Below are 54884 nucleotides of genomic sequence, written 5' to 3'. Positions count from 1 at the left end.
AGACAACTCGCCAGCTCGCGTTCGGTGCTCTTCGGCTAACAGATTGCAGGCTTACGAGGGTAATGCATCGCCGCATCTTTGCGGCGGTGCGTTGCGTTGACTGCAGCAAAACTTCACATCCCTGCCTAAGCTTATCTAACGGCCGATAAACAATTTCATACATCCGGCTCAAATTTAATACAAAACCCATACATTGTGTTGGGTAATCTATGTCCGATAACTGATCCCAAGCATTTGTTTTCACTTAAATGTGACAAACTTGGGCCAGAACAAAAAAACAACAATAACTTGACGTTTAGCTATGTCGATCATGGAAGCTTCATTAATGCAAAAAACGCTGAAAAACCTCCTTTTCTTGTTTGTGATTTTTACCGGAACAGCCAATGCTTCTGTTGAAAAGACGCAGTCATTTGAGAAAACGCTTAATGGCGTTCAGTCCATTCTTTATTCCGTTCCTATCAAAGCACGCGCCTTGTTGAGTGAGCTGGAAAAAGTTGAGCTGAAACAAAACCAACCTTTGCCCCTACTGGTGCGCTATTACCTGCAAAAATCGACTGTTGATCTTTTATTGAATGATCCAGAAAGCGCTATCTTAGCGGCAAACACCGGTATTGAACTGGCAAAGAACGACCCGCTGCTTAAAGCCGATTTGTACCTGATGCAATTGCGTTTAGGTCAAGCGAGAATACTCAAAGGCGAAGAAGCGCTGGTTCTCGATCAGTTAGATACGCTTCTGGCAGAATCTCAAACCCTTAACGACCCTTCCGTCACCGCGGAAATTCTGCTGGTTAAAGGTCAGGCTTACAAGGCACAGAACGACTACGACGTCTCGATGGCGGCTTTAATGAGCTCCCTTGAAGCAGCAAAAACCACGCAAGATGCCCTTCTGGTCGAACGTATTGCCTCCAGCTTGGGGGGCATTTTGGTGCAATTAAACGGTTTTGATAAAGCATCACTTCTGCTCGATCAGTCTTACCAGTTCTTCCGTGAGCGCAAAATGTCCTTTAACCAGTTGCTGGTTAAGCTAGACATGGCGGAACTTGCCAAGAAACAAGGCGACAAAAAACAAGCCTTGCTGGAATACAAGCAAGCGCTTCAAATCGCGCAAGTCCTTGGTGACGGCTCTCATCGCTTCCGCATTAACCTTCAAATTGCTGATTTGTTGCTTCAATCCGGCGATACCAAAAGTATGGGTCGCTACATAAAGCAGACTGATGCCTTACGCGACCGTGAGACCATCCGTTACTACATCAGTAAATACAACTACCTGAAAGCCAATGAAAACCTGCTAAATGAAAACTTTCAGGGCGCGATTGACTTAGTGACACCGTTGATCGCCGGTCAAGCTGATTTGACCCGTCTATACCGCACCGAGATCGAGCTGTATCTGGTCGCATCCAAAGCGCACTTCGGTATGGAGGACTACAAAAACGCTTATCTGACCCTGTTGGATTATCAAAACCGCTTCAATAACTTCAGTGCTGATGAGCAAGTCGATAACCTTGAGCGCCAACAGATGCTCTTTAACCTGGAGAAACTCAAAGCGGAGAACCAACATCTTAGCTGGAACAACGTCTTGCAGACCCTTGAGTTGAAAACCAACGAAGACAAGGTGGAATACCTGAATGTATTGGTTGTTGCCGGTGTGATGGCGACAGTACTCGCCACTCTCGCCGCCCTTTGGATCAACAGACGTCGCGCCCGCTGGGGGAAAATTGCCAATACCGACAGCCTGACGGGTCTCTACAACCGACGCTACCTCAGCTCCCAGCTTGATAAGCTAAAAGCGGAAATGGAAAGCAATGGCAATCCCATTAGCTGCCTGCTGTTGGATGTCGACCACTTTAAGAAGGTCAATGATACTTACGGACACCCGGTTGGTGACAAGGTACTGACTGGCATTGCTGAACTGTTCAAAAATAATCTTCGACGTAATGACGTTTGCTCGAGGGTGGGCGGTGAAGAATTCATGCTTCTGCTCCCAAATAGCCAACTTGACCAAGCACAGTTGATCGCAGAAGATTTGCGCACACGTATCAGTGAGTTAGCTTTCCTGACTGAGCAAGGTGACGAGTTTAACGTGACCGCCAGCTTTGGCGTATCATCTGTCGAGCCCGGGCAATCACTGTCAGACATATACAGCGATGTCGATAAACTCCTGTACCTCGCCAAACAAAATGGTCGTAACCGCGTTGAAAGCAGTGGTCTGGACAATACGGAAAGAGACGCAACGCAATCGGTGCAGTCTTCTCCTTCAATGTCGGACAAATTCTCCCGCCTTGGCCGGGGAATGCGTCGCCTGAAATTCCGCTTTGCGCAACACTTCTCGTGACCCTTTCGACATGAGGTAAGATTGAGGGGTGACGGATGACATACCCAAACAACCTGAAGATGCTCGCATTCAGAGGTCATCAATGCGTTCAATTCGAGGCAAATTTTACGAGGAATAGTCGTTCTATTTCCGTGGAATTTAACGATGAAGTGGGCGCATTGATGACCTCCCTTCGGGCGAGTTGACTGACGTCGTGCTCTTTGTTGTTCCTTTTTGATGGAGTTGACTACACCTACAAAGGAACGCCGCGATCACAACGCCAGTCAAACTCGCTGAATCCTGCATCTTCAGGTTATTTGGGTATAATAATCGAACGGAGCCCCTCATGAACACCACTCACCTGATTGCCGCACTCTTTGTATCAGCTTGCCTCCCCTTTGCAGCAACAGCCGAGAGCATTACTTCAGAAAAACACAGCTTTACTGTCGAGCGGGTAGCACAAGGGCTAAACCACCCATGGTCATTGGTATTTCTGCCAAATGGTGACATGTTAGTCAGCGAGCGAAACGGTGGCCTTAAACGGGTAACGCGTGAAGGTGTGGTCTCGGATATCCAAGGCCTACCGGAGAAGCTCGTTTATCGCGGTCAGGGGGGATTATTGGGACTGACCCTGTCGCCGGATTTTGAAACCTCAAACCGCCTTTTCATTGCCTATGCCGAAGAAGGAGAGTTTAGAAAATCCGGCACCGCGGTATCTTCCGCGATACTTGATGGGAACACGCTGAAAAATATCACTCCTATCTTCTCCCAGTCTCCCAAACTGGCTGGTGGCAGACACTATGGCGGCCGGTTACTGGCCACCGATGAGCACCTCTATATCGCATTAGGGGACCGAGGTAACCGAGACAAAGCCCAGCAAAATGACTCTCATATCGGTACGTTAGTCCGGCTAAATCTTGATGGCTCACTACCTTCAGACAACCCCTTTGTTGGTCAGGGTGGCAGCTTGCCAGAAATCTATTCCTATGGTCACCGCAACATCCAGGGCATGACGCTGGATAACGATGGGAAAACCCTTTGGACGCACGAACATGGTCCGCAAGGTGGCGACGAACTGAACCCTATATCAAAAGGCAATAACTACGGGTGGCCTACTATTACTTATGGCGTAAATTATGGAACAGGAAGTCAAATTGGTACCGGTACCGCGCAGGATGGGATGGAGCAGCCTGTCCATTATTGGGTGCCCTCCATTGCACCTTCTGGCATGGAAATAATTTCCGGCAAGAAGTTCCAACAATGGCAAGGAGATATCCTACTCGGTTCGCTGAAATTCGGCCTGCTCGTTCGTCTGGATATGGATAACGGCAAGGTGATTGGCGAAGAAAGATTGTTGGATGGTCACTATGGCCGCATCAGAGATGTGGTGGAATCTCCTGATGGCGATATCTACTTGCTGACAGACTCATCCAATGGAGAGGTCTTAAAATTGTCACCCTTGTAGTTGGCAATAATTTTTATTATTACAGCAAGTTAGAACTGAAAGTGTAAAGAAAACCTTACAAGCATAAAATTGATTTTCTGCTGAGAAATAAGCGTATTTTTGGAAAAGACTCTCCAAGAAATTAATGCAACTCACTAAGTTGCATTGTTAAAGTGATGCGCAGCCCAGCATTTAACAAACCTGTCGGAAGGGTTGGACACAGGGTGATCGGCAGGACTATAGTCAGCGCATACAAACAAAAACAAAGATATCTTTGCTTGCTGAAAAGACAAAACCCCGCTTTGCGGGGTTTTGTCTTTTATATACCCAAACAACCTGAAGATGCAGGATTCAGTGAGCTTGACTGGCGTTGTGATCGCGGCGTTCCTTTGTAGGTGTAGTCGTCTACATCAAAAAGGAATAACAAAGAGCACGGCGTCAGTCAACTCGCCGAAAGGGAGGGCCTCAATGCGCCCACTTCTTCGTTAAATCCCACGGAAATAGAACCACCATTCCTCGTAAAATTTGCCTCGAATTGAACATATTGATGACCTCTGAATGCGAGCATCTTCAGGTCATTTTGGTATACGTTTAAGAAATGAAAGCTCGCGGTATCCCACCGATTTCAAATGATTTTCCGCTCAGCGTATATACTTATCTCATGAGTAAGAATAAGGCCTTTGAGACGGACATGCGCAAACTTTTAACCGCACTATTTTTGACAGCCGTTACCATGATTACAACAGAAGTGGCCGCGCAAAATTCTGATACCAATCATTTTACGATTGGCGTTCAGGACTTCGAAGATTACTCGCCTTACTCCCGCTATCAGCAACAGAATTATCAGGGTTTTAACCGAGAACTTTTTGATGCTTTTGCCCGCGAATATAACTACTACTTTGACTATCAGGCGTTACCCCTGAAAAGGCTTTATTCTGCATTTCTACGTGGTGACGTCGATTTGAAGTACCCAGATAATCCTAACTGGAGCGCTTCATTGAAAGAGGGACACGACATCCTCTACAGCGATCCCGTTGTTTCTTTTGTCGATGGTGTCGTCACACTGGACCAAGCTCAAGAGAATACGACTGGAACGCTGACGCGCTTAGGCCTGATTTCCGGCTTCACGCCATGGCCTTTTATCGAAAAGGTGAAAGCCAAAGAGATCACCTTATTTGAAGTCAAGGAAATGGAATCTTTGATAAGGTTGTTGGCTTCAAACCGTATAGATGGCATCTACACCAATGTGGCGGCACTCAACATCAAACTGAAAGACTTAGGGGAGCAGGCGCCACCGATGAAGCTCAACAAGCATCATCCTTATCTGAGTGGTACCCGTCACCTTTCAAGCATCAAACGGCCTGATATCGTTATTCAATTCAATCTTTTCCTAGAATCACACCAAGAACTGATAGCTCAACTCAAGGCTCAACACGGTATCCAAGAGGCGGAAGAAATACTTGGATCTGATGACCTTAATAAATCGCCAAAAAAATAGACCCGGCTTAATGCCGGGTCTAACAGCAAAGCTCTTACCTAAGTTATTTCTTTGCTGTCTTGCTTTGCAGTACTTGATGCATAACTGACGTTAGCTCGTTGTCTGGGTCACCAGAAAGCTCCCAAGTGAAGACACCAGCCAAACCTTGCTGCTTCGCCCACTCTGCTTTCGCTTTTACCGAACGTGCATCTTCAAAAGAAATAAAGACTTTCTTCTCAGGGTTCCAAAGGTAAGGTGCATGCGAGGCTTCATCATAGCCATACTGGTAGCCTTCAGACTTGGTGTAATTCTGTTTCAAATCCCAGTACATGAAGTAACCTGGTTCACCCGTACCAAAACTCGCACCTTTTTCTGATGCTAAATCAGAAGTCGGCAGGCTACCGTCAAATTGAGAGCCCTCCCAGCCACGACCATAGAATGCCGCACCCAGAACCAGCTTTTCTTTTGGAATGCCCAACTCGATCATTTGATTGATAAAGACATCGGCGCCCATTCCCCACCAGCTACGATCAGTGGCATGCAGGTTTGTCAGGTGGCCTGTTTGCGGCCCCCAGCCCCCCAGGAAGTCATACGTCATCGCAAACATATTGGTCAGTTTAGGTGCCGCAGACTCCCAATCGATTTGTGCCGCTTTCGGGCCGACACCCACAGCGGTAGACAGTTCGTATTCACGACCCGTTTCCGCCGTTAACGTATCCAGCTCATCACGAAGCAAGGTCACCAGCGTGGTAAAAGCATCACGTTCCAGCGCTTTCACATCATCAGACAGTTTTGTATCAGGGTTCCAAGGAGAGGTTGTCAAACCGCCGCCACCTGGGTACTCCCAGTCAAGATCGATGCCGTCGAAAAAGTCATATTCGGCAATGAGAGCCACAGCCGATTTAGCAAATTGTTTGATGGCCGCTTCGTCTTTTGCCATTTCATGGAAGGGTTCTGACATGGTCCACCCACCAAAAGAAGGCAAGATTTTCAGATCAGGATGAGTCTTTTTCAGTTCAGCAAGCTGGGCAAAATGTCCTTTGTATGGCACATCGACAGACACATCACCAAAGTCCACTTCCATTGCTGCTTCTTGATCAACGACGATCGCGGAAAACGGAGCCTTACCTTCACAGGCCTTAGCCACTTGTTGCTGAACAAGTTCTGATGCGCCATTGTGAGGGCCACACATGCTCAGAAAAGCGTAAATAATGTGGGTCAACTGGTCGGCAGGAATATCTTTAACCGTGTAAGGATTATCTGCATTGGCGTACTGCCAGTCTGCAAAATAGCCACCCACAACGTGATTTTCCGCAAGCGCTGGTGTTGCCAAACAGGCACTGAGCGCTGCACCTGCTAAGATCTTTTTCATACCATCTCCTTGTAAGGCACGTTCAAAATACCGAAGCTCTTCAGTCACTTGATGGCGTCGGCATAAGTGGCTAATTATTAGTCGAACTGGCCTTTCAAAACTGATGTATGCGTACCGAACAGGGCGTTCATAACAGTTAGGTTACAAAGTTTGCGAGTGTCTTGTTTTTTGGCGATAAAACGGGTCTTACGGTCTACATAAACTTGCACCACAGCGCACAGTTTTTCAAACGCTTAAATCAAGGTGTGAGCCGCATTCAGCCTAAACAGATTCCGTTTTGGAGGCTGAGAGAGTATGCTGCCGCTAGTTTATTGAAAACCCGCTTATTATTGTGCTTTAACTGATGTCTAGAATGGTACTGGTTAAAGACGTAGATAGTTACAAGGAAAACGCTTTGAGCAATAAACTCATCAGTATCGATTTGTTTTTTGTTATCGAGAAACTCTTGCCGGGCAAGCGCTCTATCGAACTCTTCAGAAACAATAAAAAGCACTTACCCGTGACCACATTGTCGTTGGAGCACTGCGACTCAGCATCCGCGCTGCAATTAGCGCTCTATAAGTATTGTAAAAACTATGCCGCTTTCTCACAGGGTCAACCGCTGGCTGACGAATACGCCATCGACGGGAAAGACGAGCAAATTGAACCTGCAACCGCCATCGTGGCCGCATTTATCCGCGGTGCCTATTGGTGGGTAGAGCATTACCATGAAATCTACCGAAACGATTGGAGCGAGGACCAAAAAGCGCGCTGGCTGAGAGATTTCAAACTGCTTGTTCAGGCCATTATCGGCATTGGGAATATCACCAAAGCAGAATGGTTGATCAACAATCACAGTGCGATAAAAGCGTTGACGTACAACACGCATATCTCGCCGTTCCTGCAACATTACGACTAAAATTGAAGCTGCCTAGTGCAGCTTCTTTGTTCTTCCCTTCTTTTCCCCGTCTTTTTCCTGTCTTCGATTCGTCATTTTTCATCTCTAAACTGATGAACTTTAGGGTTGCGATTGATCACACGGGTGAAAAGACTAAAACGCTATCAATATGAGCGCTATGCGATCCTGTGTCGTGATGCCTACCCCAAGCATTTTGACCATGTCCAATACGGCTTTTCAAAAAACGGTCGCAGAGATATTCAAAACCGTTGGGGGAAAACCATTATTCGCGTGTTGTGGCGTGAAGACGGTGATGCTGTCATTGTCTTCAAAGGTTCCCAAAGCGTATGGGATTGGTTGTTAAACCTGATTGTCCTTCCAAGCAAAGTTGACGCGCCAAACCATGCTGGCCATGTGCACTGGGGATTCCAGTTTTTGTTGCGCCAACCCAGCCTTCCTGCCCGTTATGTGACGAATAAAGACTACTCCAGACTTTCCCCCAGCCAACAAACTGAATTCAGCCACTCAGAAGACACCAATCGTCTCATTGGTCAAAGTGTTATGGCAAAACTGGAGTCTTGTGCTGAAAGCTTAATAGCTCAAGGGAAAAAGCTGTCGCTGACCGGTCATTCATCCGGCGGCAGCATGGCCATTATTGCGGGAGAGATTCTTGAGCAAAAATACCCAGGTTCCATTAAGCGAATTGTGACCTTTGGGCAGCCGGCAACGGGCTTCTGGACTTTCAAGCAACGATACAGACTAAAAAGCCGTACCTATCGTATCTGCTGCGATGTCGACATCGTGACGTTTTTGCCCGGCATTCCTTTAATGTTCTGGCATGTTGGCGAATTGCTCTGGCTACACAATGACAAGATTTACCACAACATGCCGTCTCTGGTTCGCATCATCAGAGTCTTAACCAGTTGGCTCTTGCGTCCTATTGCTTACCATTTTATGGACAAGTACATTCGCCGGAAAGATTACTTCGACAAGCATTAGAGATGCCTTAAATATCACCAATTCCCAAATTCTCAGCGCTCTCATGAAATTTTTCCGTTCGAGAAATCTGTATCTATTCTGAGTCATGATTAATTGAAGGAAGTTCTAGAAAGTCCCGACTGCGTTTTAAACACCCCATTCCTTACTCATACTTTGCCTTCAAATTATTACATTCATTTCTCATCTTCTAATTAGCGTTCTTTCCAGACCAACGCTCGCAAAAGGTGTAAGGATCTCCTGAAAAAATATCAAAAAACACCCCATCTCATAAACGAGAAAGACGTATTCAAAATATCCGAATAGGCTCTACCCAACATCACCCCTCAGTGGATTGCATGAAGCGATGGCTTCGGTGATAGGGCCAAACCCTTCCAAAGAAATAAAGTGGGCAGAGACCCAGTTTCGGAAGCGTTAGCGAAAAGGCTCATTGAGCGTGGTGGATACGCTAACCAGAAATATATGGACGATAGGTATCTTTCATCATGAAAAAAACACTGATTTCAATGGCAGTAATCGCTGGCGCACTGACTTCCGCTCAAGTCGCCGCAAACTGTGCGGGTAATGTCTACTCGATGAACGCAGGGCGTAACCATGTCGGCGTACTTTTGGACGTTCAAGAATTGGACAAAATGACAGGTGTCTACAGCACTGACGCGCCTAACCACTCTTCATATCATTCACGTGCAATGTTCAGTGGCTCTGCCATGTCGTATGACCGTGTGACTGATCGCCTCTACTATGCCAGTGCGCCACAACCAACAGATTTTTATCTCGACGTTCCTGAAAGCGACTTCACACCTGAAGAATATGCAGCACTGGATCTTCATGCGCAAAGAATCAAGCCTTATCAGCTGGCCTATATGGATCCTGAAACCGGTGAACACGTCGCGGGCCCAACCGTTAAAAAGCAAATCATGCGCATGGCTTTCCACCCTGACACGGGTGAGCTGTATGCTTCAGATGCTACATCTATCTTCAAAGTAAATGCAGCAACGGGTGAAATCACCAACATTGGCACTTTTGATAGCAGCCTTCGTTTTGGTGGTTACTCAAGCTGGGGCTCATTTGTGTTCTATGAAGGTGAACTGCTGTTCGTTACCAATGGCCGTACATTCTCCATTGACACAACGACGGGCGCTCAAACCCTGAAAGCATTCCACTTTATTGATTTCATTGCTGCAGCAGCGCTGGATCAGAATGGTCAAATGCTGGTCGCAGCTAAAAATCAGAACGTTTCTGGTAACGTGAACAGTAATACGCTGTACCGCATCAAACCTTCAACGGGTGAAAAAGTAAAAGTCGGTCTATTCCCAAGCCGTATCAGCGCAATGGGCACCGTGACTTCTGAAGATCACACCTGTTATCCGAAAACCATTTTCCCAAGCGATCTGCAGCCTGAAGTACAAGGAATCACGCTTGCTTCGTCTTCAGTCAGCGAAGGCTCTACCGCTTACTTCACTGTGAACTTTGACAAAGCCACCGGAGATGCGAATACCAAACTCCGCGTCGCACTGAAAAATGGTACTGCAGTATTGAACAGCGACTATCGCAACACCGTTGCGCTGCTGTTCTCTGACGGCTCAACGGGTTCAGCGACTATCTCTTCCACATTGACTGAAATTACCCTGCCAAAAGGTGTAGATTCGGTTCGTATTGGCGTATCGACTATCAATGACTCTACTCACGAAAACAGTGAGTACTTCACATTGCAAGCGTGGGTGAAAGACGATAAGAGCGATGCAGACTCTGCGAATGTGACTATTGTCGATAACGATCCAGATGTAGATACCCTACTTCGCAATGCGGCAAACAGCAGTGGCGTTGCGTGGCATGGCAGCCGAGGCGGAAACTGGGGCACCAAAGATCAATGGATCCGTGGTGTTCACGCTAACATCAGCGGAACTATTCCTCCGGGCACAACCCTTGAGTTTTACCGAACTGGTACGCACCTGCGTAGCATTTCTATCAATAACGGTGGTCAATACTACGAGCAGCACTCTAACCATGAGCGCTATTACTACTCTGGTGATATTGCCTGGGCGCGCCTGAAAGGATCAAATGGCCGTTACTACAACATTCGTACCGGTCACCGTGCGCAACTGCACTGGAACAAGAATGTGGATTGTTCAAACGGTTGTTGGTCACGTATCTACAACTAATCGAAGTACAAAATGACAAAGGAGCGATTTATCGCTCCTTTTCTTATTCATTTTTCCCTTGGATTAACGCTTCGCACGCTGCAAAAACTTATCCAACTCATTGGCGAATTTCTGTCTTTCCTGCTGACTCATGGTTGCAGGGCCTCCGGTTTGAATACCGCTTGAGCGCAGCGTATCCATAAAGTCGCGCATGTTCAGTCGTTGGCGGATATTCTCCGGCGTATACAACTCGCCACGGGGATTCAACGCGACGGCCGATTTCTCAATCACTTCTGAGGCCAAGGGAATGTCTGCGGTGATGACCAAATCACCTTTTTCAACACGTCTAACGATCTCATTATCTGCCACATCAAACCCTTTCTCTACCTGAAGGCTTCGAATATAGCGGGATGGTGGCGTTCTCAAAGATTGGTTAGCCACCAACACACATTCGGTTTGAGTGCGGTCTGCAGCACGAAAAAGGACCTCTTTGATCACGGTCGGGCAAGCGTCCGCATCAACCCAGATTGTCGGCATGTCAGTTTCCTGTTTTATATTTTGCCAGAACAATATCAGCGAGTAAGGTAGGTCGCAATGGCTTACTGAGGCTTTCCACGCTCCTGGCTCGCGTAAAAAGCAGCGATGTCTTTCATGTCCTGGTCGCTCAATACCGACATTTGTTGACGCATTAGATAGCAAAACAGAACCATATTATGTTTATTTTTCAGTCAGTTAACCTTTAATTTCATACGCTTTTGGCACTAAGTTGAACAAAAATAGATTCTCTATTTTTCATCAACTTAAAAGGAGTTTTGGAGGGACTATTTAAAGAAAAAAGTGGATTTCGCCCCTATTTTTCCCCGTTTTCATCCTGTTTTGGCACCAAACTCAATTCCGTTACCAACCCGTCACCTGACAGGCGATGTCCCACCTTTTCCGCCACCCACTCCCCATTAACCCCCTCTCGAAACCCCATCAGGTTGATCCCCTGCTCGGCCGCAAGCGTTGGCATCCCGGGTAAGGTTAACGCAACCTGGCGTTCCCCACGTTGAAACGCGGCCAGTTGTGACTGGGCAGCCGCTTTGGCTTCTTCTTCATTGGGGAAAAGCGTGCGGATAGCATACGAAGGCTTCCCATCCCCTACCTTCACCCGTTTGTCTTTTGCCTCCGCCTTCACCGAATAACGTGCAGAGACACTCTGGTATCGCTCCCGCTCTGTCATCCGATACTGCCAGGTCATAACGTCACGCTTGGACAACGTGGTGCTGGGTAGCACTAACCCGCTTGCAGCTTTCACCTGCCCGCGCTTGACGAGGACCAGATGCCCGTTCACCGGTTTGGTAACCGCATCAAGTTTACGGCTGAGACGGGTCAGCAGCTGCAAGTCACTCTCATTGCTCTGGTGAATAACGTCATAGCCGACTGCGTCATAGTCCTGACCCAGAACCGGGGTGAGCCCATGTTCGCCGGCAATCGTTTCAAGAAGGGATTTCAGGAGGTACTTCGGAGAAGGGTTACCCTGCTGTTGCCAAGTGCGCGTCTTGGGCGCCTTCAGTTCCTGGTTCATGTCGGCAGCTTTGCCCTGCACCACCATCACACTGGGCGGCCCTTGACACTCGACTTCATCAATCACGAAACGCCCAAGCGGGATGAGCCCCGTTTCCTGATACCCCAGAGATACCGATAACGTGCCTCCTATCGGCGGCAGCGCGAGGTTCTCACCCCGATCATCGAGCGTCACCGTTACACTGTCAGAGGCGATACCGGCCTGGTCTTGGACGGACACGCTAAGAAGCCTTCCCTCCAATCTGGGGGTGATATCCCTGCCGTTCAGGCTGAGCTGATAGGTGGGCGTCAATCCCACAGGGACACCGTCCTCGGGCGAACGGGCTCAGGCGGCGCGGGGAGCACCAACACCTTGCCTGCCGGAAGAACAGGCCCCATGTCGGCAAGGCCTGGATTAGCCTCAAGGACACGTTCGACCGCGCCTGGTTGATGCCCATAATGACGCCACACGAGCTCATCCAAGACATCGCCCTGGGAGGTCACGATATTCATACCACTCCCCTTGCCTGCGGCAGGTGGGTCATAACCAGATCATTCACTCCCTGCTCACGCGACGCTTCTTCCTTGCGAAGGCTCAGGGCAAAACGGATCTTGCTGGCGGTACCGTCACGGGCAAAGGTGCGCTGCGTTTCGCTGATACGTTCAATCACCCAGCGGCCCAGCACGTAGCCCGAACCCTCTACCAACATCAAAGGCTCGCCTTTGTCGGCTTCCCTTCGCATCGCCGCTAACTGGCCGAGACCGCCGCGGTAGTGCGGGTACAAGACCCCTTCCAAGGTCAGCGTGTCATCGCCGGGTCCCACAAACTGGAGCGAGGGCAACACGCCCAGACGTTCATGCTTTTTCCACCGGTATCCGGTTTCTCTCGACGCCATCTCATACGCAGCCGTGTCCACACTGAAGCGGTAACGCCCCAACATCATCATCATGGCAAGGCATTCTCCTGATAATCAAACAAGGCGCCACGTTGCTGGGTTTTCTCCCTTGCCGCATTCATCCGCATTTCTTCCTGCACAATACGTCGGGCCAACGCTTCTCCGTCTTCGCCGGGTTGCTGAACCACCGTGATGGTGCTGTTGTGCTGAATGGTGCCGGCCTGCGCCTTGGCCATGGCGGTCGATGAACCCGGGTTATCCTCCCCAAACGCCCAATCCCACGCAGAAGACAGGCCATCTTTGGCACCATCCCACGCGCCACCTATGCCTTGTCCCACACTGGCAGCGGCATCGGTGACCGCGCTCATGTGCTGCGTGACCCAGCCAATACCCTCGATCAGCAATGACAGTGGCGTGAGCGCGAGCGCCAGCCCCGAAGCCAGCCACTCCCCAAACTGCTTACCTGCGGTGGCCGCTTTACCCAGCTCGGCCGCCGTGGCCGTTGTAGGAGTGAATAACGCGCTGAGCTTTTGTGCTGTCCAATCCAGCAGCTCACCCAATCCCGAGAACAGCGGCAGCAAGGGCGCAAACATTTCCCTGAGCGGCGCTGAGGCGGCGCGAAACCCTTCCATCACTCCCAGACCAAACGCCTTGATGCGATCCCAAAAACGGACAACCAGTCCGACGGCCACCGTGAGCGCAGTGATAAGCAGGCCAATGGGTGTGACCACAAACGCCAGACGCAGCACCGAGCCTGCGCGGGCCAGTGCCCCCAGTTTTGACGTCAGCAGCAGTACCCCGTTTTTCGCCGCGCCCACCGCCTGCCAGCCAAAGGCACCCAAGGCCTTCGCCGACAGCAAGACAGACAACACAAACTTACCCGCCATGAGCGCGGTGAGCCCAATCAAGAGCGGTTGCCAACCGCCCAGCGCGCCAACCACACCATGTATCTTCTGGGCCATGTCCACCAAGGTTTCACCAAACGCCCACAGGCCTTTCATCGCCGCGATCAAACCTTCTGCCACACGAGTGGCATAGGCTTGCAGCTGGCCATTGTCAGCGAGGGTATTGAGGCTGTTCAGGATGCCGGAGAGCTTCTCTTTCATGAAATCAAACACCCCCGCTTCCATCACCATGTTGGCGAAACGGGTCCATTGGTCAGCAATGTTTGAGAGCATCCCTGACCAGGTGCGGGAAAGCCGCTCCATAGCGCCGGAGTATTTCTGGTCAAAGATTTCAGAGAGCGTTTCTTCAATGGCCTTGCGGTCGTTTTTGTTGACCGCCACGGACCGTTGCGCGCCGCTACGGTCGGTAAAGGCATAGGTGACAGTGTCACCCTCTGTACTGGCTTTGATGCCAAACTCTTTCAGGCGTTCATTCTCGCCCGTTACCGCATCCGCAATCGCTTCCACCGCCTGTATCAGGTCTTTGCCCATCGCAGAGGAGGTATTACCAAGGGTCTGCAACAGACCATTGGTGGGGTCCATGCCATACGCCCGAAGCTTCACAAAAGCCTCGTTCACTTCTGCCAGTTCATAGGGCGTTTTGGTCGCGAAATTGCTCACCCAATCCATCGCCTGCTTGGCTTTTTCGCTGCTGCCTTCGGTGGTTTCCAAGATGGTTTGGAACTTTTCAAACTGGGCAGCAGTATCCACAAACTGGCTTTTAAAGCCCCACGCTCCAAGGCCGGCCACTACTCCCAGTTTCAGTCCCAGTGAGCCGGCTTCGTGTGTCGCGCGTTGTAATTGGTTGGTGAGGCCGCCAAGGTCCCCACGCAAGCGGGAGAAAGACTGGATAGCCAATTTCTGTCTGGCCATGACGCGATTAGATGCGGCCAGTTTATGGCGAAGGGTGGCCTGTCTGTCTGCAAAGGCTTTTGCGGCGCCACCTGCCCCACGGTATTCCTCAGACAGATGTGCCGTGGTGCGTTGGATACGGCGCACCGGGGCGGTCATTTTGTCCACCGCCTTCAGCACCACTGAGACAGCTAAATCAGCCATGCGATCCCCCTGCTCTCAATTTGGCTTCCTGGTGCCAGCGGCGGATATCGGAAAGGTCGAGCGCCCAAAGCTCACTGGGCGGCCAGTGAAAGACCGCCGCTAGATCGGCTAACACGCCATAGAGGTGTCCGTCGAGCCGGGCGTCGTTAAAAAACCGGCCACCACATCACTCACGGTCTGGAAATCGCTCGCATCCAAATCATCGATGGCCGACGGTGGCAGTTCAGCCAGGTTGGCAATCAGGCCAATGGATTTGGCAATCTCGCCGCCCTTGGCCGTTTCCATGTGTTTCAAATCGCGTGCTTTCGGACGGCGTAAAGTGATAACGTCGATGCGCTCACCTTCGACGTCAATCGGGTAATCGAGCGTGATGGTTTCCATGGGTTACAGTCCTATGTGTTTGCGCGTGTCTGCCAGTTGGTCCACACCATCAATCTTGCGCACCATGTTGGCGACATCAATTTCGTGTACTTCTGCCCCGTTCAGCGTGAGCTTGTAATAGCGCAGCGACATCGCCACTTTCACCGGCGTGTTCTCACCACTCTTCCAGGTACCAAAATCCACTTCCGTCAGGATGCCGCGAAGCGTCACGACCAACGGGATTTCGGTGCCGTCTTCTTCCGAGAGTACGGCGCCGCGCACGGTAAGCGGAACACTGCTGCCCGCTTTGAGCCCAAAGCTTGTCAGCACGTCTTTGTCGAACTTGGACAGGGTGAAATCTGTTTCAAGTTTCTCCATGCCCATGTCGACATCGATGGGGAGGTTCATCCCGCCGCCCCGGTATTCTTCGGTTTTCAGTTTCAGCTTGGGCAGGTTCAGCTCATCAATGACGCCGGCATAGCCTTTACCATTGACGTACAGGTTCATTTCCCTGAGCGTGTCTTTGAACATCAGACGATCTCCTCAAGGTAGTCATTGACCAGACTTGAGCGGAAGGTCACATGCTCAGCCGGAAACGGGGGCGTGAAATCAAAGTCGAAGAAGACTTTGCCCTGGGAGATATTGGACGGGGTATTGAGTGCAGGATCAGCCCAACACTCCCCACCAATGATGGCGCCGATAGCTTTGAGGTCGCGAAGATAGGCATTCACCCCTTCGGTGACATCTTCGAGATAGGTTTTGGTAATGTTGCGGTCCACCGCCCAAAGGTGAGCCCGCAAAAGGCTTTCATTGATCATGTCTGCCGTTCGCCGGACAGACAGGAACGCCCATTTGGGGTCACTTGAGCAGGTACGGTTACCCCACAGGCGAAAACCGGTTTTCTGGATGACCGTCGCTACCTCGTTTTCATTGAGATAGTTGGCACGGGCATTGGTATCACCCAGGGTAAAATCCACCGCCCGCTCGGTACCAATGATGCCGTAGATTTCCAGGTTCGACGGTGACCACCAGAAACCTCGATCATTGTCAGAACGTGAAATCAGCCCTGCGACGCGCGGACTCATGGGCTCCACCTTTTCACTGGCTGTGGCCACATCAAACACCCGGGCTTTGGGATCCACAATGTAAACACGGGCGCTGCCGAAATTTTGCCGGTAAGCAATCGCCGCTGCATCATTGGTACTCGGCCCATCGGCGATGATGACCGCACGCAAGCGCTCAGCAATACCCATTAACTCAGAGACCACCGCTTGCTGCTCACTGAATCCGGGCACAATCAGGATCCTCGGGGCAACACCTAACAGGGACTCGGCCGCGAGCAAGGCTTGCAATCCTTCATAGTCACCGGTGTCAGTGTTCACCCCGCCGAGGACATGGGCGAGTTGCTGGTTAGGATCGTCGTCCGTCTCCACACGGATAACAACCACCATCGCGCCTGCCTGATCAAAGATGCCATCAATGGCGGAAGGGATAGAACCTGATTTGCCAAGCGGCGCTGCTTCAGAGCGGCGGCCTGCAATCAGGACCGGGGTGTTTAACGGGAAAAGCGTGGCGTCAGCGTCCGGGGCGGTGCCCACTACACCAATAACAGAGCTTTTGACGGTGCGGATAGGACGGGGGCCCCCATCCAGCTCGACCACTTCGACCCCGTGCAGAAACTGTCCGGGCATGCGATATCCTCATAGGGCAAGAAATGCCCCGAGGATGCCGCGGGGATTGAGAGAGGTTCAGGTGAAAAGCTGCAGGTTGGAGAGTCACGGGCATTCGCTGAGGTTTATCGTTGCCTCGCCGACCCGTTTTTTATCTAAGTCGAAAACTGAATACCTCACTGATACATAGTCGCGAAAATCGGTTTTAAACTCCCTACACACATCGATGGCTACACCCTCTCTATCAAATTCATACGTCTCACCTTCCCGGAAAACATCGTTGAACGTATAAAAGTATTCAAGCACCAAGTATTCACCGACAATATCGTCCCAAGTAAGCTCTTCATCAAATTTAATCGGTAGCGTTTTTTTGACGGCTTCGGCTGTATTGAAGATCAATTTTTGCTGTTTGAGTTTATCCAAGAATTCATCAAAGTGAACATTGAACGACGCTTCAAACAGTTCACTATTCGTAGCCGCCAGCTTATTCAGTTTTTCTTTCGCATTATCAATGGTTTTTAGGCCAGCAAAACACCTGTCAGCAGATTCTTGGTCTTCTTTCGACATTTTTTCACCGTCCTTGGCGCGTTCAATAAAATCCTGGCTAAAAATCGGTGCACAGATTTCAGTCATCAAGTTTTCAGCCAGTATTTGCATCTCTCCTTTTGTGAATACTCTTCGGTAAGTATTTGCTGTTCTCTCGCGAAAAGAATCTGAGTAAATGCTATTGATAAAATCTTCTATCACTGGCAGAAACTTCCTATCACCTTCTTTCTTTAAGATTTTATTGGCCCAGGTTTCTATGACTAGCGGTATGCTGCGATCAATACTGCTATCCACATACTGCCGATACACATCCTTCTCTTCTGCAACTGCTATCGACGACAGACACGCCAGCGTCATCGCACCTAACCAAGCTGTTATTTTCATCTGCACATCCTTGCGCGTGGGTTATTGGGGAAAGTCCTGTGGACCAAGGTTATCGACCGCCCAGACATATAGGCCGGTGAGGGGCCATTTGGCCTCAATGAGTTGATCGCGGAAGACCTGCGTGACCTGTTTTTGGGTAAACGGTAGCTCGGCGCGGAACTGACAAAGGATGTCATGCACCAGGCTCGCTTCCCACGTCCATGGCTTGCTGAACCGCAGCGTGCCGTCTGGCGTGCCTATCGTGACCAACCCAAAGAGGTGCCATTTGGGGGAGCAGCCGTCCCAGGCATAACCGGTTTTGACTGTGATTTGACCGTGTTCAATTTTGGCCCACTCATTGTCAAACACGACACCATCAAAAATCGCGTGTTGGTAATAGAAAGGTTCCGTGAGGCGAAAGCGCCAGACATGCATGGTCAACGTTCCTTTTCAAGCTCTTGAGCCACTACCGTAGCACGTGATTCGATGTCTGCGACGACGTTATCGATACCCTTTGTGAGAAACGGCAACAAAACGTCGCCCTGCTCTACTTTGCCCAGAAAGCGCTCGGCCATTGCGACGAAAGGCGCAGCGGCGTTGTTGACCTCTTGAAGGTCTTTGGCCGTGTGCAGATTGATAACCAGTTGAGAGAAGCCATACAGCAGAAGTTGAACTCCATCCGCGGTGGTACCGAGCAGTGATTCCGCATCGCCAGCACGCGAGGCAATCGCCGCCCTTAACCGATGTACCTGGCCACGCGCCACCTCCTCTGCCGTGAGTCGTTTAAGTTCTGCTTCAACCTCGCCTATGCCCGGAACAGAACCGTCAATAGAAAGGTTTCCCGGATAGTGCTCAATGTTGTCATCAGTAAGGATGAATGGACGTCCTTCAGCCAGGTTTGAAACTGCCAGTGATAATTGACTCATGACTCTGCTCCTTGCTCTTCTGGTAGGTTACCCACTTTTATCGCCAACAAGGACGAAGAACCATTGACATCCGATATGATTAGAGGACTAGGTCCCAGATTATGCCAATACACTTCAACATCAATATCATCTCCAGCCTTAGCTGGTGTGACAAAAGTGGCACCAACAGTAAGATCTATGTTGGCATTCAGGCTATTTTTGTTAAAACCAAACACGACTCGGCGCTGCTCATCAGCCACTTTGACGCGGTACTTGTTCCATTGGTAACTGGAATTGACGGATGACCACTGGCGTATTGATGTAAAGATGGCATAGAGGCCATCCTGGTTCACGGTCACTTTGATCGGAATAGGGATCCATAAATTGGCGGGTTTAGTTCCGAGATTAATGTTTTTTGAACCAGTGTCGTACTGTTCAAAATAGAGCCCACCGCCTTCCTGAATGATGGTTCCGTTTGTGAAAGCAGCGACTGCTGCATCAATGTCGTCAACTTTGTTGTCGACTACCTCCGTCAATTGGTCGGCTGCAGTCACAAGTCGTGCAATATCTTCTTCAAGGGCCATAGTTACTCCTCAAGCTAAACGGTGAACAAGGTAGCGGCGCATGGTATTGATGGATGCAGTGGCTAGGCGAGCGAGCTCAGGGGCAAAAAGGATGTTCAGGTCTGCGCCTGTATCTACTACGTTGATGGAGTCAGCAGGGATACCATTGAGAGACAGGTCAAAAGCCAATACCAAATCAATCGTGGGCGATTTATACGCCAAAGCGCCTTCAGAGGCGGAATACACCGCGAGCAAGGTGCCGTCATCGAGATAGAACCCCACTTCGCGCACCCAAAAGGCGTGGTCCGTGTCATCAATCACATTGAGGTGCACCTGATGCGCACCTACCCGTTTGCCACTGGCGATGGACAACCGGTGGACTTCACTTTCAAGGACCGTGCGGGTTTGGTCAGGCGCGTAAGCCCCTTCTCCCAAGCCTACCTGGGTGATTTTGGCATCAAGCCCATCTTGCGTGGCATTAAACAGAGCCTGCAAGCCTGCTTCCGTCAGTGTCGGCACCAATACGGTACTCATGGCATTCTCTCTACCGGGAAAGTAGACGGTATCGTGCGACGGCGAAGCGGCGGCGGTTCAGGTGCATTGCTGCACTTACCCGCAATGACACCGGGCGCCATCCCACCGGCTGGCAATCGCCCCGTTGTTTCGTGACCATCCGTTGAGACGGTATTACCAAGCCTATCCCCAGCGCCGCATCCAATCTGGCACCCACCAGAAAGTCAAAATGGGCACGGACTGGTTTCACGCTCTCTACGGCGCGCCTGACCGATGCATACAGCGACGGGTTCAGAAACACGGCATCACTGGTGTAAGGGTTTGCATTTGCCCAGGCAATGAAGACAAAGGTATGCGGGGTTGATGATTGGACTCTGGCAAGCGCCATGTCATCGGTATCCTGAAACCACTCTAGGAAATCAACCGAGACACCCAGTGCTGCAAGTGCCCGCCTCACCGCGCCCACGGTACCTTTGTGACGGTGGATGGTGGCGGCCTGCTTGATGGTCTCGCGTTGAAGGGCTTCCGGCCACTGTGCATCCCAGTCTTCCACCGACAAGGACCAGGCAAGCCAGGGCAATAGATCTTTCGGGCAGGTATCAGGGCTCCAAAGCTGTCCATTTGGCACCGGAATATCTCTGCATAGACTTTGCTCCAGAGCGCGCTCTTCCCCTGAGGCATTGGGCGGTAGCAGCGATTTACTCATCCTTGACCTCCAGACTCAGCGTCTCGCACCAGGCCGCCTGATGACGGGCCACGACCAGATCGTCGGCCGGTGACAGTAACTGCACATTTTTAACCCCGGGCTGATGCAATGCGGCAAACAAGCCCGAGCGATTGATATGGCGCCCAAGACGGTGTTCGCGGGTTATGTATTCCCTCACGGCCTGCTCAGCCGCGGCCATGGCAACCTGCAGGTCAGGCCCCTCAAAAAACGTCAGGCGGGCATGGACGGTATAAGTCACCACCTCTGCCCCCTGCACCGTGACCTTGTCAGTCAGCGGCCTCACGTCTTCGTCATTGAGTGCGTCAGAGACGGTACCCAAAAGCGCCAACGAGGCCTCGCCCTGTCCGTCTTGAGACAGCACAGTCACCAACACTTCCCCCGGTGACGGGCTTTGCACATCGACATCTTTCACCTGTCCCGAGGCAGACAGCGAATGGTATTGGTAGGCGCCGACAGGACCGGCGGTACTCAGTCCTTCCAGTGAGAGCGGAATGCGCACCCGGTAGATCTCGTCATCTTCGTTGATGTCAGGGACCGGTGGGGACGCCTCTGCGTCGCCTTGCTGTATCACCCGTCGGGGCACATTGAACAAGGCGCCAAGGTGTTCGAGGTCGTTATCTTTCGCATACGCCACCATCACGGCGCGCGCGGCATCGTTCACCCGCTGGCGAAGCAGCATTTCCCGATAGGCAGCAACTTCAAGAATTTTATAGGCCGGATCGGATTCGACCGTGGCGGAAAATGCCGGGGCGCGGCGTTTCAAGTCGGCCAGCATTTCCGTCAGGATGGCCTCATAATCGAGCGCCTCCACCACATTGGGGGAAGGCAGTTCGGCCAGGTTGATCACACTGCTCACAATACCAATCCTCTTAACGTGACCGGCCGCCCTTGGGGCAGGTATTCCCCCGCCAGATCCAGTGTGACGTGACCGGCGCGGATATCCGTCACGGCGACCTGCAACAACTTAAAACGGGGCTCCCAGCGCTCTATCGCTTCGGCGGTCGCGACATAGATTTCAGCGATCGTGGCGTCATTGAGTGGCGCATCGATGAGCTCAAACAGGCGTGACCCATAGTCGCGCCGCATCACCCGGGTGCCTATTGGCGTGGTGAGAATGTCTGTCAGACTTTGCCTGAGGTGCGCGATGCCGGTCAGCGCTTTACCATCTTGGCGGCTCATCCCCTTCATTGCTGGGCACCCGGCTCAGACGTGTTGGCTTGGGTTTCTGGTGACCGGTGTCGGTGGCCGTTGTATATCACCCGGTCTGCCTGCATCGAGCGGATCTTGTCCGAGATATCGCCGGTGGCGGTGATGTTCCCTTTGACGGTCACGTTCCCTTCCACGGTGATGCCCCCTTTGGCAATCAAGGTGGTGGTGGCCCCCGGTGGCAGCAGGATAGACAGTGCATGTCTGGCGCGGTCATAACTCATGTCTGCCCCGTCAGCAAACTGCACACGTCTGACGGTTTCGCGCTGGTCAGTGTGGGGATAGAGATTTTGGTAGATAGCCGGCAGCACCACGCCAAGTTCAGGCTCGCCACAGGGACTGAGTACCACCACCTGCTCACCCACTTCGGGCGCCCAGAAACTGACGTCCGGCCCTGCCCGCTGGGTGACCCACGGTAACCAGGTCGTGGTGAGAAAACCGGTGCTGACTTTGACGTGTCCGGTATTGTAATCCGCGTCGACCACCTGCCCGGTCATCAGGAGGTTTGATAGCCGGCGCTCAAGCTCGGCCAGCCGTTGGAGTATCAATTCCATCATGGCGTCACCTTGTCATAGGCCCCGGCCTTGCCATCCTGTTCCCGATCATCATTGAGGTAGACCTCTGAGGGGAGCACGCCCCCTTGCCAGATGTCCTCTCCGATGCGCAGGGTCTGGGACCAGGTCACCGCCCATAAGGCGACACCCTGTTTGTCTACCGAGCCGGAAAAGAGGTTCTCGGCGCTCACTTTCTCTGCACCGGTTAAGGCGGTCATGCCCCAGCGCTGGGTCGGAACCATGTCCAGTAAGGCTTCCACAATCGCGAGTGCCGCTTCGTCTTTGGGAAGTCGCCGTTTGTCGCCGGTCATCACGAACGCGGCCAGCCGGACGGTGATGTCCCGCTCCCCGGTCTGGACCTCACCGGTATCCGGTACCGCCATCAGGGCGACGCGCACCGCAGGCAGACGCGTCACGATGCGTCGCAACTCGTCGAGATTGAAGCGTCCGGGGTGGCTATCGACCGCGGCAAGTGCCGGCAGCTTTGCCCTGATGGTCGTGATGATGGCCTGACGCAACGCAGTCAGCCTCATGCGGCGTCCTCCAAGATGGTATCCGCCCAGGCATTGAGCGCCGCTTCGAGGGCGAAGAGGTCATCGTCATTGACCCCGAGAAAGGCCCGTTGGGGAATACCGCGACGGCTGTCCCCGTATTGGTGGGTCGAGGCGTACACGAGATTACTCCCCACTTCTGCCCCGTCTTCCCTCACCACAGACACCAAGGAATCAATCAGGTGGCCTTCGTTCTCGAGCAAGCGGTGATTGCCGTGACGGGTGGCGGCGTAGCTGTCTGACCAAGCCGGCCAGAGGTTCCCGTCAGGGCTGCGTTTGTCGTCTTCCAGGCGCGCCCGCGTCTGGCTTTCCACCAGATTCGCCAGGGCGCCCATGGCTTCTTGGGTGTCCACCTTGGTCAGGCGCAATAACACCCGGTTTAAGCGGTCAATGCCGCGCAGATCCAACGCTGCGCCCACGGCCATCAGTAACGCTCCAAGCCGGCGCGGGAAAAAAGACGCTCGGCAGACGTGAACACCATGCCGTCATCATTGAGGCTGCCGGGTTCGTCGTCCGTGGGCGCATCCAGACCGAGCTCCACCCGGCCTTTGGCAATGTTCTCGAGCCACTGGATAGCATCCTCGAAGCGCTGGCGTTTCTCTTCAGTGGCGCCGCCTGCATCGTCGGCGAGCCAGTACAGGGCAATGTCGACACACAAGCGGGTCAACAGGTCCGGCACCTCCAGCAGCGGCAAGGGATAGCGCGTCCCGAGGTAAGAATTCATCAGGCCCGTCGCATCATTCAGGCTGCGCTCGGCTGCTTCCTCATCGAGGGCGTCGTCTTGATCTTTATCGGCCAGCGGGTACACGACGTCTTCGCCGTACCGCGCCAGCATGTCATCTACGGTTGCGTACATCACGCCTCCTTGAGCCGGTCTTGGTATCGGCGCCATGCGGTGTCGCGCTGCGCCGCACTGATGTCTTTTTCCAACACGGCTTCAATGGCCTTCACCGAAGGCTTTTTGCTGTCGTCCAGCATGCCGATGACTTCAACGATGTCATCGATGAGCGGGTCCGGTGTCGTTGGCGTCTCGGGGAGCGGTTCACCCACCACCAGACGCGGTTCATGGGCAATAGCCTCGCGCTCCGCGTCTGTGAGCTCAGAGAGCGTGAGGGTTTTGCCCTCGTAGGGAAAGTAATGGCCGGCACGGCGAAACCCCGGCGGCTGTTTGGCACGGACAAACCACGTGATGGGCATGACGGGCCTCCTTAGAAAAAAGCCCCCTTTCGGGGGCAAGGGTGCGGCTAGCGGTTAGAGGAAATCGGGAATGACCACCTTGAACTTGCCCCTGAGTTCATTCGAGACGGTGTTGCCGTCATCGGCAAAGAGTTCACGGGTCAGCAGCTGCGTGGCCTGCTTCTCCATCGAAACAGGGATAACCAGCATGTTCGGTTTGATGCCGAGCGGCCTTCCACCGTCGGCTTTGAAGGCGCGCATGGTGCTGTAGGCCTGCCAGAGCGTGTCGACGTTGAGCTCCGCTTTCACGCCATAGGCCATCTGCCAGAACCCAAAGCCCACGTTACAGCGAAGGTCGACACCGTAGCGGTAGAGTTTGCGCATGAAGACGTCTTCATCGTCTTCTTTGGTCATGGCCACGAACTTGGGTTTCTTGCGTTCCTGAAAGATGATGGGCTTGATGGCACGGGTGGTGTCGAGTAGGTACCAGGCATCGCCGGCATAGTTTTCATCAACCAGCACGTTCGACACACTGATGTCGGTCCCCTGCCCGTCATGTTGGTCGTTGACCGGGTGGTCGGCATCAAAGAAGTTCTGGCCGTCATAGCAGGCGGTGGTAAAGCCGTCCTTGAGCATCGGGAAGACCAGCTCATCAGGGAAGGCAGATGTCGCCCGTCCCATCTCCTGCATCATGGGGCTGTAGATACCGAGGTTGTCATCTTCGATGTCGGTGCGTTTGACGCCGACAGTCGATTCAAAGTCCTTGTTAAAAATCTGGTAGCCGTGCGCTTCCATGTCCTTGATGACCCTGTCACCCACCCACTCGCGGAACCCCGGCCATTGCCCGAGCCAGCCATAGGTGTTCGAGGCGGTGGTCGACTTGATGATGGTGGCGACTTCCTTGTATTGCGGGGTCGCCATCCCCAAACCGCCCTGATAGGACGACTTGAAGCCGGTGAACAGGCTTTTGATGAGTTGCGGGGTAATGATGGCCATTAATCAGTCTCCTTCGCGGCGGTGTAGGCGTCTTCTTCAATGCCGAGCAGGCGACACGCCACGCGGTCTTCTTCGGTCAGCGATGTCTGGTTGCGGGCCCTGTCATCAAGGCCGCTGTCATCGCCAATGGTGGGCGCGGTTTCGGCGTACTTTTCAAAACGCGCAAGCCCGCCCTCTTCCTTGCAGCAGGCGCGGTGATAGTCGACGGTCGCCGGCGTAATGACCCCGGCCTTGAGCGCCTTGTCCAGCGTCTCTTCAATCTGTTGGTTGAGCGCTTTTTCACGCACCTCCTTCAATGCCGATTCAGCATCCTGCGCGCGGTTTAAGGCAGCATCGTGGTCAGCACGTGGCACGAACTTGTCTATCGATGGGTTCTGCGCCTGATTGAGCGCCGTGGCTTTGTCATCTTTGAGCTGGTTGATGGCCGACACGGCCTGCGCATCGGTCGCCTCAGGCGGCAACGCCAACGCGGTACAAATCGCCAGGGGTAATGGCATGGTGTCCTCTCTGTCGGTGGTCGTGCGCCGGTTGAGCGCGGTCAGGTGTAGGTTCGGCTGGTTGGTCAGCCCTGCCGAGTAAAGCTGGAGAATGCGTTTGGAATTGATGTCGAACGTGAAGACCGGAGACAGGTAGCGGTAGGCCTTCTGGTCCACGAGGTCACGCCCCGTGTCGTTCCATTCGACCTGCCCCCAAATCGCTCCACCTTCACGCGCCTGAAGCGCCTTTATCCACCCCACCGCAGGCGCCGGTTCACCGGCTTTGCCTTTGATTTCGGTGGCGTGTTCGATGTCGATGGGCAGGTCTGCGCCATTGGAAGCAAAGGCTGCGACAATCGCATCGGGGTCATCATTGACCCAGCTGCGCCCATCACGGCCGGTAATGGCGGTCCCCGCTGGGATAAACTCGGCCCACACAGACGCCCCACCCTCGGCGCTATTGGTCGCGAGAGCTAAGATATCAGTGGTGAGGATTAAGGTTTCAGTGTTCATGCCCGCACGGTAGCGCGGGCAGATTGGAGGGGATTAGGTGAAAAGGTTCATGACAAATTTATACAAAACATGGTAGAGCTTTACTCTGATAATTCAGAAAACACTTCTTTTATACTACTGATAACTTCTTCCGAAATTCTTTTGTTTTCTTCTAGACTAATTTCAAACCTATCCGTAAGTTCATTTAAGCCTATAAATTGTGCACGTATGAGAATGTCAAATTTTTCAAAATCAAATTCAACCATCGGTTCCCCATTCACCTCATAACTTCTGGTGGTAGCTACGCATAAAAGGAAAACTCTAAAAGAATGATAAAATCCGTCTTTTTTCAAAAAGTAGAAAAGAAATGGGATGTGTTGAAAGAGCTGAACAACGTACTCTCTAACTTCAGCAATCTGATGTAGCTCCCTATTGTCATACCCATACCCATCAAAAGTAATCTCCAATTTAGAGCAGTATTTTAGTGCCAATTCCTTATTAGCAGAAAAGTGGTTTAACCTATCTATTATCTTTCCAAAGGATTTATTTTCGACATCTGACCTTTCAATGACCAGATGGCAATCAACTGATGGCTCTTGAATATTAATCTTAAAAAAACTATCACCTTCATAACTCTGAATAACCCTGAAGAGATTAATATAAAAATCAACATTTTCATTTAGATAAACATTCAAGTGAGAGTGAGGGTGAGTATTGTCACACCCCCTCCACCTTTCATTGTCGTAAATATGATTTCTAGCTATCCCTTCATCTATATCCATCCTATAGTTTCTATAACTCAAACCAAGATCCTCTAAGATATCTATGTGACGACTTTCCTTAGAGCCAGACATCCCAGAAGAAAGCAAATAAGAAACTTTACCATCATAATATTTTACAAGAAGCTCATAGAAACTAATCAGTGGTTTACTACCTTTTAGGACACCGTAATATGTTCTTACCACGTTACCATTTTGATTAACTTGGAATTCATAGTGAGGAGCAAAACCGAGATTATTATCATATTTCAAGTAATTATAAAGAGTAAAAACGCCATTTCCGGGATTAAAAATCCTAGCCTTTACATGAGATATAGGATAATCAGATTCAATCTCACTAATTATTCTATTAAAGTGATTTAACCATATCTCGTTGTCATAAAGCGCTAATTTCACCCTACTTTTTAGAGACTCAAGCTCACTTTTATCCTCCACTACTATCTCCATTGAAAGCTTGTGACCACTACTTCCATTCTCAGACCTTAACTCAGAAATAATGGTATCATCACTAAGTAAATCATTTCTTGAGAACATCCCGAATCGCTCAATTGTGATTGAACAATCTTTTTCAATTAGATCATCAACTTTTGCGCCATATCCAGGCTCTGCGTCATCAAAGAAAAAGCCGTTAATGTTGCCTAAAGCTTGATTTTGAAGAAAAAGAGTTTTCTTAGATTCATCATTTATTCCTTCCACCCTATCCAATACATATTGATACTGTTCTTCTTCAAGATTTTCTTTTATAAATTCTAACCAATATCTTTCGCTTTTCGACTGCAAGGAAAATATTACAACATATTTACACAAACTTAGCCGTATATTTCCCTCACCAATACCAATGGTATAAGATAGCATTGATTGCCTAGTTAATTGTGGCTTGGGAATTTCAGGTTTTTTCAACTCGAAAGTGGCAATAATAAAGTCATCAATATTTGAATTCTTACAGATTCTTTTAATTGAGTTAATACCTTTGGATAATGATTTACTATTTCTATACCAAAAAATCTCAAAGCAGGGAGATATAGACCTACCTTTATTAACAGGGAGAGGATTCACTAAAGACACATTTATGATTCCATTACTCTCACAAAGATCAATCTTAAGCCCTGTAACAGAAATACTAGAATCTTTCACAAATCTAGAGAATGGTACTAATAGTTCATCCCAATCTGTAGAAGCAATAATCACTTTAATCTCATCGTCATTGGCACCAAGATAATTCTTTACACCTTCCACATATTTAATTAATTCGTGTATAGCTTCTCGTGTAGCAGCCTTTGTTCTCTTTAATTCGATAAGTACATGTTTACCGTCATGATCTCTCGCATAGATATCAATGAAACCACGTGTTCCTAAATGGTTTGGGATGTATTTTTCTTTCTTAATAACAGTCAATCCAGAACACAATAGATCAATATTTCCAACTAATAGGTCTCTGAGTTTATTTTCATTCATATTAATCTCATTGTATCAATAAAATTTCGGGTAGGTATAGCGTACGTAAATCTAAAGAGAGTTGTATTGATTATTCTACCTAGGCAATTTCATCATAAAGTCATCTACTTTCTCGAAAAGGAATTCGTTGATGTCATCGCCTCTGCTCTTAGCTAAAAGCAAAGCTTCAATGTCTTCATCTGACAACGGCAAGATAAGTTTACCGTGCTCTCTCATCGCACCAGCACAGGCGAGCTTTCCATTTTGGCTGATACCTTTTCTGGAAACTAAAAAACAGACCTTACGCTTTGCTCGCTCATAAAGGTATTTCTCAGTTGTGTAGACTTGACCCTGACCAATCTCATCTTGATAGTTCTTAAACTCGAAGAGGACGTACATAGAATCGAGACCTTGAGAAATGAACTTCCAAACATTTGCATGCCCAGTAACTCGACAAACCAAATCGTAGCGATGCAGTTTGTCGTCGGTGGTAGTTTGAGTCTGCCATCCCTTTAGGTCGTTTTCGAAAAGGTGTTTAAGGATATCCGTCATCACTTCTTCGTATGTACCGGAATCATCACGACCTGGTTGTATAGCCTTTAACTTTCCCAACAGCTCTAAAGAAGGATCTGGCGCTTCGAGCGTAAAGCCTTTCAAGCTGCCTAAGGAACTAGTTTTGAACTTATAATCATCAGGACTTCCTTCTCCGACGATTCTTGACTTTAGATCTATCTCAGTCAATGCAACCAATTGCGATAACCAACGGATTTTGTTGGCTGTTAAATTCAAAATTGCGTCTAAATCCAGAACCTCAACTCCATAGAGGTATTTAAGCTGGTTTTTCGTAGTTTTAGGCACATCACTAGATACCAATAACATCCCATACTGAATCCCATGTTTTCTTGACCCATTAACAAGGATTTCCGCTGACTTAATTAATGCATCAAAAGGGTAAGTGTCATTTCGGGTAAATTTCGTAACTACGGAGATCTTTGCTTGTTCGGCTTTTTGAATCGCAAAGTCGGAAAACGACCTGTGATCACTCCTTGATTCAACAACATACCCGTTGGCCTCAAATATTCCTTTGCATATAGATTCAAATTCGTTGTCTTTTTGCACATTGATGGCTTCTGCAAAAATATTCATGAGTTAATACCTCAATATAAATCTCCGGGTTTTGGCATCCAGGCTCACCACATACCCCAGCCCCTCCAGCCTCGCCTTCACAGGCTGGATGATCTTCTCTTCCATCTCTGCGCTGATGACATCAAAGCCGGTATCCACGGTCACTTCCGTCACCCCTTGACGGGCCATTCGCGAAACTTCTTCCAGGCACTTGGCAACAAGCGCTGCAGCTCCATCCTCCAACGCATGTTCAGCCAGCTTTTTTGCATCAGCGGCAGAGAGCTCGCCGGTTGGAGTGGTGGTGATAAGGCCTTTTTCTAGGCGATGGACAATTTCCGCATTTACAGAACGGCCTGATGCTGTAGCGGAGCCATGCAAATCTAATTTCAAGGATTCAGGTAAGCGAATGTTTATCTGGGGATCTTTTCTGGCCATTGTCTTCTTCTCAATTTTAAGCATTGACAACGTAGCACCGTACTACCATCCTATCAATGGTAGCACCGTGCTTATATTTCTATCACGCCAACTAGAGAGGCGAATCAGATGAAAAAGGAAAGAAAACCTTATATACAAATTAACTTGAGGATGCCTGAACAACTTCTGCAGTGGGTTGAATCAAAAGCTCAAGAGAATATGAGAACACGACATAGCGAGATCATGTTTATGTTCGAAACCCTAAAGAAACAGGATGAAGCAAGAAAATAAGCAAGAATGGAAGAGCCCCAAGAGGTGCAACTCTTGAGGCCCTATGTCAACACCCTAGTGATAGTAGGAGAATCGACATGTCGACTCTAGCAAACAACCATTTAGAAATCCAAAACGATATCAATCGCCTGTTGGCGCAAGCCAATGCCCTTATTGACGTTCTGTGCGTCGAAGACCAATACCGCGCCATTGATACTGTCACCCTGTCCAATGCCCTTTGGCTGTTAGGCGAACGCATCACCGACATCGACCATGCCTGCCAACAGCTGTTCAAGGAGGTCGCATGAATATCATTCCTTTTCAATTCCAGCATGCCAATATCCGGGTGATTGAGCAGAATGGCGAGCCTTGGTTTATCGCAAAAGATGTAGCTGAACTTCTGGGGTATTCGAATACTTCAAAAGCCGTAAGTACTCATTGTAAATCAACAAATACCTGCCCTACCGAAATGGGAGGTCAGGTCCGTCATGTCCAGATCATCCCAGAACGCGACGTCTACCGCCTCATCATGCGATCCAAACTACCTGAGGCGGAGAAGTTCGAAGACTGGGTGGTGTCAGATGTGCTGCCCTCGATTCGAAAGACCGGCAGCTACAGCACCGCTGACCTCTCCCGTATGGATATCCTCAAACTCGCCATGCAGGCCGAGGAAGAGAAACTGAAGCTACAAGCCCAAGTGGAAGAAGACCGGCCCAAGGTTGAGGCCTATCACCTCATCGCGGATAGCGAGGGTTCGCTTTGTATCACCGATGCCGCCAAGAACCTACAGCTGAAGCCCAAAGCCCTCTTCGCTTGGCTGGCTGCAAATCGCTGGATATACAAACGCCCTGACGGGAAAAGCTGGATTGGCTATCAAGACAAGCTGCAACGGGGATTACTGGAGCACAAGGTGACAACGGTGAATCAGCGAACCGTTGAACAAGTGCGTGTGACGTCTAAGGGGTTGGTGGTTCTGGCTGAGAGGTTGGCACCGGGGAGTTTGGGGATGTTGCGGGATTCAGGGGCTCACTGATGTGAGCCCTTTGGGGGACAGGTTTTGGTGGAGAAAGTCTAGATTTGTCTGACACGATTTTGGACAGAGGTGGCTTAGAGCACTAACTCCAAGCCTCTTTTAGGATAGTCTGAGTTTAGAATTCACCTTGGGAGTATCTGCAAAGTCGGTGACTATTCAATTTTTCTCTTCTGTATGAAGTTGCCGACAAAACTCTAGTGAGGGATTACTTGCACACATAGAAACCTGTTGTTTCTCTAGTCTTTGATTGTTGAGATACGAGTTAAATCCAGTAACAAGGAAAGCTAGCAAAGATACACCTATAGCAATACGGCTATGCAATACGCTTTTTCTACTATTGTCCTCTGACCTAATCTTTAATTGTAACTCCACACCTTTTTCAGAAAGAAAGAACTTTTTGAACGAGTGCATAACTTTATATGACTCGTCGGAGGTATATGACCAATCTATAACACATTGAATAGTTATATATCCCTCTCCATCCATGTACTTAAGTATTTCACAGCAATGTTCTTCCTTAACCAATGCTTTTGCATTTAGTATGGAAGCATCCTCTCCATATATAATAGAAAGAAACTTATCTATTCTATTAATATTTTCTTGTCCATAAAACCCAGGAGTTTCTTTAACCTCCTGCACTACCTGTGACTTATTGATTTGAAATTGGTAATTAATCTCTAATACAAAGTCACACTCAGCTATCGCCTTGATTAATTTTTTTAGATCTTTGGAGAAATTATCTCGCATACATAAACACCAAGAAATTTGAAGGCACAATACCATTACGTTCCTGTATTTGTAGAAAAATACTAATATCAATTGACGTATCGATTGTCTTTAATTTTCTGTTTTTTTCTACTTTACTGCTTTTACTGCTTTTTCTGCACTCTTTGACCTAACTAAAAATATGAAACATAAGGTCTGGTTAGGGAAACCAAAGTAGACGACTTTGTTGTTCGAGAGCATTGGCTGCTAACGCAGCCAGAAGAAAACTATTGCCTATTAACCGGAGAAGGGCTCATATGTGTTGGCTGAATTTTTCAAGCACATTACTAGTCAACGACCAAGAATTGTATTCAGGTTTACACTTGAGTACCTGGATACCTTTAGAGGACCAGCTCTCCAATATGTTAACGAGTTCATTTTGGGGCAACCCTCCCTCAGAAACATTCTTCCAAATATGATGCCCGAGATAGACTTTACAAAATGCATTCTGTGGTATTTTCAAGCAATGAATTGGACGACCATCTATTTTGATTTTATTCCAATCACCTTGGTCATTGCTGTACTCACATTCTTTTCGTTTCGGGATGCTAATTTTAGTTGAGGAGCGGATGTCTTTCACTACACGCACCTCTTCTTCATAGGCCCACTCTAGTGATTTATACAAATAACTTCTCGATAGTAAATTCGATGAATGGGCTTCAAACAACTCAAGCTCAAAGTCTTCGAGCATTAGCCGATTAAAATCATTAAATACGATTGGATTTGAAGGTTGAGTAGCCGTGTACCGAACATCTCCATACTGAGCAGGAATTAACGAAGTTGAAGAGCAATTTAAACCTGCAACATCGACATCAATACCGATAACCACACCTTTATGTGAGTCGCCATAATGTGACCACATAAGTGGGTTCAGCGGTTGTCGTGTAAGCGATAAAACGCCAAACTTTGTAGAAACACAATTTTTAAGCCCCATTGCAATCTGTTTGCTAGTAAGACTAGAGTCTTCATCAAACACTAAGCTTGAGCACTCAAAAGGATCGTTCAAATCATGGACTCGACTAAAGCCGAGAGATGACGTATCTATCATAGATCGTGCACCTGAAAGCCCCACATATTTGTATAATATCACTGAACCTCCATTCAGCTAACGCCTCAATAACCGGCAGCGTTGTGGCGAAGCCACGCCTATAGCTGTCCGGCGCCACAGGCGCGAAGTTGATTGATTTGTTAAGCTCTTAGCTATCGGCACTTTCTATAATAAGCTCTAAAAGCTCGGCTGGGCTTATAACCTTTATATCGTATTTCTCAGATAGCTTGCACAAATTATCTGAATGAAAGATGGATGATGATCCAGCCCCTTTTGCCTGGTCATTGGTACAAAAATAATCAACTCCGAAGCCGTAATGCCCTGCTATTGCATCACCATCAACCCATTCACCAACATCCTTCGCATACTGCTTTTGACTTAAACTCTCATCTTCCTTTGTTTGATTCACAATTCCTCTTCTACTATCACTATCTAGTCTGGCATGAATCCTTGCCTTTCCTGCGCCAAGACTCTCAATAAATCGAAGACAGTCGAAAGTTCTATCAAGACGCTCTGACAGCGTGTATTTACTATCCTTCGCCTTGTATTGATTAGGCAAATTTAGCGAAGGAGCTCCTATTCTTGGAGTATGAATAAACTTGAACCCTAACTTTAGAGCTTTGGGAATAACTTCCTGTAGGTAATCTGTAAGACCTGGTGCAGAACTACCTTCAGTTACATGAGGTTCATCATCATCAACCTGAAAGGAAATCGATGCTTTGAAGTTGCCGAAAAATTCTTTCCTATCCTTTTTGGGAATACTCTCTAAAACTGCCAAACCCTCAAAGAAAAAAGGTTCTATATCCCCCGACTTAATCCGATCAAAAATAGATTGATAAATCGTACTTTGATATCTCTTGTCGTCATCGACGATTTGTTCCCATACATTAGAGTCAAAAGTAACGCTGACCATAAATTTCCTTGTTCTAAGGATTAGATTGTGAGCTTAACAGTATTTTAGATGACAAAATGTCGGAATTAAATACGACGTTTTTCCCTTTAATAACAATGCATTAAACTTTAACTGCTCGTTACCATCTGATTTTGATATCTTATTAAATCATTTAAGATGTCGATTTGTGAAAAAGCTCCAAAATGTCATTTTTCATCAACATGCATTGGAGCTCTATGATGCTGTGGTTATCAACAGTAAAAAGGCGGTTCAGATTAGAAAGAATAAGGCCAATCGGGGGGAGCTATTATCCGAGCAGAGAAAGAGTCATGCTCACTTTGGGGCAAAAACTACTCAAGCTACCGCCCTTCGCTTCTCGGCAAGCAACACGCCATCACTGTCTAAAACTTTTGGCTGGAATGTACCACAAAGTGCATAAATCCAGATTTGATTTTGATCGCATGGAGGGCTGATTGCTTATTGATTAATCAGTTAAAGGCTTGAGGTATTTTTCAGGTGAATGCAGTGAATAGAAACAATAGCTTGAGATTGTTTATGTAGAATGAGGTGTGTCCTGAATGGGCCTACGCAGCGTATGGGCTAACTTGGATATTTAATCTCTTTCTTGTGTTCAACATTACGGTCATCAATCGCTTGGATAAATGGGCCTTGCTTGGCTGGCCATTTGAGATGCAGCTCCGCAAGAGACTCTATGCTGACATTCTGATTTAAAAGATGCTGCCTAAGTGAATCAGTCCAGTAGCCTATAGACTTTTCAATCCTGTTGCTACAAAACTGGCGAGGTTCAAATGTTCTTGAGAGCCAGTCAATTGAGATATCATATCCTTTCGCATGAATGGCCTTCAGCTCCCTAAAAACAAAGTCTCCATCAACATAGTTTTCATAGCTCAGATAGCTATAGCCAAAGTTGTGTATTGCCGACTTTATGTTTTTATATTTCATGGCTGAGAGTTCTCAGAGAGGTTCATGCGAGACCTTCTTAGCATATGGTTGCCTTTCAACTTCAAGCATGATCTCTTTCTTTTCAGTTAGAACATATACAGATTTCGTCTTTTCACTCCAATTAAAATCGATGAGTCCATCGATAAGATCGTCATCGTAGGTTTCATCCTCGGTATTCTCCTTGTAAGTACGAACAGATTCGCATACGAGCCTAGTATGAGGATTGAAGTCTTCCACATTGTCTACCAACTCAATGGTAAAAGTACGCTTATCAATGTCATAAACCATGTGTGAAATATAATGCGAGCAATTTGGAATCCAATAAGCTAGGTTGTTCACAAAACTCCTCCTCAATAAAATCATGTAGTGGTGATAGACATTCCCTGCCAGAGAACCAGCGTAAGCGAACAAGAGATGTTGTGCAAAGTGACGGGGAGATAACGTGCGGTAGGCATCAGGATAGACTTGAGAGCCCAAACACAAAGCGTTGGCAGGAGAAAGGTGTGAAGGGCTCTCACTGACGATGAGAGCGGATTTGGCCGGTGAAGGCCAATCCAGGCGCCCGCTTTACGTGTGATGCGTGCACACGATGTAAATGAGCGCTTTGTTATTCGGGAAGTTTTGGGGAAAGCTAACAGCCCACCCGCCCTTTCATCTCCGTACTCTCCGCCACGGCCGGCAACTGGTAATCCAGACGGTTTTCTAGGTCGCTGACTTTTACCTGGGTATCGCAGTACTTCCCCCCTTTCTCGATATCCTGTTCCATGACAAAGGCCACCCCATTCCCTTTGATGTCATATATCAGCTTGTAGAAACCTGAAGGAACCTGATGTTCTTCATTGGCATTGGGCATGTCCTTCATCATCTTTTCATAAAGCGTGCCTGTCACCACATACACCGGCTCTTTGTACTCAACGGAATGACGCACCGCTTCTTCCAGGTCTTCCCATGCGCGACCATTTAGGTGCTTATGCTGTGGCACGATATTGCTGATGTAATTGGTCTCCCACCAATATTCGTTCCCTGCAAAGGCGGCCAGTGGTGTCATGTGACCACGCTCCATACCAATCGCCCCATAGGCACCGTCGTAGTCGCGTTCCTCGAGCTTGTCTTCATCCGGGATGAGGTTATTTTCCATCCAGTCCCTACCCGGCCCAGGTCCGAAGTTCAGCACGTTCACCTCATACGCTGTCCAGTCCGCAAACTTGGTCGTCGGATTGTTGGAGAGTGCATAGATGTGGGTGAAGACGAGGTTATTTTCTTCCCTCACTTCCGGGCAGCCCAACGGGCAAAACGGGGAGTAGATGTCAGCGGCGGAAACGGAGGTGGAAAACAGAAGTAGCGCAGCGAGCTTGGTGGCCGAATTCATTTTGGCATCCCTGTCCAGTTTAGTTATCAGTTACAGTCGCACTTCTAGGACGACAAGTCAGAACAAGAATGGACCTATGTGGTACCAATCACGGAACTTTGATCGTTAATTGCTTGCTATATCAATAAGAAGTGTGAGTGAGATTTCACTCTCATAGTTGAGGTCAATGCTTGTAAATTTTAACTGGACATGCATACAGCACTGCATGTATAAAAACCCAGTGCATATCGAGAAATCGAGACAGAAACCCGTAAAAACCTTATGCAGACCAGGAATGCCCAGTGATAGAAAACTTCAATACCATTTGCCAGTTCAGACAAGATAACCCACCCACACCAGGTCAAGGTATCAAGACGAACAATCCCATCGTGCAACCCGTCAAATCTGCCTTAGTGGGACTTCGGGATGAGCTGGAGGCTAAGTTTAAAGATTACCGTGGTTTCAAGTTCCGTTTTCAAGAGTCACGTGGCGCCACCCTTTTCCCATTTGTCACACACGTCTCCATTCTTCCTGAAGGCCAGGACGTTTCAAATGGCGTTTATGTTGTCCTGTGTTTTGACAAATTTGGCCGCGGTGCACTGGTTGGGTGTGCTGAATCCAAATCAAACCCCAAAGGTATTGGGACGGTAAAGCGTAAGTTTCGCGGCAAGCCACTAGCGATAGACGTGGATGGAAGCAGTCAAAATACCCGCTACAACGATGTCTATGCCAACCCTAGAGAGTTTTTCTATCCGCTGAACAGCGACTCTCAACTCATCACGCACCTCACCGCATCATTAGATCGCACACTAGTGATATTGGGCAAGCTAAAGGAGTCCGATGTCGCCGGAAACATTGATGCTATCGAGGAAGAAGAATACACCCCAGCCAACAATAAAGATGGTCGTGAACGCATCCTTCGCCAGATTGTAGCAAGGCAAGGTCAACGCAAGTTTAGGGAATCCCTCCTGGCTGAATACAACAGTACATGTGTCGTCACTGGATGCAATGTCATTCAAGCCCTCGAAGCCGCACATATCATTCCTTACAATGGTGAGGAAACTAACCATGTTCAAAATGGCTTGTTACTGCGCTCAGATATCCACACCCTTTTCGACCTAGGGCTTATTTCTATTGACGCTAAGACAATGAAAGTTGTCATTTCAGATCAGCTTCAAGGCTCTGAGTATCAAAGCCTTGCAGGTAAAGATGTCAGCGGTATCTCGGCAAGTAAAGCGTGTTTGGATGACCACCTGTCAAAAGTATTTGTAGGCTCAAACTAGCCGGCTTTTCTAGCAACTCCAATCATGGATGAAATAAGATGAGTATTCGCCTCTACAGAGCTCGAAAAGCTCGCCAAGAAATTGAAGCGTTTGCGCGAGAGCAAGATAGAAGAGTTAGAAACACCTACACATTGCCCCTATCTTTCAACGTTGTAGCTGGCTTGATTACAACCTTGCTAATATTGTTATTCACGTCTCACACCAACCAAAAACTCAAAGAACTAGAGCTCAAAAATGCCAAAGCGCAGGTTGTCTGGCAAGCCAGATTTGATGCAACCCAACAAAATTTGGCTGCGCTATCCGAGCTCCATAACTTTATTAAATTTGAGTTGAAAGAAAGCCTTTTTCAGGAAGTTAAAGATGGCTCTTGGTTTGATGATTCAAGTAAGCACGACAAGAAGCTATTTATGTACACTGAACTACGAAGGAGACTCGAAGAGGCACAAAAAATCGTCAACAATAATGCCGTTCGTTTATCTGAGAAAATGGCAAAAGACACAGATGAATTTTTTACGAACACCAACTTGGAAATGAACTCTAATATTGTTATCAACTTTGACCCAGATAAAGTCTTTCCAATTCTTATCGGCGGTCCCGGCGTGCCGGTTGGAGAGTTTGTCGCTCCAGATTCTCACTACAAGATGGTGTCCGAAATGGCTGATGAATTTGAAGTAAGGTTTTTCAATAACTATCAAAAACTAGAACAAAACTATCGGAGAGCGTTAAGTTCTGGCATCGATGAATAGTAAGGTATCGATACCTCCCCCCCTTGCCCTCTCCCTCTCAAACTTGCTACATTTTATGCTGTTCATTCATACAGTATTTTTTAATGCCTGCTATCCGCATCCAACACAGTGCCGTCACTGTGGTCATAACAGCACCTAAGGCGTTTCTTCAGTGCATCTCCCATCAAGAGCACCTGCCTGCGAAGGTGAAAAGCGGCGGTATGCTCTATTTTCCCTTTGGCGGCTTTGTCGAAAGGGAAAAGCTCAACAAGGACGCCCAGTTCGTGAAACTGACGTCGATTGATGGGTATTCAGAAGCAGATGATGGCAGCGGGCCTTGGAAGTATTTTCCCTATGGGACGGCATTGCTCGGTGTGTTTAGGGAGAAGACTTACTATCTGGTGCTTGAGAGGGGGAAGGTGGTGAAGGTTTGATTAGCAAGATAAGGAGTTTACTTAGGTCAACCCGGTCATTGTATTGCCCACTACGCTGCTTGAAATACCAATTAAAGCGGAAGCTAGATGCAAATTTAGTGAGCTGGTTGTAGTGTCGGATTTTTTCATGTTAGTCACCTTTGAAATTGAAGTTACTAGGAAATAAACGAGCGTTATTGCCAACAATAAACAAACAACAGCGACTAGTGGACCAACTACAACGGAACCGATTGAAACCTCAGTGATAGCTGACCTAAGTAAACTGCGATTAATATATCAAAGAAAAGCAAAAAGTAAACATTGTTGCATATGAATTATCTACCTTTGAATCGGCACGACATTCTCATCTCCACCGCCTTCCACCTCCATTCTGACCTCTATTGGCGCGGCAGCAACAAATCCTTCCCAGAGCCAACCAAATTTGTCTCCAGAGATATGAGGTTCAAGCTCGAGAAGTAATTTTCCATAACCCCGATGGTCTCCCTTGTAGTTGAGCGCTTTATCTAATGCTTCATCTTCTGTCATGACGTTTTCTCTCTTTGCCATCTATCGCTTTATCTATCAGCCTATCAAAGTAATCAGCCGCTTCAGGATCAAACTCTGCGAATGCATCCCTATCGAATAACCAGGCACAGAAATGCTCAGCATGGTATTCGTAAAAGTCACCCATTGAGATGCCTGACATGGCGTAACGACTTAAGAATCGCTTTGCCACCATTTCCGCTCGTTCACCACCCGCCCAAAAATGCACCTGATGACCCACTTCATGCACCCAAGTTGCCACAAGCTCCGCTTCAGGAGATAGCCCCGTACCGAGGGTCCACCGGCGAGGGCTGTCATCCGGTCCCCGCTGCCCAGCGGCTTCTTTCACCGAGGCCTTGAGCGAAGACGCCACCTTCTCCACGTTCCGCTCGCTAAAACGGACTTTGCTGTTGCCCTTCACCACGACATGGTTAAACACGTCTGCGGTAAATCCCCCCACCCGGGCAGGATTACGGATAGTGTAATTGTACCGCCCATAGCGTTCCTGTTCTTCATCCAGGTACCCGATGACACGGTCACGGATAAGGCTGGCGCCCCGGTTTCGCTCCCCCATCTCCGCCTGTTTGATGATAAGGGTTTTCATGCCTTTGGTGTGGGTGAAGGTCCGCAATTTGTCTATCCGCTCAGCGGCACCGGGGATGGCCTCCAAAATCCGGTTGATGTCTTCGCCGTCGATGTTTTTGAGGGTCGACAGGGCACTCGGGACTACCCGCCGGGGTAAAGGCGCCGGTTTATCCGCGGTACCGACGGTCTGTTCAAAGGCCTGGGTTTTCTCCTTATCCCTACGCTGGCGTTCACTTGCCCTCGCCTTACCCGGGTTATGGTCCCAACCCGGATCTACCCCTTCCGGGACCTCCATCACTTCCCCGGTGCGTTTGTGGGTCCAGGTGGTATGGCGAAGGTCTGGGGACTCAGAGATACCGCGCTTTTTGGCTTCATCAGCCGTCAGCTGCCGCACGCGACACCGGCAGCCAAACCCATTGGGCGGCATGTGCGTGTCCCAGAACAGGTCATCCACCGGCAAAACCAACCCTTCCCATTGCACGTGGTCCTCACGGTGTTCTTTAGACGGGCCCAACCCATAACGCAGGTAAGGCAGCACGGCTTTGTGGCTATCAATACGGGCCCATTGTCCGGCCGCGCGGGAGGTTCTGAGGTTGGTGTCGTAGATGAGTTTGAGACGGCGTGGCGTGCCGAGTTCCACCACAGAGCCATCCGGCATCAGCGCCCTTCCCAGCCAGCCGCGTTTGGCCAGTTTCGGCTCAAGCTCTGCCTTAAAACGTTCAAGGGTTTTGCCCTGGGCCAGCGCGACCGTGACCGCTTCGTGGATATCCATCAGCAGGTCCTGTGTCATGGCTTTCGCGGCGGTGAAGGCGCGGGCATGCTCCTCTTTCCACACCTCATCCCAATGCCAGGCAACCGCATACCCTTTGCTGCTCAGATATGCCAGGGCCTCTTCAGGCACAGGCGGTGTGGCCGGGACAATCATTCGTCCCCTTCCCGGCCCTCCCCAAAGGCCATGAGGCCTGCGTTGGCAAGGCTATGGGTCAGTAAGGTCGGGTCGGCGTTTGACAGCAGTTGGGGCAGCAGCGCCAGCACCTCTTCATAGCTGTTGGCACTTTTCACCGCCTCAAGGATGGGGTCCGTAATGCGCTGCGCGCCCTCCCAGTCATCCAGCATCATTTGGGCTATCTGGTCGATGTCATCCGGCGTGGCACGGTTCAGGGCTTTGCGGTGGTTCTCTGCCTGCTCCGTCTCGTCAGGTTTCGTTGGCTCAGGCTCAGGGGCAGTTGGTACACCCAGCAAATCGGCATCACTGGCAGGCTCGGACAGCCCCAACTTGGCACGCACTTCCTGCGCCGAGACTTTCAGCCCCAGCGGCACCAGCTTTTCGAGATTGGTGGCCAGTGCGTCAATGTCTTCCTTTTCAGGGATGGCGATGACGACCTTGGGGTACACCTTCTGGGGACCAAAGTTGAGGTCAATGAACGGCCGGATAAGGTCACGGTTCAGGGTATTCGACAGCTGACGCGCATCCGCTTCAATGAGGTCTTGCCTTACCGCATCCTGCGCATCCTCGTTCCCCAGCTTGCCGGGGGTGCCTTCGGTGGTGGCGGTCTGTCCGAGCACCGCCTTGGAGACCTGCCGGTCTATCCATTCCACCAAACGGGCAAACACGTCAGACGCCCCAGAGGCCTGCGCGATTTGCTCAAACTCAATCACCATTGAATCGGGCAAGATGGCTGCTGCGTCCGAGCCAATATTGGCCACGGCCGATTTGAGTACCGCTTTGTCCTCCTCGTTCGCCCCAGGCCCGTATTTCCCGAGGCGCAGCGGAATGCCATAGATTTCCAGAAAGCCCAGCCAGTCTTTGAGTCCATACATCTTGCAGACATAGGAAAACGCCACCAGACGGGCCAACCCGCCGCGCAGCAGCAGGCCTGATTTCATCCGCGGTTTGTGAATGACAAACTTGTACGGCGGCAACACGATGCCATCCACCGGGTCCCGTTCATCCTGCAGGCGCAGTTCATCAGGGCGTTTTTGGTTGAACTGGAAGTAACGCGGGTCACGCCACAGGTAAGCACTGGGTGTCCATTGCCGCCCGCTGCGGTCCCACATGATTTCATTGACGCTGAAGCCTTTGCCCAGGGCATCGAGCGCATTGTCGACCAACTCCCCGAATTCGGGCGCCTCGGTCAGTGCCCTCACGGCATCCGCGAGTTTTTCCGCGTGGCTGTCTTCGCCCCCGGCCTCAATGTTGACCGGCAACCCCGCCACAGCAAGCTTTCGCGTCCGCATCACGCTCGAGTAATGCGGATCGCGCTCCTCCATCTCTTCGGCGAGCGTTAAATAGGCCTCCAAATCCCCTTCCGATGCCGCCTGTAAAATCGCTGCCAGGCGGGCGGGTGTCAGGCCACTGGCTGCGGAGCCACTGCCCCATGGATTTCGGATGGCCGTTGGGCCGGCAATCTCCCGGTTCAATGTCTGAGTCTTCACCATACGCCCTCCCGCTTAAAGCTATTGCCACCGCCGCTCACGCGCTGGTAGTCGTAGTGCTCCACACTGTTCCCCGCCCAGCGAAGGAACTGGCTGGTGCTGTCCACCTGGTCAAAGGTGTCACTCAACGGACAGCTGAACAGCTCCCGCTCATAGTCAGGCAGCCACTCGGCCTCCTCGGGAAAGAACACGGTACCGGCCTCAAACTTGGGGGATTCTGAGGAGAGGCGGATGATTTTGTCGTTTTCAGGCTCGATCGGTATCACCGGCAAACGCGTCTCTGCGCGCAAGTCCTGGATCAATTGCTGGCCACTGGCCTTGTCCTCAATCAGAACCGCATGGGGCGGGTATTTGCGGGCAATGCTTTTCGCCATCGACCGCAACGCCGGGTACTCCACCCGGTCCCGCCACACATACAGCAGGTAAAACGCCAATTTGGTTTCTGCCCAGACGGTACAGACCGACGGGTCATTGATTTCCTTGGCCTTGTTGGCCGTGTCCCAGCTGTGCACGATACGGATGGGATGTGCAGGCGGTACACGGTAGCGTTTCACCCAGGCACGTTTGATGATGCCGCCTTCCGACGGAGCAGGACGCTGCTGGTATAAGGCTTCCCAGTTACGGGTCCCCTGTGAGCGTTTTTCCTGACGCCAGAACGTGGGGGAAAACCAGTCGGTCCAGAGAAACTCGCCGCGGTCACGCCCAAGCGGGTCATCGTCGCGCTCACACTCGGCCTGCAGGGAAATGACATACCACTGCTCGCCATCCTGCGCTTCAATCCATCCTGACTGGCCGCTGTAGTTCTTGGGCAGGATACGGCCCACGGGGTCATCTTCGTGCCAACGGGTCAATATCCAGATGATGAAACCGTTGGGCTTGAGACGGGTACGCAAATCGGATTTGTAGGCTTCCCAGGTCTTGTCCCGGATGACCTCACTGTCAGCCTGCTCCCGCCCTTTGATGGGGTCATCGTTAATCAGGCCATCGGCGCGGTTACCCGTGATGCCCGACAACACCCCACCGGCCATGTAACCGGCATGGTTGGTGAGTGACCAGGCTTCCACGGCCTTGTTGTCCGGGGTCAGGGCACTGCCAAAGATATGTTCGTACTCGGGGCTTTTGCAGATTTGGCGGCACTTTCGGGAGAACTTCCACGCCAGGTTGGAGGCGTAGGAGGTTGAGATGATTTGCTTGCCCGGGTTCTTGCCCATATACCAGGTGGGAAACACCACGCTGCCATAGGTGGACTTGGCAGAGCCCGGGGGCATGAAGACCATCAGGCGCTTGATGTCCCCCGCTTCCACCTTCTCGAGCGCCTCGTTGATTAACTGGTGGTGACGGGCTGGGACTACGGTGTCCGGGTAGAACTCGTCACAGTCGTCCTCGTCATTGAGCGGGGCTCCGGGAATGGTGATGCTGCGGCAATAGGCATCGAGGGAATAACGTGCCCTCAATGCCCGCTTTTTCTCCAACAGGGAAAGCAGTTCTCGCTTGTTGGCCGCGCCACTCATAGCTTCTTGCTGAGCTCCGCAATCCGGGCATCCAGTTCGGTTTCCGTCATGTCATCGTCTTTGCGGTTCGGGTCATCGAGCCCACGGATACGGCGGATGATGTCGATGTTGGTGCGGTTGGTGTCGGTCAGCAACTTGAGGTTTTTGGCATCCAGCATCAGCATGCGGATGGAGCGCTCGTCCATCTTGATGCTGCGCAGGGTTTTGCTGACCAGCTGCAGCGCAAGACGGGCGTTCTGCAGCCCCATGTCCATGTCACGGATGTCTTCGTCAGCCGCTTCCATGATGGCTTCCGCCACCGCTTTGGGTTGACCGACAATGTCCGGCTCTGCCTTCCCGGCAAAGTGGGCTTTGACCCGTTCACGCTTGATGGTGGCGCCATCACGCACCCAGCCATATTTCTTGGCCCGGCGGCGGATAGACGCTTCAGAGACACCGAACCGGTCACCGATTTTGCGGTTCGATTCGATGCCTTTGCGAAATTCGGTTTCAATGGAGAGCCAATCAATCGGTGTCATCGTGGCGCTCCCGTTTCTGCAGTTTGAGGGCCTCGCGCTTGTACCAGAGGTTAGTGGCGAGCGTCGCCAAACCAATCAACAATCCACCCAATGCCACCCACTCATTGATGGTGAGGCCGGCAATCACGGTGACCGCTGAGGCGCCATAGTTGATGCCCACATTGAGCTTTTCCATCACGCTCGCTCTCCGGGTAACAGGTTTTTGACGGACGGCATGACCTTTTCAACACTACGGCCAACGACATAACCGCCCAAGCCTATCTGCAGGAGCGTCCAGGCCTGCGGGGCCAGACGAAAGGCCAACACCCCGAAGCTGTCAGCAATGACCAACCCAAGAAATGACAACATGGTGATAGGCCGCCAGGAACGCTGCAGCCAGCTTTCCCCTTGTGCTTCCGCGGTGATGACCTGCGTTTTGGCCTCCATCAAGCGGGCTTCATAGTCCATCACCTGGGTCGCGAGGGTCATTTGCATCTCAAACATCTTGGCTTTAATAGCCAGACGCTCTTCATCACTGGTGTGAAGCTCATCAACGAGGTTGGTCACCGGTGCTACGAGCCCGGACAAAAGGTTCCAGACAGACATCAATGCACCTCCAGCGGATAGGCGTGCCAGGGCAGTTGGAAATGCGGACCATCGGGGAAGCGGACCCAGTCGCCACCCCACTCCAGTGGGATACCCAGCTCATTGGCGGCGGTTTTCATGGCGTCAGCGATACGATGATAGAGCGGCCAGTCCCAGCGAAGCTCATCCCCCACCCATGCCCCCAAATCCACGGCATGACCCGTAAGGTGACGGCTTCGCAGGGTCTGTGAGGCCCCTTGCTGGACCAACTGGCGTTGACGGCGGGTCGAGCGAAGCCCTTCCAACACCGTGAAATCTATGTCACTGATAGTTATCGCATGTTTCACCACTTGGACGAGGTGTGGATGGAGACCCTCAAGGCGTTGACGTGAGCGGCTGCCCAACTTATAGGTCATAGATGCAGGCCATAAAAGACGATTCATGACCCGAAAATGCCTGCTTTGTTGTTGATGGTTTAGGTGAACCGTTTCACCTCTTTAGAGCAGGTCATTCCGATGAGTTGGGATTACAAGGCTTGGTTACGATATATCTCGCTGCAGCTTCACCGCTTTGCGGATTGGCTTGATAACCTTCATATTACGCGGATATTTGCTGCAATGACTTCATTTCTGTTGGTATTAACGTTAATTGCATACATTCAAGATTTGTCAGTTAAAGAGGAAGAAAAACAAGAAAGGAATGAACAAAGAGTCGTAAATGCTTGGCAACTTATCGCAATCGGTGCTCCAGGGGATACAGGGAAATTCGCTTTAGAGTTACTCAAAAAAGCTGGTTCATCTCTAAGAGGCATAAATTTAGCCCAAAAGACACTAGAAACCTCCTTTAAAAGAGAAGCTGGTTTTGGCGTTTTCCTGCAAAAACTAAATTTACCAAACACCAACCTAGCGTTTTCCAATTTTGCGGGCGCAGATCTATCTCAAGCGGATCTGCAGGGGTCCTTCCTTTACAGGACAAATTTTTCGTACTCAAGACTGGCGAATTCAAATCTTAGAAAGGCAGATCTTAGGCTATCTGACTTGAGGAACGCCGACCTAGCTTTCACAGACTTTTCTGGCGCAGACTTAACTGGAGCGGATTTAACTGCTGTAGATTTATCAGGCGCATCACTATTCGAAACTAATTTGTCAGAGGTAAGTTTACAAGATGCAAACATGAACAATACCTTATTTTTTAATGCCAAATTGATTTCTACGAACTTGAGTAACGCGAACTTAGAAAATGCAATTTTAATTTCCAACGACTTTACGGTTGACGAAAATACGCTCACTGATGAGTCCACATGCGACCAACTAAGAAAGGCCAAAAACTGGGAACTCGCTGACCGAGGCCCCGAACTTGCTTGCGGAGCTCCTATCCCTGGACTTACAGCTGACGAAGATAATTTGCAATGAAGAAACATGTAGGAAGAGGATATCGGCAGTACAGGAAGGCCAAAGCCCAAAGGTACCCGGGCCTACTTCACGACATCGCAAACAGCTTAGATTCTTGGCATATGGTCAAGATCGCCTCCGCCCTCAGCTCATTCTTACTCATATTTGCGTTGTGGAGTTTTTTTGAAGAAAAAGAACAAAGAGAAATAGACAGGGATTTGGCTAATGAACAAAGAAGGATTAATGCATGGCAATTGTTAACTACTAAAGCTCCAGGAAATAGCGGAAAACGTGAGGCACTTGAGTACTTGGTCACAAATGGAGAGCCCTTGAGAAGCATTAACCTACAACCTGTTGCATTGTCCGAATCCAGCGAATTTATAGGTGTCTATCTCAACAACGTCTATATTCCGAAAGCCGATTTAGTCGGCTCAAGCTTAATCAAAGCGCAGCTCTACTATGCAAATCTTGAAAATGCTAACCTCAGAAATACTAACTTCTCTGGTTCTTCACTAAACAAAGCAACACTAAAGAATGCTCTCCTAGTCGATGCAAATTTTTCAGAAGTCGATTTTACAGGAGCAGATCTAAGAAATGTCGATTTCTCTAGAGCAAATCTTGAAAACGCTGTTTTTTGGGGGGCTGATCTTCGTGGGGCGAAGTTTCACAATGCCAACCTTACTGGAGTTAGACTAAGAGAAGCAAAACTCCAAGGTGCTGATTTTCGGAGCTATGACGACGACGACAGTTTTGCATTGGAAGATTTACCCCTCGAGCATGATGCTACACTAATAACCTGCAATGAGCTTAATGCTGGGATATATTCATGGAACAATCCGTATAGGGATCCACACCTAGAGTGCGGTTTAATTATTCCGGCCCCAACTGAAGAGGTAGAAATAGATTGGGGACCAATTACTCCAAGGGAATATAGAGGCCCTTAGCCAAGCTTCTTTTCACCTAACCCCTCACAATATTCATCACATGCCGCCGGGATATGCCGTACTCCCGCGCGAGGATATCGGCCCGGTTCCCCTCCCCCGGTGGCATGCTGTGGTAGGCATCGCGGATAAGCGCATCACGGACATGGCGGTAAAGCACCTTGCTCGGCACATCAAACGTGTCCCCGCCGTAGTAATAACTGAGCTTTTCTGCTGTTTCCCGCCCCAGTATCAGCACTAGGGGATGGTCGGGTTTTAGCGTCTGGGGCACGTACACCCTTGCCCCGCCCATGGCCTGCCCCAGTCTTACCGCAGCGGCGGCCCCAATTACTTCCGCAATTTCATGTAACACACTCATGGAACGATCCTTTTTGTTACGTTATTCGGTCACTTAACGCGACTTAACGACGGTGCTCGCGCATCGGATAATCGCTTATAAATCTGCAAGATAGCGTCGACAGCTTCACCCGATTGGATCAACCGACGATCACATCGGTACACCGTCCAACCCCGCTTCATCGCTTCAGAATACTTGGTCATGTCCTGCTCAAAGCCCTTGCCGCGGGTATGCCTTCCCCCGGTCCATCCCCCGCCCTCGACTTCCACCGCCAACCCCAAGGCAGGCCAGGCAAAATCAAACCGCCAGCGACGGGTCGGGTGAAAGCTGTATTCACGCTCTGGCTCTGGCAGCCCAAGGGCAGTCAGTTGGAAGGCCAGCTCAGCTTCAAGGGCGCTCATGTTTGAGCCTCACCACGTTATCGCTAAGTTCCTCTAGCGAGAGCTGCCGCGGCTTACCGACGTCTTTCTGGCCCCCCTGATAAACCAGCTTGGCTTTGGCCACCTCCCCAATCACCATGGGCGCATCAACCGGGTGCCCACTTTGGGTGTTGTTGGCTTCGCTTATGCCGATGAGCTTCTTCGGGTACTCTGAGGGCGGTTTGTTCGTGTAGCTCTGGTACCGCCTGACGAACTCATTGTGGCGGTATGGCAGCTCACTCATGTCGGTGTGGCAAAACGTCACCCAGCCCCCCATTTCCATCACCACCTGATGGATCAGCGCATCGTCAAACACCACGGATTGCCATGCCCCCACCGATTGGATGGCACCGGCTAACTTGCTCCACGCTTGCTCTCCCCGGGTCTGGGTGTTGCCATCGAGCTGGCGGATCACATCGGCAGGCTTGGGAAAGAACTGGCCCGTATCAGGGTTGCGCACATGCATGTCCAGCGCCCGGCGCACGTCCTCGAGGTCATAGTCACGCAGCGCTTGCCAGTAAATCCCCAGCATGGGACGGGACAAGGGCTCCCGCATGTACAGGCTTGAGGTCAGGCAGAGTATTTCAGCAAACAGGGTTTTCTCAGAAAGGTTCATGCTCAATCACTCCAGACATCAAGGCCTCACGACGTGCATCGCTGATGGGTGACGCATCAGGGGCATCAATCCACTCTTGGATTTCCTTGCTGAACAGGCCGGTGAACGGGGCATCCTTGGCGGGTCGCTGTTGGGGTTTGGCAAAACGTTTGGCATTGCGCATCCAGTTCCGCCATGCTGCTGTCCAGTCACGGAATGTGGAACCCTTGGCACGGTGGTAATCCAGAAAGCGCTCGGTCTCCTGAGAGAGATCGACCTCAATGGCGTTTTGTTTTGCCCAGTCGAAAAGGGCCGTTGACACATCGAAGGTGTCAGGCGGTGACGTGGCGCGTTTGGCGCGTGGCTCACGCGCGCTGTCTTTTGTAAACCTGTCTATTGTAATAGTGTCTTGTCTATTGTGGTCGTCAGGGCTGACGGTTGAAATGTCGCGTTTTGACGGTTGGCGCCGTCGGGGCTGACGGTCAGCACCGTCAGGATTGACGGTTTTAATGGCCGTCAGGGTTGACGGTTTTTTCGTAGGTTTCTGACGGTTTTCGATGGGCGGTGGTGGCGCGTATTGCCACTCATCAGTCACTGGATTGAGGCCGAGTTTGTTGCCATCGACCAGCAAAATCTGACGGGCGACCAGCGCCTTTTTGACCCTGCTGATGTTCTTGGCATCAATGCCCGTTAACTCACAAAGCTGGGCGTTACAAATCCAGTCCATGGATTTATTGAACCCATAGGTTTTCATCATGACGGCATGAACCAGACGGCTTTCGCGGTTGGACAAATGCACGCGGCACAATGCCAATCCCAGTTGATTCGCCACCCGGTAAAAGCCGTCATCTGGGCTGGCAGTGCGGTGAAAAGCGACGACCTCAGCCATGGGACACTCTCCTCAGTGGCTCCACCACAATCGCTTTGCGTAAAGTCTCCAAGGCTTTGATGGCTTCATCCACTTCCTGCTGGCACTTCTCGCGCTCACGCAGGGAAAACACCCCGTCTTCCAGCGCATCTTGGATGACTTTCACCACATCACCGTGCTCAGCCGTGGCTTTGAGGACAGACTCCAACAAGGAAGCGGTGCGCTGCTCTTCTGCTTTGTGCAGGTCAAGCTCAGTAGTCATCGCTTCAAGGATGCGGTAGTTACCAGTGATGAGCTGGACAGCCAAGGCTTCACGTAAAGACAGCTTGTGGGAATCGGATTGTGGATTGGCTTTGTTGATAAGGACCTGGTGAGACATACCCAGTTGCTGGGCGATTTGTCTGGCAGGGATGGGCGAATCGTGGACCGTGCTATAAACGGCCGTATCGAGATGGTCCATAGGTTTATCCCTTCTTCGGTTAAACGTTCACAGCGGGCTCAGGGTGCAGTACCTTTTTGTAGAGCGTGGGGTCATAGACGAGCGCGCCTTGGGTGAGGTATTCGAGTCGCAGGGCTTGTTTTTCGGGAATGATTTCGCCCCAACGAGAAACGGCCGCCTGGCTGATCCTGAGCGTGTCTGCAATCAGGCGCTGGCGACCGAAGTGGTTGATGACATCTTGCTTGAGCATAACCGCCTCCAGTTATAGATTAACGAGGAATTGGTTATTAAATTTAACCACGATAAACCGTATGTCAACCTGAATAAAGGTTGAATTAACTTAACTTTGGTTATAAGTTTAACCATATGAGTACGTTAGCGAACAAAATCAAAGAAAGAATGTTTGCCTTGGACATCAACCAACGAGAGTTGTCCGAGCGGATAGGTATTTCCCAAGTGGCTGTGCACAAACTGGTCAGCGGAAAAACCAAGCAAACTTCGAAGATCAATGAACTGGCCACCGCGCTGGAGTGCGACCCTGCCTGGCTTGGCAGCAATAACGAAGTCGGGGACATGGGAGAGGCACAATGGCGCGGTGTCGAAACCTGGGACAGCCAGACACCACTATCAGAAGAAGAGGCCGAGCTGCCCTTCTATACCAGTATCGAACTCAGTGCAGGAAATGGGAGCTTTACGGACGCGGAGAATAATGGCCCTAAGCTGCGCTTTTCAAAGTCGACTTTAAGAAGGCTTGGTGTAGAAAAAGCGAACGCCGTCTGTGTCAATGTGTCTGGTAATAGCATGGAGCCCGTGCTGCCGGATAAAGCCACCGTTGGGATTGATACCGGCGACAAAGCCCGCATCGTTGACGGCTCTATCTATGCCATCAACCATGGCGGATTGCTACGCGTGAAAATCCTGCAGAACCTCCCTGGTGGCGGCATTCGCCTGAAGAGCTATAACAGTGAGGACTATCCAGCCGAAGACTATAGCGCGGCGGAGAAACAGGACATTGAGGTCATCGGCCGTGTTTTCTGGTACTCAGTGTTACTGCCACGATAACAACCTGTCTCAAAGTTAAGTATTTTAACCATAAGCCCTGGAAAAATAACCGGGGCTTTTTTTCGTCCTGCTGTTCTGTCGTTATTTCTCATAACCAATACAGTTATATTTGATAACTGCAGTTAATCTTGTTTTGTGACCACGCAGAACAGGACAACACCATGACTATCTCAACCTGCATTCTCCAACAGGACATCAACCGTTATCTCGCTGTTCAGAACCATCTGGATGCGCGCAGAGACGCCCTCGACGACACGGTCGAAGAGATTGCTGACATCTTACTGCAGCAGCAAGCCTACCGTTGCGGAAACCAGACCTATGATTTTGATGACGTCATGGCCAAGGCCATTGAACAAGATACTTTCGTGACCGTCTGTACGCTCGCCCTGACCTGTCATCCCTCTGCAGCTGAACAGCTTTCCGCCCTACTCAGAGATGCCGCCTATGCCATCGCCGAAGAGATTGCCGAAACCGCACTGGCCGCGCGCATTGACGCCCATCAAGATGCCATGGAGGTATTTTAAATGAACACGTTAGCTATCCGCCGAAACAGCCAGCACCGCGAATACGTCGCCAATGTCCTGGCTGATACTGACCTCAGTGCTATCAGTGAAGAAGCACGCTTTCACCTTGAACGCCGTCTGGGTATCGGTGGCAGTGATGTCGCCGCCATCCTCGGCCTGAACCCCTACCGTACCGCCTTTGACGTATGGCAGGAGAAAACCGGACGCAAAACACCGGACGACCTCTCAGATAACCAGCGCGTTCACTTCGGCATTGAACTGGAAGACGTGGTGGCCAAAGAATACGCCCACCGCACCGGCCAGAAAGTCCAGAAGCGTCGCCACCCATTCGTGCACAAGTCGATGCCCTGGTTACGCGCCAACATTGACCGCTACATCGTAGGGGCCGACAAAGGCCTTGAATGCAAGACCGCCGACAAATGGACGGCCCGGGACCAGTGGGGCAAAGGCAATGTCTACCAAACGGCCAACGGCAGCGTCTCGCTGTTTCAGGCAGATGATGACGTTCCGGAGCCTTACATGCTGCAGGAGCTTCATTACATGATCGTGCTTGATAAGCGCGAGTGGGATTTGGCCGTGCTCATTGGCGGCAATGATTTCCGTATCTATACCATGACCTGGAACCAGCAGCTGGCGGACGTCGTGGTGAAACGCCTCACCGATTTCTGGTTTAACCATGTCATTGCTGACGAGCCACCGCAAGCACAGACTGTGCAGGATTTGGAAGCCCTATATGGCAAGGACAACGGCAGCAAAATCACCGCCACCCCGGAAATCGTGGATGTCTTCCGCCAGTTTAAAACCCTCAAGGAGCAAATCAGTGCGCTGGAGACCGAAGCCTATGGTCCCTTGGTCGGCGGCAAACGCATTGGCGGGCTCGACATGCAGATCAAATCCTTCATGGGTGAACACGCCGAAGTACTGCTCGATGACAATGGCAAGAAGCTGTGTAGCTGGAAAAGCCAGAGTGCACAGCGCGTGGATACCACTGCACTCAAAAAAGCCAATCCTGCCTTGATCGCCCAATTCACCAATACCACCGAAAGCCGCGTCTTCCGCGCGTAAGGAGAACACGATGACAACCACAGAACTGGCCACCCAGGACACGCAAGCTTTGGCCATCGTTGATATGGACATGCCCCACTACGACGTCGCGACCATGATGTTTAACCCTGACATCATGGGACGCCTGGAACGCTTTGCAGAGCTCATGGCGCAAGGGAAAACCACGGTCCCTGCCCACCTGCGGGGTAGCGTCGGTGATTGTTTGGCGGTGACCCTTCAGGCCATGCAATGGCGCATGAATCCCCATGCCGTGGCACAGAAAACGCACCTTGTGAATGGGACCCTCGGATACGAAGCCCAGCTGGTCAATGCCGTTATCAATACCATGGCGCCCACCAAAGACCGGTTACATTACGAATGGTTTGGCGACTGGGACAAGTACATCCATGCCGGGCTCCAGAAGAAAGATGAAGACGGACTGGGCGTGCGCGTCTGGGCCACATTGAAAGGGGAAACCGAGCCCCGTCAGCTGGAAATTCTGCTCAAGCCTATCACGGTGCGAAACTCCCCGAACTGGAAATCCGACCCACGTCAGCAAATTGCCTATCTTGCGGTCAAGCGCTGGTCAAGGCTGTATTGCCCGGATGTCATTCTCGGCGTGTACACCCCTGATGAACTCGACATGCCGACCGAAAAAGCCATTAACGCGGCACCGCAAAGGCAGAGTAAAGCCGCGTCGTTGCTGTCCAAACTGGCTCCGGCTCCCGAGGCCGACGCAGCGACAGAGACGCTGGACAGGGTGTTGGAAAAAATCCAAGACGCGCAAACCGAAACGGAACTGGCGGAAGTGGAAGACACCGCCAAGACACTCCCGCCAGCCGCATTAAAAACCGCCCGCAGCGCGTACAAAGACAAATTGGCCAGCTTACGCGCAGCCGATGAACAGCCAGAGCACGTCGTTGATGCCGAGAAGGAGGAATAAGATGCTGACCGTATTATGTCGATTAGGGGCAGACGCGGTCCTAAGGACCACGCCCAACGGCCACAACGTGGCTAGTCTCTCCCTCGCCTATTCCATTGGCTATGGCGCGAACAAGGAAACCCAATGGCTCAATGGCCAACTTTGGGGTGACCGGGCGGTGAAACTGGCGCCCCACCTCACCAAGGGTAAGCAGCTGCTCATCCATGCCGAGGACGTGGCCGTCGATACCTACCAAAAAGGCGATGGCACCACCGCCGCGTCGCTGAAGGCGAAAATCTTGAACGTGGAGTTCACCGACAGCGCCAAGACCGAAACAGCCCCCGCGCAAGCCCAACCCGCGGCACCGATTGAGACTGACTGGCGTGATATCACGCCCCCTTTCTAATGGATTGAACGTCTTCGGAGGTTCGAATGAGCAATTATCACTTTATCCGGCTGTCTGATTGGGCAGCCGCCGTATTCCCTGGTGAACATTACTCCGCGGCGACCATGTCACGCTGGGCCAAAACACGCCAAATCGATCCGCCTCCGCTAAAAGTGGGCGGTCGATGGATGGTCAGGCAGGACGCGCGGTTTATTGGGCTTGGCGAGGTGGCCAGCCATTCGTCAGACCCATTGGTAGAAAGGATTTTGCACCATGGCCGCTAGACCTCGCTCTCATAACCTCACCATCCAGAACTTATATGAAAAGCTCGATAAGCGCTCCGGCAAAGTCTACTACCAGTACCGGGATGCCAGAACGGGCCGCTTTCACGGGCTGGGCACCGATAGAAAACGAGCCATCGCTGTTGCAAAAGAGCTCAACGAGAAAATCAGCCAACAGCTCCTGGAGCACTATCAATATCTTCTTGATGACAACAAAACCAAGGTAAAAAGACGGGGTATCACCTTGGCCAAATGGAGTGAAAAGTATCTGGCCTACCAAAAAGAACGACAGCAGGCAGGCGAACTTGCCAACACTACCGTTCGCCAACGGCAATACTTCACCCACCTGCTCACCAAGCGATTGGGGCAAGTCGGCCTTAAGGACATCGATACAAAAGCGATAGCTGAACTACTCGAGGAATATAAAGCTCAAGGGAAAGCGAACATGGCATCTCACCTCAGGCTGACCTGTATCGACATATACAAAGAGGCCCAACATGCTGGAGAAGTCGACCCAGGGTATAACCCTGCACTTGCCACTCGTGCCCCAAGGCTTCGCGTCACAAGACAGCGGCTTACCAAGGAAGACTGGCCTGCTATAGAAGCGGCGGCTTCACGCTCAAAAAGCGGGTACATGCTCAATGCTATTCACCTCGCACTTACCACAGGACTTCGGCGCCAAGACGTTTGTAACCTCAGGTTTTCAGACGTCAAAAAAGGTTATCTTCATGTCACCCTCTCCAAGTCTAGGGGAAAAACCAAACTGGCATTTCCGTTAGAGCTCGAAAACCCCCTCATCGGTTTGACGCTTGGAGACATTATTAGTCGATGTCGGCGAACAGGCACCGTCAGCCAATATCTCATTCACTA

69 protein-coding genes (1 of these 69 only partly in view) are annotated in these 54884 nt (G+C 50.5%); 21 read left to right on the top strand and 48 right to left on the bottom strand.

The annotated features are described in order from the left end of the window. Positions 1-325: 325 nt before the first annotated feature. The 3 genes from QL223_RS21290 to QL223_RS21280 all read left to right on the top strand — a co-directional run bounded on the left by QL223_RS21290 (position 326) and on the right by QL223_RS21280 (position 5253). Positions 326-2332 carry a GGDEF domain-containing protein gene (locus QL223_RS21290; protein WP_002540039.1) on the top strand — a complete coding sequence of 669 codons (2007 nt, stop codon included), beginning with the start codon at positions 326-328 and terminating at the stop codon, positions 2330-2332. A 325-nt stretch (positions 2333-2657) separates the two neighbouring features. Then, positions 2658-3776, top strand: a complete 1119-nt coding sequence (locus QL223_RS21285; RefSeq protein WP_002540038.1) for a PQQ-dependent sugar dehydrogenase — start codon at positions 2658-2660, stop codon at positions 3774-3776. 577 nt (positions 3777-4353) lie between these two features. After that, positions 4354-5253 carry a transporter substrate-binding domain-containing protein gene (locus QL223_RS21280; RefSeq protein WP_002540036.1) on the top strand — a complete coding sequence of 300 codons (900 nt, stop codon included), beginning with the start codon at positions 4354-4356 and terminating at the stop codon, positions 5251-5253. Between the two features lie 43 nt (positions 5254-5296). On the opposite strand, the gene QL223_RS21275 is transcribed toward QL223_RS21280, so the two are convergent. Next, positions 5297-6604: a glycoside hydrolase family 18 protein gene (locus QL223_RS21275; RefSeq protein WP_281545913.1), complete on the bottom strand. Its 1308-nt coding sequence runs from the start codon at positions 6602-6604 to the stop codon at positions 5297-5299. 394 nt (positions 6605-6998) lie between these two features. Here QL223_RS21275 and QL223_RS21270 point away from each other — a divergent pair, with 394 nt between their 5' ends. The 3 genes from QL223_RS21270 (at position 6999) to QL223_RS21260 (ending at position 10639) form a co-directional block, all read left to right on the top strand. Continuing rightward, positions 6999-7502, top strand: a complete 504-nt coding sequence (locus QL223_RS21270) for a hypothetical protein (RefSeq protein WP_002540034.1) — start codon at positions 6999-7001, stop codon at positions 7500-7502. Positions 7503-7625: 123 nt separating this feature from the next. Further along, on the top strand, positions 7626-8480 hold the full coding sequence (locus QL223_RS21265; RefSeq protein ID WP_039850200.1) for a DUF2974 domain-containing protein: 855 nt from the start codon (positions 7626-7628) through the stop codon (positions 8478-8480). A gap of 482 nt (positions 8481-8962) precedes the next feature. Continuing rightward, a complete protein-coding gene (locus QL223_RS21260) occupies positions 8963-10639 on the top strand; it encodes a hypothetical protein (protein WP_281545912.1) in 1677 nt (558 codons plus the stop codon). Positions 10640-10702: 63 nt separating this feature from the next. On the opposite strand, the gene QL223_RS21255 is transcribed toward QL223_RS21260, so the two are convergent. The 27 genes from QL223_RS21255 to QL223_RS21125 form a co-directional block, all read right to left on the bottom strand. Continuing rightward, the gene (locus QL223_RS21255; protein ID WP_002540031.1) at positions 10703-11155 is read right to left on the bottom strand and encodes a YaiI/YqxD family protein; all 453 of its coding nucleotides are present in this window, start codon (positions 11153-11155) and stop codon (positions 10703-10705) included. 313 nt (positions 11156-11468) lie between these two features. Then, positions 11469-12482: a contractile injection system protein, VgrG/Pvc8 family gene (locus tag QL223_RS21250; protein WP_281545911.1), complete on the bottom strand. Its 1014-nt coding sequence runs from the start codon at positions 12480-12482 to the stop codon at positions 11469-11471. After that, positions 12473-12676, bottom strand: a complete 204-nt coding sequence (locus QL223_RS21245) for a tail protein X (protein ID WP_251875084.1) — start codon at positions 12674-12676, stop codon at positions 12473-12475. Before QL223_RS21245 ends, QL223_RS21250 begins: the two co-directional genes overlap by 10 nt. Continuing rightward, positions 12673-13104, bottom strand: coding sequence for a phage tail protein (locus QL223_RS21240; protein WP_281545918.1), 432 nt, complete (start codon positions 13102-13104; stop codon positions 12673-12675). The genes QL223_RS21245 and QL223_RS21240 overlap by 4 nt, the downstream gene beginning before the upstream one ends. 5 nt (positions 13105-13109) lie before the next feature. After that, positions 13110-15059 carry a tape measure protein gene (locus QL223_RS21235; protein ID WP_281545910.1) on the bottom strand — a complete coding sequence of 650 codons (1950 nt, stop codon included), beginning with the start codon at positions 15057-15059 and terminating at the stop codon, positions 13110-13112. Continuing rightward, positions 15052-15174 carry a GpE family phage tail protein gene (locus QL223_RS21230; protein WP_281545909.1) on the bottom strand — a complete coding sequence of 41 codons (123 nt, stop codon included), beginning with the start codon at positions 15172-15174 and terminating at the stop codon, positions 15052-15054. Before QL223_RS21230 ends, QL223_RS21235 begins: the two co-directional genes overlap by 8 nt. Beyond that, positions 15168-15440 (bottom strand): phage tail assembly protein, encoded by a 273-nt coding sequence (locus QL223_RS21225; protein ID WP_251875090.1) that lies wholly within the window; start codon positions 15438-15440, stop codon positions 15168-15170. The genes QL223_RS21230 and QL223_RS21225 overlap by 7 nt, the downstream gene beginning before the upstream one ends. A gap of 3 nt (positions 15441-15443) precedes the next feature. Next, positions 15444-15950 (bottom strand): phage major tail tube protein, encoded by a 507-nt coding sequence (locus QL223_RS21220; RefSeq protein ID WP_251875092.1) that lies wholly within the window; start codon positions 15948-15950, stop codon positions 15444-15446. Continuing rightward, positions 15950-17110 (bottom strand): phage tail sheath subtilisin-like domain-containing protein, encoded by a 1161-nt coding sequence (locus QL223_RS21215; protein WP_281545908.1) that lies wholly within the window; start codon positions 17108-17110, stop codon positions 15950-15952. Before QL223_RS21215 ends, QL223_RS21220 begins: the two co-directional genes overlap by 1 nt. 84 nt (positions 17111-17194) lie before the next feature. Beyond that, positions 17195-18019, bottom strand: a complete 825-nt coding sequence (locus QL223_RS21210) for a hypothetical protein (protein ID WP_281545907.1) — start codon at positions 18017-18019, stop codon at positions 17195-17197. A 21-nt stretch (positions 18020-18040) separates the two neighbouring features. Beyond that, positions 18041-18433, bottom strand: coding sequence for a hypothetical protein (locus QL223_RS21205; protein ID WP_281545906.1), 393 nt, complete (start codon positions 18431-18433; stop codon positions 18041-18043). Between the two features lie 2 nt (positions 18434-18435). After that, positions 18436-18924, bottom strand: a complete 489-nt coding sequence (locus QL223_RS21200; RefSeq protein ID WP_281545905.1) for a hypothetical protein — start codon at positions 18922-18924, stop codon at positions 18436-18438. Further along, a complete protein-coding gene (locus tag QL223_RS21195; RefSeq protein WP_281545904.1) occupies positions 18921-19487 on the bottom strand; it encodes a hypothetical protein in 567 nt (188 codons plus the stop codon). The genes QL223_RS21200 and QL223_RS21195 overlap by 4 nt, the downstream gene beginning before the upstream one ends. Positions 19488-19496: 9 nt before the next feature. Then, a complete protein-coding gene (locus QL223_RS21190; RefSeq protein ID WP_281545903.1) occupies positions 19497-20000 on the bottom strand; it encodes a phage tail protein in 504 nt (167 codons plus the stop codon). A gap of 10 nt (positions 20001-20010) precedes the next feature. Beyond that, entirely contained in the window at positions 20011-20685 is a 675-nt protein-coding gene (locus QL223_RS21185; protein WP_281545902.1) for a phage tail protein I, read from the bottom strand. Beyond that, a complete protein-coding gene (locus tag QL223_RS21180; protein WP_281545901.1) occupies positions 20678-21562 on the bottom strand; it encodes a baseplate J/gp47 family protein in 885 nt (294 codons plus the stop codon). The genes QL223_RS21185 and QL223_RS21180 overlap by 8 nt, the downstream gene beginning before the upstream one ends. Then, complete coding sequence (locus QL223_RS21175; protein WP_281545900.1) at positions 21559-21894, bottom strand: GPW/gp25 family protein; 336 nt, start codon at positions 21892-21894, stop codon at positions 21559-21561. The genes QL223_RS21180 and QL223_RS21175 overlap by 4 nt, the downstream gene beginning before the upstream one ends. Continuing rightward, positions 21891-22466 (bottom strand): phage baseplate assembly protein V, encoded by a 576-nt coding sequence (locus QL223_RS21170; protein WP_281545917.1) that lies wholly within the window; start codon positions 22464-22466, stop codon positions 21891-21893. Before QL223_RS21170 ends, QL223_RS21175 begins: the two co-directional genes overlap by 4 nt. Then, positions 22466-22999: a phage protein Gp37 gene (locus tag QL223_RS21165; protein ID WP_251875118.1), complete on the bottom strand. Its 534-nt coding sequence runs from the start codon at positions 22997-22999 to the stop codon at positions 22466-22468. The genes QL223_RS21170 and QL223_RS21165 overlap by 1 nt, the downstream gene beginning before the upstream one ends. Continuing rightward, positions 22996-23442 (bottom strand): phage virion morphogenesis protein, encoded by a 447-nt coding sequence (locus tag QL223_RS21160; RefSeq protein WP_281545899.1) that lies wholly within the window; start codon positions 23440-23442, stop codon positions 22996-22998. Before QL223_RS21160 ends, QL223_RS21165 begins: the two co-directional genes overlap by 4 nt. Next, the gene (locus QL223_RS21155) at positions 23442-23873 is read right to left on the bottom strand and encodes a phage protein Gp36 family protein (protein WP_281545898.1); all 432 of its coding nucleotides are present in this window, start codon (positions 23871-23873) and stop codon (positions 23442-23444) included. Before QL223_RS21155 ends, QL223_RS21160 begins: the two co-directional genes overlap by 1 nt. Then, complete coding sequence (locus QL223_RS21150) at positions 23873-24214, bottom strand: hypothetical protein (RefSeq protein ID WP_281545897.1); 342 nt, start codon at positions 24212-24214, stop codon at positions 23873-23875. Before QL223_RS21150 ends, QL223_RS21155 begins: the two co-directional genes overlap by 1 nt. Before the next feature lie 54 nt (positions 24215-24268). Beyond that, positions 24269-25189: a Mu-like prophage major head subunit gpT family protein gene (locus QL223_RS21145; protein WP_251875122.1), complete on the bottom strand. Its 921-nt coding sequence runs from the start codon at positions 25187-25189 to the stop codon at positions 24269-24271. Next, on the bottom strand, positions 25189-26178 hold the full coding sequence (locus QL223_RS21140; RefSeq protein ID WP_281545896.1) for a phage protease: 990 nt from the start codon (positions 26176-26178) through the stop codon (positions 25189-25191). Before QL223_RS21140 ends, QL223_RS21145 begins: the two co-directional genes overlap by 1 nt. Positions 26179-26258: 80 nt before the next feature. Continuing rightward, positions 26259-28391: an endonuclease NucS domain-containing protein gene (locus tag QL223_RS21135; protein ID WP_281545895.1), complete on the bottom strand. Its 2133-nt coding sequence runs from the start codon at positions 28389-28391 to the stop codon at positions 26259-26261. A gap of 75 nt (positions 28392-28466) precedes the next feature. After that, complete coding sequence (locus QL223_RS21130; RefSeq protein WP_281545894.1) at positions 28467-29516, bottom strand: hypothetical protein; 1050 nt, start codon at positions 29514-29516, stop codon at positions 28467-28469. Positions 29517-29519: 3 nt separating this feature from the next. Further along, positions 29520-29930 carry an Arc family DNA-binding protein gene (locus QL223_RS21125; RefSeq protein WP_281545893.1) on the bottom strand — a complete coding sequence of 137 codons (411 nt, stop codon included), beginning with the start codon at positions 29928-29930 and terminating at the stop codon, positions 29520-29522. Positions 29931-30277: 347 nt separating this feature from the next. On the opposite strand from QL223_RS21125, the gene QL223_RS21120 reads away from it, so the two are divergent. Beyond that, positions 30278-30487: a hypothetical protein gene (locus tag QL223_RS21120; RefSeq protein WP_281545892.1), complete on the top strand. Its 210-nt coding sequence runs from the start codon at positions 30278-30280 to the stop codon at positions 30485-30487. Continuing rightward, positions 30484-31212 carry a phage antirepressor KilAC domain-containing protein gene (locus QL223_RS21115; protein WP_281545891.1) on the top strand — a complete coding sequence of 243 codons (729 nt, stop codon included), beginning with the start codon at positions 30484-30486 and terminating at the stop codon, positions 31210-31212. Before QL223_RS21120 ends, QL223_RS21115 begins: the two co-directional genes overlap by 4 nt. Before the next feature lie 156 nt (positions 31213-31368). On the opposite strand, the gene QL223_RS21110 is transcribed toward QL223_RS21115, so the two are convergent. The 3 genes from QL223_RS21110 to QL223_RS21100 all read right to left on the bottom strand — a co-directional run bounded on the left by QL223_RS21110 (position 31369) and on the right by QL223_RS21100 (position 33938). Further along, complete coding sequence (locus tag QL223_RS21110) at positions 31369-31959, bottom strand: hypothetical protein (protein WP_281545890.1); 591 nt, start codon at positions 31957-31959, stop codon at positions 31369-31371. Between the two features lie 271 nt (positions 31960-32230). Beyond that, positions 32231-33025 (bottom strand): DUF2971 domain-containing protein, encoded by a 795-nt coding sequence (locus tag QL223_RS21105; protein ID WP_281545889.1) that lies wholly within the window; start codon positions 33023-33025, stop codon positions 32231-32233. Between the two features lie 148 nt (positions 33026-33173). Further along, positions 33174-33938, bottom strand: coding sequence for a hypothetical protein (locus QL223_RS21100; RefSeq protein WP_281545888.1), 765 nt, complete (start codon positions 33936-33938; stop codon positions 33174-33176). 166 nt (positions 33939-34104) lie between these two features. On the opposite strand from QL223_RS21100, the gene QL223_RS21095 reads away from it, so the two are divergent. Then, positions 34105-34356: a hypothetical protein gene (locus tag QL223_RS21095; RefSeq protein ID WP_281545887.1), complete on the top strand. Its 252-nt coding sequence runs from the start codon at positions 34105-34107 to the stop codon at positions 34354-34356. 161 nt (positions 34357-34517) lie between these two features. Here the strand turns inward: QL223_RS21095 and QL223_RS21090 are convergent, their stop codons facing one another. The 3 genes from QL223_RS21090 to QL223_RS21080 form a co-directional block, all read right to left on the bottom strand. Then, on the bottom strand, positions 34518-34880 hold the full coding sequence (locus tag QL223_RS21090) for a hypothetical protein (RefSeq protein ID WP_281545886.1): 363 nt from the start codon (positions 34878-34880) through the stop codon (positions 34518-34520). A 12-nt stretch (positions 34881-34892) separates the two neighbouring features. Beyond that, the gene (locus QL223_RS21085) at positions 34893-35219 is read right to left on the bottom strand and encodes a hypothetical protein (RefSeq protein WP_281545885.1); all 327 of its coding nucleotides are present in this window, start codon (positions 35217-35219) and stop codon (positions 34893-34895) included. 292 nt (positions 35220-35511) lie between these two features. Next, positions 35512-36249, bottom strand: coding sequence for a DNA/RNA non-specific endonuclease (locus QL223_RS21080; protein WP_281545884.1), 738 nt, complete (start codon positions 36247-36249; stop codon positions 35512-35514). Between the two features lie 281 nt (positions 36250-36530). Between QL223_RS21080 and QL223_RS21075 the strand changes: the two genes are divergently transcribed. The 3 genes from QL223_RS21075 to QL223_RS21065 all read left to right on the top strand — a co-directional run bounded on the left by QL223_RS21075 (position 36531) and on the right by QL223_RS21065 (position 38670). Next, on the top strand, positions 36531-37511 hold the full coding sequence (locus QL223_RS21075) for an HNH endonuclease (RefSeq protein WP_281545883.1): 981 nt from the start codon (positions 36531-36533) through the stop codon (positions 37509-37511). A gap of 38 nt (positions 37512-37549) precedes the next feature. Then, positions 37550-38257, top strand: a complete 708-nt coding sequence (locus QL223_RS21070; RefSeq protein WP_281545882.1) for a hypothetical protein — start codon at positions 37550-37552, stop codon at positions 38255-38257. 83 nt (positions 38258-38340) lie between these two features. After that, positions 38341-38670, top strand: coding sequence for a hypothetical protein (locus QL223_RS21065; RefSeq protein WP_281545881.1), 330 nt, complete (start codon positions 38341-38343; stop codon positions 38668-38670). A gap of 318 nt (positions 38671-38988) precedes the next feature. On the opposite strand, the gene QL223_RS21060 is transcribed toward QL223_RS21065, so the two are convergent. From QL223_RS21060 to QL223_RS21025, 8 genes are all read right to left on the bottom strand, one after another. Then, positions 38989-39195 carry a hypothetical protein gene (locus QL223_RS21060; protein ID WP_281545880.1) on the bottom strand — a complete coding sequence of 69 codons (207 nt, stop codon included), beginning with the start codon at positions 39193-39195 and terminating at the stop codon, positions 38989-38991. Further along, on the bottom strand, positions 39182-40549 hold the full coding sequence (locus tag QL223_RS21055) for a phage minor head protein (RefSeq protein ID WP_281545916.1): 1368 nt from the start codon (positions 40547-40549) through the stop codon (positions 39182-39184). The genes QL223_RS21060 and QL223_RS21055 overlap by 14 nt, the downstream gene beginning before the upstream one ends. Positions 40550-40698: 149 nt before the next feature. Next, positions 40699-42216 carry a DUF935 domain-containing protein gene (locus QL223_RS21050; RefSeq protein WP_281545879.1) on the bottom strand — a complete coding sequence of 506 codons (1518 nt, stop codon included), beginning with the start codon at positions 42214-42216 and terminating at the stop codon, positions 40699-40701. Next, entirely contained in the window at positions 42210-43724 is a 1515-nt protein-coding gene (gene terL / locus QL223_RS21045) for a phage terminase large subunit (protein WP_281545878.1), read from the bottom strand. Before terL ends, QL223_RS21050 begins: the two co-directional genes overlap by 7 nt. Continuing rightward, positions 43721-44242, bottom strand: coding sequence for a hypothetical protein (locus tag QL223_RS21040; RefSeq protein ID WP_281545877.1), 522 nt, complete (start codon positions 44240-44242; stop codon positions 43721-43723). The genes terL and QL223_RS21040 overlap by 4 nt, the downstream gene beginning before the upstream one ends. Then, positions 44229-44417, bottom strand: a complete 189-nt coding sequence (locus tag QL223_RS21035) for a phage holin (RefSeq protein ID WP_251875146.1) — start codon at positions 44415-44417, stop codon at positions 44229-44231. The genes QL223_RS21040 and QL223_RS21035 overlap by 14 nt, the downstream gene beginning before the upstream one ends. Continuing rightward, positions 44417-44827 (bottom strand): 3TM-type holin, encoded by a 411-nt coding sequence (locus tag QL223_RS21030; protein ID WP_281545876.1) that lies wholly within the window; start codon positions 44825-44827, stop codon positions 44417-44419. The genes QL223_RS21035 and QL223_RS21030 overlap by 1 nt, the downstream gene beginning before the upstream one ends. After that, the gene (locus QL223_RS21025) at positions 44827-45222 is read right to left on the bottom strand and encodes a M15 family metallopeptidase (RefSeq protein WP_281545875.1); all 396 of its coding nucleotides are present in this window, start codon (positions 45220-45222) and stop codon (positions 44827-44829) included. The genes QL223_RS21030 and QL223_RS21025 overlap by 1 nt, the downstream gene beginning before the upstream one ends. A 63-nt stretch (positions 45223-45285) precedes the next feature. Between QL223_RS21025 and QL223_RS21020 the strand changes: the two genes are divergently transcribed. Beyond that, positions 45286-46218 carry a pentapeptide repeat-containing protein gene (locus QL223_RS21020; RefSeq protein ID WP_281545874.1) on the top strand — a complete coding sequence of 311 codons (933 nt, stop codon included), beginning with the start codon at positions 45286-45288 and terminating at the stop codon, positions 46216-46218. Further along, on the top strand, positions 46215-47141 hold the full coding sequence (locus QL223_RS21015) for a pentapeptide repeat-containing protein (RefSeq protein WP_281545873.1): 927 nt from the start codon (positions 46215-46217) through the stop codon (positions 47139-47141). Before QL223_RS21020 ends, QL223_RS21015 begins: the two co-directional genes overlap by 4 nt. Before the next feature lie 16 nt (positions 47142-47157). Here QL223_RS21015 and QL223_RS21010 read toward each other — a convergent pair whose 3' ends face one another. The 6 genes from QL223_RS21010 to QL223_RS20985 are packed head-to-tail and all read right to left on the bottom strand — an operon-like array spanning position 47158 to position 50046. Continuing rightward, on the bottom strand, positions 47158-47496 hold the full coding sequence (locus QL223_RS21010) for a Mor transcription activator family protein (protein ID WP_281545872.1): 339 nt from the start codon (positions 47494-47496) through the stop codon (positions 47158-47160). Between the two features lie 29 nt (positions 47497-47525). Beyond that, a complete protein-coding gene (locus QL223_RS21005) occupies positions 47526-47876 on the bottom strand; it encodes a hypothetical protein (protein WP_281545871.1) in 351 nt (116 codons plus the stop codon). Continuing rightward, positions 47863-48510 (bottom strand): DUF6475 domain-containing protein, encoded by a 648-nt coding sequence (locus tag QL223_RS21000; protein WP_281545870.1) that lies wholly within the window; start codon positions 48508-48510, stop codon positions 47863-47865. Before QL223_RS21000 ends, QL223_RS21005 begins: the two co-directional genes overlap by 14 nt. Further along, complete coding sequence (locus tag QL223_RS20995; RefSeq protein WP_281545869.1) at positions 48497-49378, bottom strand: replication protein; 882 nt, start codon at positions 49376-49378, stop codon at positions 48497-48499. The genes QL223_RS21000 and QL223_RS20995 overlap by 14 nt, the downstream gene beginning before the upstream one ends. Beyond that, on the bottom strand, positions 49371-49817 hold the full coding sequence (locus tag QL223_RS20990) for a phage regulatory CII family protein (protein ID WP_281545868.1): 447 nt from the start codon (positions 49815-49817) through the stop codon (positions 49371-49373). Before QL223_RS20990 ends, QL223_RS20995 begins: the two co-directional genes overlap by 8 nt. Positions 49818-49836: 19 nt before the next feature. Then, positions 49837-50046 (bottom strand): Cro/CI family transcriptional regulator, encoded by a 210-nt coding sequence (locus tag QL223_RS20985; protein WP_281545867.1) that lies wholly within the window; start codon positions 50044-50046, stop codon positions 49837-49839. A gap of 116 nt (positions 50047-50162) precedes the next feature. On the opposite strand from QL223_RS20985, the gene QL223_RS20980 reads away from it, so the two are divergent. The 7 genes from QL223_RS20980 to QL223_RS20950 all read left to right on the top strand — a co-directional run. Next, positions 50163-50858: a helix-turn-helix transcriptional regulator gene (locus QL223_RS20980; RefSeq protein ID WP_281545866.1), complete on the top strand. Its 696-nt coding sequence runs from the start codon at positions 50163-50165 to the stop codon at positions 50856-50858. Positions 50859-51019: 161 nt separating this feature from the next. Further along, positions 51020-51382, top strand: a complete 363-nt coding sequence (locus QL223_RS20975; RefSeq protein ID WP_281545865.1) for a hypothetical protein — start codon at positions 51020-51022, stop codon at positions 51380-51382. Further along, a complete protein-coding gene (locus QL223_RS20970) occupies positions 51383-52447 on the top strand; it encodes a lambda-exonuclease family protein (protein ID WP_281545864.1) in 1065 nt (354 codons plus the stop codon). A gap of 10 nt (positions 52448-52457) precedes the next feature. Beyond that, on the top strand, positions 52458-53369 hold the full coding sequence (locus tag QL223_RS20965; RefSeq protein ID WP_281545863.1) for a RecT family recombinase: 912 nt from the start codon (positions 52458-52460) through the stop codon (positions 53367-53369). 1 nt (position 53370) lies between these two features. Next, complete coding sequence (locus tag QL223_RS20960; protein ID WP_281545862.1) at positions 53371-53754, top strand: single-stranded DNA-binding protein; 384 nt, start codon at positions 53371-53373, stop codon at positions 53752-53754. 26 nt (positions 53755-53780) lie between these two features. Next, positions 53781-54017, top strand: coding sequence for an excisionase (locus tag QL223_RS20955; RefSeq protein WP_002542500.1), 237 nt, complete (start codon positions 53781-53783; stop codon positions 54015-54017). Then, positions 54007-54884, top strand: the 5' portion of a protein-coding gene (locus QL223_RS20950) for a phage integrase Arm DNA-binding domain-containing protein (RefSeq protein WP_281545861.1). 280 nt of this gene lie beyond the right edge of the window; 878 of the gene's 1158 nt are visible here — the first part of the coding sequence; the start codon lies at positions 54007-54009; the stop codon falls past the right edge of the window. Before QL223_RS20955 ends, QL223_RS20950 begins: the two co-directional genes overlap by 11 nt.

The sequence above is a fragment of the Grimontia sp. SpTr1 genome (genome assembly GCF_947387585.1).
In the GTDB taxonomy this organism is placed as follows: Bacteria; Pseudomonadota; Gammaproteobacteria; order Enterobacterales; family Vibrionaceae; genus Enterovibrio; species Enterovibrio indicus.
Note: the sequence above shows the minus strand (reverse complement) of the source record. Positions and strands in the feature narration are given on the sequence as shown.

Excerpts from the sequence above, each read along its gene's own strand:
- QL223_RS21290 (WP_002540039.1), top strand. The coding sequence starts at position 326 with ATGCAAAAAACGCTGAAAAACCTCCTTTTCTTGTTTGTGATTTTTACC.
- QL223_RS21285 (WP_002540038.1), top strand. The coding sequence starts at position 2,658 with ATGAACACCACTCACCTGATTGCCGCACTCTTTGTATCAGCTTGCCTC.
- QL223_RS21280 (WP_002540036.1), top strand. The coding sequence starts at position 4,354 with ATGAAAGCTCGCGGTATCCCACCGATTTCAAATGATTTTCCGCTCAGC.
- QL223_RS21275 (WP_281545913.1), bottom strand. The coding sequence starts at position 6,604 with ATGAAAAAGATCTTAGCAGGTGCAGCGCTCAGTGCCTGTTTGGCAACA.
- QL223_RS21260 (WP_281545912.1), top strand. The coding sequence starts at position 8,963 with ATGAAAAAAACACTGATTTCAATGGCAGTAATCGCTGGCGCACTGACT.
- QL223_RS21255 (WP_002540031.1), bottom strand. The coding sequence starts at position 11,155 with ATGCCGACAATCTGGGTTGATGCGGACGCTTGCCCGACCGTGATCAAA.
- QL223_RS21245 (WP_251875084.1), bottom strand. The coding sequence starts at position 12,676 with ATGAATATCGTGACCTCCCAGGGCGATGTCTTGGATGAGCTCGTGTGG.
- QL223_RS21240 (WP_281545918.1), bottom strand. The coding sequence starts at position 13,104 with ATGTTGGGGCGTTACCGCTTCAGTGTGGACACGGCTGCGTATGAGATG.
- QL223_RS21235 (WP_281545910.1), bottom strand. The coding sequence starts at position 15,059 with ATGGCTGATTTAGCTGTCTCAGTGGTGCTGAAGGCGGTGGACAAAATG.
- QL223_RS21225 (WP_251875090.1), bottom strand. The coding sequence starts at position 15,440 with ATGGAAACCATCACGCTCGATTACCCGATTGACGTCGAAGGTGAGCGC.
- QL223_RS21220 (WP_251875092.1), bottom strand. The coding sequence starts at position 15,950 with ATGTTCAAAGACACGCTCAGGGAAATGAACCTGTACGTCAATGGTAAA.
- QL223_RS21215 (WP_281545908.1), bottom strand. The coding sequence starts at position 17,110 with ATGCCCGGACAGTTTCTGCACGGGGTCGAAGTGGTCGAGCTGGATGGG.
- QL223_RS21210 (WP_281545907.1), bottom strand. The coding sequence starts at position 18,019 with ATGAAAATAACAGCTTGGTTAGGTGCGATGACGCTGGCGTGTCTGTCG.
- QL223_RS21205 (WP_281545906.1), bottom strand. The coding sequence starts at position 18,433 with ATGCATGTCTGGCGCTTTCGCCTCACGGAACCTTTCTATTACCAACAC.
- QL223_RS21200 (WP_281545905.1), bottom strand. The coding sequence starts at position 18,924 with ATGAGTCAATTATCACTGGCAGTTTCAAACCTGGCTGAAGGACGTCCA.
- QL223_RS21195 (WP_281545904.1), bottom strand. The coding sequence starts at position 19,487 with ATGGCCCTTGAAGAAGATATTGCACGACTTGTGACTGCAGCCGACCAA.
- QL223_RS21190 (WP_281545903.1), bottom strand. The coding sequence starts at position 20,000 with ATGAGTACCGTATTGGTGCCGACACTGACGGAAGCAGGCTTGCAGGCT.
- QL223_RS21185 (WP_281545902.1), bottom strand. The coding sequence starts at position 20,685 with ATGAGTAAATCGCTGCTACCGCCCAATGCCTCAGGGGAAGAGCGCGCT.
- QL223_RS21175 (WP_281545900.1), bottom strand. The coding sequence starts at position 21,894 with ATGAAGGGGATGAGCCGCCAAGATGGTAAAGCGCTGACCGGCATCGCG.
- QL223_RS21170 (WP_281545917.1), bottom strand. The coding sequence starts at position 22,466 with ATGGAATTGATACTCCAACGGCTGGCCGAGCTTGAGCGCCGGCTATCA.
- QL223_RS21165 (WP_251875118.1), bottom strand. The coding sequence starts at position 22,999 with ATGAGGCTGACTGCGTTGCGTCAGGCCATCATCACGACCATCAGGGCA.
- QL223_RS21160 (WP_281545899.1), bottom strand. The coding sequence starts at position 23,442 with ATGGCCGTGGGCGCAGCGTTGGATCTGCGCGGCATTGACCGCTTAAAC.
- QL223_RS21155 (WP_281545898.1), bottom strand. The coding sequence starts at position 23,873 with ATGTACGCAACCGTAGATGACATGCTGGCGCGGTACGGCGAAGACGTC.
- QL223_RS21150 (WP_281545897.1), bottom strand. The coding sequence starts at position 24,214 with ATGCCCATCACGTGGTTTGTCCGTGCCAAACAGCCGCCGGGGTTTCGC.
- QL223_RS21145 (WP_251875122.1), bottom strand. The coding sequence starts at position 25,189 with ATGGCCATCATTACCCCGCAACTCATCAAAAGCCTGTTCACCGGCTTC.
- QL223_RS21140 (WP_281545896.1), bottom strand. The coding sequence starts at position 26,178 with ATGAACACTGAAACCTTAATCCTCACCACTGATATCTTAGCTCTCGCG.
- QL223_RS21135 (WP_281545895.1), bottom strand. The coding sequence starts at position 28,391 with ATGAATGAAAATAAACTCAGAGACCTATTAGTTGGAAATATTGATCTA.
- QL223_RS21130 (WP_281545894.1), bottom strand. The coding sequence starts at position 29,516 with ATGAATATTTTTGCAGAAGCCATCAATGTGCAAAAAGACAACGAATTT.
- QL223_RS21125 (WP_281545893.1), bottom strand. The coding sequence starts at position 29,930 with ATGGCCAGAAAAGATCCCCAGATAAACATTCGCTTACCTGAATCCTTG.
- QL223_RS21120 (WP_281545892.1), top strand. The coding sequence starts at position 30,278 with ATGTCGACTCTAGCAAACAACCATTTAGAAATCCAAAACGATATCAAT.
- QL223_RS21115 (WP_281545891.1), top strand. The coding sequence starts at position 30,484 with ATGAATATCATTCCTTTTCAATTCCAGCATGCCAATATCCGGGTGATT.
- QL223_RS21110 (WP_281545890.1), bottom strand. The coding sequence starts at position 31,959 with ATGCGAGATAATTTCTCCAAAGATCTAAAAAAATTAATCAAGGCGATA.
- QL223_RS21105 (WP_281545889.1), bottom strand. The coding sequence starts at position 33,025 with ATGATAGATACGTCATCTCTCGGCTTTAGTCGAGTCCATGATTTGAAC.
- QL223_RS21100 (WP_281545888.1), bottom strand. The coding sequence starts at position 33,938 with ATGGTCAGCGTTACTTTTGACTCTAATGTATGGGAACAAATCGTCGAT.
- QL223_RS21090 (WP_281545886.1), bottom strand. The coding sequence starts at position 34,880 with ATGAAATATAAAAACATAAAGTCGGCAATACACAACTTTGGCTATAGC.
- QL223_RS21080 (WP_281545884.1), bottom strand. The coding sequence starts at position 36,249 with ATGAATTCGGCCACCAAGCTCGCTGCGCTACTTCTGTTTTCCACCTCC.
- QL223_RS21070 (WP_281545882.1), top strand. The coding sequence starts at position 37,550 with ATGAGTATTCGCCTCTACAGAGCTCGAAAAGCTCGCCAAGAAATTGAA.
- QL223_RS21065 (WP_281545881.1), top strand. The coding sequence starts at position 38,341 with ATGCCTGCTATCCGCATCCAACACAGTGCCGTCACTGTGGTCATAACA.
- QL223_RS21060 (WP_281545880.1), bottom strand. The coding sequence starts at position 39,195 with ATGACAGAAGATGAAGCATTAGATAAAGCGCTCAACTACAAGGGAGAC.
- QL223_RS21055 (WP_281545916.1), bottom strand. The coding sequence starts at position 40,549 with ATGGATATCCACGAAGCGGTCACGGTCGCGCTGGCCCAGGGCAAAACC.
- QL223_RS21050 (WP_281545879.1), bottom strand. The coding sequence starts at position 42,216 with ATGGTGAAGACTCAGACATTGAACCGGGAGATTGCCGGCCCAACGGCC.
- terL (WP_281545878.1), bottom strand. The coding sequence starts at position 43,724 with ATGAGTGGCGCGGCCAACAAGCGAGAACTGCTTTCCCTGTTGGAGAAA.
- QL223_RS21040 (WP_281545877.1), bottom strand. The coding sequence starts at position 44,242 with ATGACACCGATTGATTGGCTCTCCATTGAAACCGAATTTCGCAAAGGC.
- QL223_RS21035 (WP_251875146.1), bottom strand. The coding sequence starts at position 44,417 with ATGGAAAAGCTCAATGTGGGCATCAACTATGGCGCCTCAGCGGTCACC.
- QL223_RS21030 (WP_281545876.1), bottom strand. The coding sequence starts at position 44,827 with ATGTCTGTCTGGAACCTTTTGTCCGGGCTCGTAGCACCGGTGACCAAC.
- QL223_RS21025 (WP_281545875.1), bottom strand. The coding sequence starts at position 45,222 with ATGACCTATAAGTTGGGCAGCCGCTCACGTCAACGCCTTGAGGGTCTC.
- QL223_RS21015 (WP_281545873.1), top strand. The coding sequence starts at position 46,215 with ATGAAGAAACATGTAGGAAGAGGATATCGGCAGTACAGGAAGGCCAAA.
- QL223_RS21010 (WP_281545872.1), bottom strand. The coding sequence starts at position 47,496 with ATGAGTGTGTTACATGAAATTGCGGAAGTAATTGGGGCCGCCGCTGCG.
- QL223_RS21005 (WP_281545871.1), bottom strand. The coding sequence starts at position 47,876 with ATGAGCGCCCTTGAAGCTGAGCTGGCCTTCCAACTGACTGCCCTTGGG.
- QL223_RS21000 (WP_281545870.1), bottom strand. The coding sequence starts at position 48,510 with ATGAACCTTTCTGAGAAAACCCTGTTTGCTGAAATACTCTGCCTGACC.
- QL223_RS20995 (WP_281545869.1), bottom strand. The coding sequence starts at position 49,378 with ATGGCTGAGGTCGTCGCTTTTCACCGCACTGCCAGCCCAGATGACGGC.
- QL223_RS20990 (WP_281545868.1), bottom strand. The coding sequence starts at position 49,817 with ATGGACCATCTCGATACGGCCGTTTATAGCACGGTCCACGATTCGCCC.
- QL223_RS20985 (WP_281545867.1), bottom strand. The coding sequence starts at position 50,046 with ATGCTCAAGCAAGATGTCATCAACCACTTCGGTCGCCAGCGCCTGATT.
- QL223_RS20980 (WP_281545866.1), top strand. The coding sequence starts at position 50,163 with ATGAGTACGTTAGCGAACAAAATCAAAGAAAGAATGTTTGCCTTGGAC.
- QL223_RS20975 (WP_281545865.1), top strand. The coding sequence starts at position 51,020 with ATGACTATCTCAACCTGCATTCTCCAACAGGACATCAACCGTTATCTC.
- QL223_RS20970 (WP_281545864.1), top strand. The coding sequence starts at position 51,383 with ATGAACACGTTAGCTATCCGCCGAAACAGCCAGCACCGCGAATACGTC.
- QL223_RS20965 (WP_281545863.1), top strand. The coding sequence starts at position 52,458 with ATGACAACCACAGAACTGGCCACCCAGGACACGCAAGCTTTGGCCATC.
- QL223_RS20960 (WP_281545862.1), top strand. The coding sequence starts at position 53,371 with ATGCTGACCGTATTATGTCGATTAGGGGCAGACGCGGTCCTAAGGACC.
- QL223_RS20955 (WP_002542500.1), top strand. The coding sequence starts at position 53,781 with ATGAGCAATTATCACTTTATCCGGCTGTCTGATTGGGCAGCCGCCGTA.